Here is a 57671-nt window from a genome sequence, read left to right as displayed (position 1 = left end):
GAGCGAGTGGGCTATCTTGATCGAGGCAGTAAGGCTGGCACCGCATGTGACCCGAGCGTGCAGCGTAATCAATCAGGCGGTAACAATATTGATCCTGACCAGTTTGTTGAGGTTAAGTCTTGAGCAACCTTGCAGATGTAACCGGGCGGCTCCGGAAAATGCCTGCCGAAACTGCCGACCCGGTGTCTTATGCGTTAGCTGTGGGCGATGAACGGGTGCCATTGAATGATCTCATAGGTAAGCCCATACGCTTCGATTATGAAGGCGTAATCCGATGTATTAACTGCGACCGAACAACGAAAAAGAGCTTCAATCAAGGCTTCTGTTACCCCTGTTTCCGTAAGCTGGCGGCCTGTGATAGCTGCATAATGAGCCCGGAAAAGTGTCACTACCACTTGGGTACCTGTCGTGAGCCTGAATGGGGTGAAACCCACTGCATGATCGAGCATGTGGTTTATCTGGCCAACTCGTCTGGCCTAAAAGTGGGCATTACCCGCGGCTCTCAGGTGCCAACGCGCTGGATTGATCAGGGTGCGGTGGATGCCATTCCCATGCTGAGAGTGGCGACCCGCCACCTTTCCGGTCTTGTTGAGGTGGCCTGTAAAGCGCACGTTGCGGATCGCACAAACTGGCGCGCCATGCTCAAAGGCGATGTGCCGGAATTGGATCTTGTGCAGGAGCGCCAGAGAATTTTATCCCTCATTACGGATGATATCGCTGCGCTGCGGGAAGAACATGGGCAAGGTGCTATTCGTGAGGTCGACGAGCAAGGGCTTGACCTGACTTACCCGGTACATGTCTGGCCAGCGAAAATCAAAACCCACAATTTGGATAAAACACCGGAAGTAGAAGGGATACTTGAGGGTATCAAGGGGCAATACCTGATACTCGACACCGGTGTGATCAATATTCGCAAATTTACCGGTTACGAAGTTCGTTTCCGGGTGATGGGTGCTTAATTAACCACCCATTCCCGGCCGCTTTTATAAAACCCGAGTGCCTGCTTTGGACAGGTCTCGGGCTGAGAAATCTGGAGACAATAAATGCGCACAAATCAGCCGAAAACCATTCACCTGAGCGAATACAAAGTACCTGCCTATCTGGTGGACACCGTCGAACTTTGCTTTCAGCTCTACGATGATGGTGCAAGGGTCCACAGCACATTGAGCGTGCGCCAAAACCCGGAATCTAAAGAAGTGTCCGCACCGCTTACGCTAGACGGCGATAGCCTCAAGCTTGAGCGAGTTGAATTGGACGGTAAGGCGCTGGTAGCGGGCAACGACTATGAAGAGACCGGCGAGCATCTCGTTATTACTAGTGTGCCATCCCAGTTCGAATTAACCGTTGTGACCTGGATTGAGCCCCAGAACAATACCCGCCTTGAAGGGCTATACAAATCTTCCGGTATGTTCTGTACCCAGTGTGAAGCGGAGGGTTTTCGCTGCATTACTTATTTTCCGGATCGGCCGGATGTGATGGCTCGATATCGCACCCGCATTGAGGCAGATAAAGCCACTTGCCCGGTGTTGCTGTCGAACGGCAACGATATAGATCGGGGCGATCTGGAGAACGGTCGCCACTTTGTTACATGGGAAGACCCGTTCCCAAAGCCGAGTTATCTTTTTGCTCTTGTAGCGGGCGATCTTGTGGAAAAGCAGGATACCTTCACTACCTGTTCCGGCCGAGACATTGATCTGCGTATATATGTTGAACCCCGTAACGCTGCTAAATGCGAGCATGCCATGGACTCCCTCAAGCGCTCTATGCGCTGGGATGAAGAGGTTTACGGTCGCGAGTACGATCTGGATATCTTCATGATTGTTGCGGTGGATGATTTCAATATGGGGGCCATGGAAAACAAAGGCCTTAATGTTTTTAACTCTTCATGTGTTTTGGCCAGCCAAGAGACCGCCACTGATCTGGCATTTCAGCGTATTGAGGCCATCGTTGCCCATGAGTATTTTCATAACTGGTCTGGCAACCGGGTAACTTGTCGAGATTGGTTTCAGCTGAGCCTGAAAGAAGGGTTTACGGTATTTCGGGATTCCACCTTTTCGGCTGATATGGGCTCTCCAACGGTCAAGCGCATAGAGGATGTAACACTACTTCGCACTGCCCAGTTCGCAGAAGATGCCGGCCCCATGGCGCATCCGGTACGACCTGCCTCGTACATGGAAATTAGCAACTTCTACACCCTGACGATCTATGAAAAAGGTGCAGAAGTTGTTCGCATGATTCATACCCTGCTAGGGCCGGATCTGTTCCGCAAAGGCAGTGATCTGTATTTCGAGCGCCACGATGGCCAGGCAGTTACCACCGACGACTTTGTAAAGGCGATGGAGGATGCGTCTGGCCGGGACCTCACGCAGTTCCGCTTGTGGTACGACCAAGCAGGCACACCCGTACTGACGGTGTCAGACGAATATGATTCGGAACAAGGCATCTACCGCCTAACGGTTGAGCAGACAATTCCCGACACACCCGGGCAGACCAACAAAAAACCGCAGCATATTCCTTTTGCTCTGGGCCTGCTGGGTGTTGAGGGCGAAGCCTTGCCCCTGCGGCTCGAAAGCACGGGTGATGCAGCAAGCGTGCCGACCGAGCGGGTTCTTGAACTGACAGAAGCAAGCCACACCTTCGAGTTTCATGGCTTGGCCCAGAAGCCTGTGCCCTCGCTTCTGCGTCACTTTTCTGCGCCAGTGCGGGTGATTTATCCCTGGAGCCGTGAACAGCTGGTGTTTTTGATGAGCCATGATCCGGATGGTTTCAATCGCTGGGACGCTGGCCAACGCCTTGCTGTGGATGTCATCCAGTCACTGGTTAGCTCACCCGAGACGGCGGAGATTGAGCCGCGATTGGTAGAGGCATACAGAGCCTTGCTTGCCGATGTGTCACTCGATCAGGCACTGGTTGCTAAAATGCTGCAGTTGCCCTCCGAGGCCTACCTGATCGAGCTGGCGGATAGCCCGGATGTCGCCGCTATTCACCGTGCACGCGAACGTGTATTGAGCCACCTCGCCACCTCGCTTCGGGATGAGTTGGTGGCCTGCTATCACGCAAATACGGGCGGCGGAGCTTATGGAGTTACGCCGGAGTCCATCGCTCGCCGCAGCTTGAGGAATACAGCATTATCGTGGCTGCTGCTGATTAATGACGATGCGGGTCGCGATCTGGCTGTTAAGCAGTATAGCGATGCCGACAATATGACCGACCGTATAGGTGCATTGCGCGCATTGGTGAACTCCGAATACGCGGCGGAGCGAAGCCAAGCTCTGGCTGACTTCTACGAGCGCTTCCAGGATGACCCGCAGGTTGTTGAGCAGTGGTTTGCCGTGCAAGCCTCCAGCGATCGGGCAGGGCAGTTGCCACAGATTCAGGCACTACTAAAGCACGCGGCATTTGACTGGAAAAATCCCAACAAGATACGTTCCGTTATTGGCGTGTTCGCGGGCCAGAATTTGGCGGCATTCCACAATCCAGACGGTTCGGGCTACGGGTTTCTTGCGGATCAGGTGTGCCGGTTGGATGACAGTAATCCGCAGATCGCCGCTCGTTTAGTGGCGCCACTGACACGCTGGAAGAAGTTTGCACCAACCTACAGCGCATTAATGCACAAGGCGCTGGAAAAGATCCGAGATAAGCCCGAGCTGTCAGCGGATTTGTACGAAGTGGTGCATAAGAGCCTTGAAGCCTAAGGTCTCGTGTTAGAAAGCCAGCTGTAATTGAACGTCCTGATTACAGCTGGATACAAAATCGCACTTTCGGTCGATAGACAACCTTGACAGATTGGCTAACCTGTTAGAAAGCCTGTGTCTTCAACAGGTAACAATAAAAAAGCCTTTCCACAGGCTTCCAAAATGATTTCAGGGCGATATATGAACTATAAAAAAAGTGCGTTACTCGGGGGCTTGCTCGCCCTCTCGATAGCGTCAACATCTTCATGGGCAGCCGTTTCTTCAGCTGAGGCATCGCGCCTCGGCCAAACCCTGACGCCTTTCGGCTCCCCCAAAGCGGGCAATGAATCCGGCACTATCCCGGAGTGGACGGGCGGTATAACTAAGCCACCCGCTGGCTATAGTGAATCAGGTCAGCATCATATAGACCCTTTCCCGAACGACGAAGTGCTGTTCACCATCACTGCAGCGAACAAAGACCAGTACGCGGCGCATCTTTCAGACGGCGTTCTGGCAATGCTTGAAACCTATCCAACCAGTTTTCGTGTTCCGGTTTACAAGTCCCGTCGTACCCATGCAGTACCCGAATGGGTTGCTAAAAACACCCGTGAGAATGCTGTTAAGGCAGAAGTTGTTGGTACGGGTGAGGGTCTTGATGGCGCCTATGGCGGCTACCCCTTCCCGATTCTGAGTGGGAATGATGAGCAAAAAGCTTGGCAGGTTATCTGGAATCATCTTACTCGTTGGCGCGGAGTGTCCGGCACTCGTCGCTCTAGTGAGGTTGCTGTGCAAGCCAATGGCGATTACTCACTGGTCACGACCCAGCAAGAGGCGTTTTTCAACTTCTATAATCCAGAGGGCAGCGAGGAGGAGTTGGACAACATTATTTTCTATTACACCTCGTTTACCCAGTCGCCACCGCGCCTTGCGGGAAGCGCCATTCTGATTCACGAAACACTGAATCAAATCATTAATCCAAGAAATGGCTGGGGTTATAACGCTGGGCAGCGCCGCGTTCGTAGAGCCCCGAACTTGGGTTATGATTCACCAATTGCAACGGCGGATAACCTTCGCACGGCAGACGATTCAGATATTTTTAACGGTGCTCTGGATCGCTACAACTGGAACTATGAGGGTGTAAAGGAAATTTACGTTCCTTATAACAACTACCGAATTGGCGAAAAAGGCACGCCTTATTCTGAAATTCTCGGCATTTCCCACTTGAACCCGGACCTGACCCGTTGGGAATTGCACCGTGTGCACGTGGTTGAAGCCACCCTGAAAGACGGTGCCCGTCATATCTACGGCAAGCGTCGTTTTTATGTGGATGAGGATAGCTGGAATACACTTTTGCTAGATCAGTATGACGGCCGTGGAGAGTTGTGGCGTGTAACCATGGGTTTGGCAAAAAATTATTATGAACTTCCGGGTGTGTGGACAGTTTTGGACGTCTATCATGATCTACAGGCGCGTCGCTATCACGTGCTCGGCCTAGATACTGAAGAGCCAAATACCCGTGTGCTCACAGAAGAAGTTCCGAACAAGCGCTATTACTCTCCGGCTTCCCTGCGTCGCAGGAGTGTTCGTTAAAGCGCACGCCAGAGATTTACAGTTAAAACAACATAATAGGCAATCTGAATGGCTAAAAGGTTGATGTGCAAGACGCTAGGGGCAGCCTGCCTCGGGCTTTCCATGGTTTGGTCCGCGCCAGCGGCATATGCGCTTGCGGATCTTATCGAAACGCCGGCCCGGCAAACCGACTTGGCCCCATCCAATCTTCTCACTGACGCCGTTCGCGCGGGTGACAGGATAGTGGCGGTTGGTGAAAGGGGGCACATCATATATTCCGATGATGGCGGAAAATCCTGGGAGCAGGGCAGCGTACCTGTGTCTGTCACTCTAACGGCTGTGGACTTCGGAACAGAAACCCATGGCTGGGCTGTTGGCCACAGCGGGGTGGTTCTGCATACCGAGGACGGTGGTGAGAATTGGAGCCTCCAGTTAACGGGGATTGATGCGTCTGAGTTGGCCATTGCGAGCAAGGAAGATCAGATTGCTGCGATGGAAGAGCGCATTGAAGAAGCGCCCGAGTCGGAGAAAGCTGATCTTGAATGGGCAATGGATGATCTGATTTTTGCTATGGAAAACATGCAGTCAGATTTGGATATCGGTCCTGTAAACCCGTTGCTTGGTGTTTGGTTTGAGAACGATCAGCACGGGTTTGTTGTAGGCGCCTACGGAATGATCCTGCGCACGCAAGATGGCGGAAATAGTTGGAGCGATTGGGCACCGAAAATTCAGAATGCCCAAAACTTTCACCTTAACAGCATTACCCGCGTTACCGGTGGTGCACTTGTGATCGTTGGGGAAGCCGGGCAAATCCATGTTTCGGTGGATAACGGAACAACCTGGGAGCGCCGAGAAAGCCCCTATGAGGGTTCTCTGTTTGGCGTCATTGGAACCGGTCAGGTGAACGAGATTCTAGCTTTTGGCTTGCGTGGCAACATGCTGTTTTCAACCGATTTGGGGAAAAGCTGGCGAATGGTGCCGAACAGTGCGGGCGCAACGCTTAATGATGGCGCTGTCGCTGAAGACGGCCGGATAACTTTGGTTGGCAATGGTGGCACTGTGCTTATGAGCGGTAATGGCGCAGACTCGTTTCGTGAGCACTTCCGGAGTGACCGGGCGGGCATAATGAGCGTCGTTCCGGTAGCTGGAACCAATCTTCTCGTTGTCGGTGAAAGCGGCGTGAAGATTACCGATGCGCGCGGAAAGAACCTTCAATAACGCCCTGATGTGGCAACAACCGAAAAAATAATAGAGGGGCTTTTGAATGTCCAACCCGAACCATGACAGGGGTGAACACTACCTGACAACGCCAAAGGCCGAGCCGTTTTTGGAGCGCCTGATTTTCAACAATCGGGCGGTGATCCTCATCGGCTTCCTGATATTAACGGCGTTTTTGGGCTACAACGCGGTAAAAATACAGCCGGATGCAAGTTTTGAGCGAATGATTCCGCTTGAGCACCCGTATGTTATCAATATGTTGGATCACCGGAATGATTTGGAAAACCTCGGCAACTTTGTGCGTATTGCCGTAGAAACCAAAACCGGTGATATCTTCTCTCCTGAGTACATGGAGACTCTAAAGCAGATCACTGACGAGGTGTTCTACCTAAACGGTGTCGACCGGTCTGGCCTGAAAACTCTCTGGACATCAAACGTTCGATGGGTGGAAGTAACGGAACAAGGCTTTCAGGGCGGCAATGTAATTCCCGATGACTATGACGGCTCGCCTGCAAGTTTGGAACAGTTGCGCCAGAATATCCTGCGATCCAACGAAGTGGGTCGGCTGGTATCCGATAATTTCCAGTCTACTATCGTGTACGCGCCTTTGTATGAGAAAAACCCGGAGACTGGCGAGCCGCTGGATTACGCAACGTTTTCTCGAGAGTTGGAAGAAAAAATCCGGAATAAGTACGAAGCGCAAAATCCCAACATCAAGATCCACATTGTCGGCTTCGCCAAAAAAGTGGGCGACTTGATCGAGGGGATTGGTTCGATCGCCTGGTTTGCAGGCATTACGATCCTGCTGACCACGTTGTTACTGTTCTGGTATTCCCGTTGCATCACGGGCACGTTGGTGCCTGTATTTACCTCCATTGTTGCAGTATTCCTGCAGTTGGGCGCTCTGAGGCTGCTAGGCTACGGGTTGGACCCTTATTCGGTACTTGTGCCTTTCCTTGTTTTTGCCATTGGTATCAGCCACGGCGTGCAAATTGTAAACGCTATGGCAGTAGAGGCTGCGAAAGGTTTTGATGCGATCACCGCTGCCCGTTTGGCATTCCGTGCACTTTATATCCCTGGCATGTTGGCGCTGATTTCCGACGCATTCGGTTTCCTCACGCTGTTCTTCATCGAAATTGACGTTATCCGTGATCTGGCCATTGCCGCGGGTTTGGGTGTTGCATTCGTTATCATCACCAATCTCGTACTGCATGTACTGATCATGTCGTATCTTGGTATTTCAAAGGGTGGTGTTCGTCATGTACAGAACCACGGCGAAAAACAAGATCGCAAATGGCGGCTGATGTCCTACTTCGCGCATCCGGGCGTCGCACCGATTTCACTGCTTATTGCTGTGGTGGGTTTGGGGCTTGGTCTGTATTACAAGCAGGATCTGAAAGTAGGTGATCTTGATCAGGGTGCCCCTGAGCTGCGTGCTGACTCGCGCTACAATTTGGATAATGCTTATATCATCGACAACTACTCAACAAGTGCCGATGTGCTGGTTGTGATGGTTAAGACACCGGCGGAGCAATGCACCCAGTACAATGTGCTGCGGGCTATGGACTCGCTTCAGTGGGAGCTGCAAAACACCCCTGGCGTCCAGTCCTCCGCGTCGCTTGCCGATGTGTCCAAGATCGTGACCAAGGCGCTGAACGAAGGCAACTGGAAGTGGTATGAGATTTCCCGCAACCAGACCATTATTAACGCGTCCATCCGTGAAGCGCCGTCTGGACTTATCAATACCAAGTGCAGCCTCACGCCTGTACTTGTGTTCCTTGAAGATCACAAAGCGGAAACGCTGGAGACTGTGGTCGAGAGAGTGGAAGTATTTGCCGAAGCTAACAGCAACGACAATCACACCTTCTTGCTTGCAGCTGGTAATGCCGGTGTTGAAGCGGCTACCAATGAGGTTATCGCTAACGCCAAGGATATGATGCTTATCCTGGTGTATAGCGTGGTGAGCTTATTGTGCTTTGCCACGTTCCGCTCTATTCGGGCTGTGCTGTGTATTGTTGTGCCGCTGGGGTTAACCTCGATTCTCTGCGAAGCGATCATGGCTGTGTCGGGTATTGGCATAAAGGTAGCAACCCTTCCTGTGATTGCGCTTGGCGTGGGTATCGGTGTGGACTACGGCATCTATATTTACAGCAAACTTGAAAAATACTTGCTCGAGGGTAAAACGCTTCAAGATGCCTATTTCGAGACCCTGCGCTCTACTGGAAAGGCTGTTATGTTTACCGGTGTAACCTTGGGGCTGGGTGTGGTGACCTGGATCTTCTCACCCATTAAGTTCCAGGCCGATATGGGCTTCCTGCTATTTTTCATGTTCCTGTGGAATATGATTGGCGCAATTTGGCTGCTTCCGGCGCTCGCGCGCTTCCTGCTGCGGCCGGATCAGATGATCGCCACAGCACGCGCTGCAAAATAGAACTGGCAGTCGCTAACAAAAAGGCCCGCTCAGTCGCGGGCTTTTTTGTTGTGTGCTCAACTGGTTAGCGAGCTAACCCAAGCTTTATTTATGATGTGAAGTGGTCTATGTTCTATTGTGAGCGCGATGCTTGCCCGTGTGCTTAGGCGGGCAGTTGATTACAACGATTAAAAATAAGGAATGATTACATGACACTGAAATTTAAAGCCTCCGCATTTGCAGTTGCTGCGGCTGTTACTTTGGGTGCTGCCTCTACTGCGGTTTCCGCACAAGAGCAGCGCTTTGTTACGATCGGAACCGGTGGTGTTACCGGTGTTTACTATCCTGCAGGTGGTGCTATTTGCCGCTTGGTTAACATGGATCGCAAAGAGCACGGCATTCGGTGCTCTGTGGAGAGCACGGGTGGTTCCGTCTACAACCTGAATGCAATCCGACAGGATGAACTGGATCTCGCAGTTGCCCAGTCAGATTGGCAATACCACGCCTACAATGGCACAAGCCAGTTCAAAGACGACGGCCCTAACAAAAAACTGCGTGCTGTATTCTCCCTGCACCCGGAACCGTTTACCGTAGTAGCCAGCAAGGGTTCAGGTATCAAGAACTTTGAAGACCTCGCCGGTAAGCGGGTTTCTGTAGGCAACCCGGGTTCCGGCCAGCGCGCCACAGCAGAAGTGCTGATGGACGAAATGGGCTGGACCATGGATAAGTTCTCTCTGGCGGCCGAGCTAAAGGCTGCTGAGCAATCTCAGGCGCTGTGTGACGGTAACATTGATGCCTTCTTCTACACTGTTGGTCACCCCTCCGGTGCTATCAAGGAAGCGACCACATCATGCGACAGTACTCTGGTTAACGTGTACAACGACTCAGCCAAAAAACTGATCGATGACAACCCGTACTACCGGAAAGCTGTGATTCCTGGCGGTATGTACCGCGGCTCTGACAACGACGTAACCACCTTTGGTGTGGCTGCAACGTTTGTGTCGTCTACCGACGTACCTGACGACGTAGTGTACGAAGTGGTCAAGGCAGTGTTTGAAAACTTTGACAGCTTTAAGCGTTTGCACCCAGCCTTCGCAAACCTGAAGAAGGAAGAAATGGTATCCGATGCTTTGAGTGCGCCGTTGCACCCAGGTGCAGCTAAGTACTACAAAGAAGCTGGCTTGATCGATTAATTCGATTTCTAGCTGTTGGAATGGCTGCGGGCACCACGCCCGCAGCTATAATTTACCTACCGTTTCCCTCTAACAGGATTCTGCTATGACCAATGGCGAGCCGAAAGCCGGGGATAGCATCGATAAGCAGAAGGTTGAGGAGTTTCTTCAAACCGAATCCGGTGGAAGAGCTGCAACCGGATCTGCGGCTATCATTCTTTTTGTTGTTCCTTTGCTCTGGTCTCTTTTCCAGCTTTGGATAGCATCACCATTACCTTATATTTTCGAATTTGGCGTGCTTAACTCTACGGAGTCGCGCTCTATTCACCTCGCATTTGCCTCGTTTCTGGCCTTTGCTGCGTTCCCTATGATTCGAGGCAAGCATGTTAACAAGGTGCCCGTCTACGACTGGCTGTTAGCACTTGCCGCAGCGTTTACCGCGTCCTATTTGTACGTTTTCTACGATCAGCTGGCAAACCGTCCCGGTTCTCCCAATATGCAAGACCTAGTGGTCGCGATGGCGGGGCTTGTTTTGCTTCTGGAGGCCACACGTCGTGCGCTGGGTCTACCCCTCACGATTGTTGCAGGCGTATTCATTATCTACTCTCTGGCCGGACCTTATATGCCAGATGTGATCTCCCACAAAGGGGCAAGCCTGAATAAGCTGGCATCGCACCAATGGTTGGGCACGGAAGGTGTTTTCGGTGTCGCTCTGGGCGTATCAACCAGTTTTGTTTTCCTGTTTGTCTTGTTTGGCGCATTACTCGAACGTGCCGGTGCCGGAAACTACTTTATTAAAGTGGCCTACGCCATGCTAGGTCACATGCGCGGCGGTCCCGCCAAAGCCGCCGTGGTTGCGAGTGGCCTTAGTGGTGTTATTTCTGGTTCGTCTATCGCGAACGTGGTTACAACGGGCACCTTCACTATCCCGCTTATGAAAAAGGTTGGGTTTCCTGCCACGAAAGCCGGTGCTGTGGAAGTGGCGGCCTCTACCAACGGCCAGCTAACGCCTCCCATTATGGGTGCTGCGGCGTTTCTGATGGTTGAGTACGTGGGTATTTCCTATCTGGAAGTCATCAAGCATGCCATTTTGCCAGCGATGATTTCCTATGTGGCACTTATCTACATTGTTCATCTGGAAGCCTGCAAGATGAACATGAAGGGCGTTGAGCGCCTGAATAAACCTACTTTGGCTCAGCGTATGCTCGTTTGGGTGATGATTTTGCTCGGGCTGAGTATTTTGACTCTAGCAGTCTATTACGGTGTCGGCTGGATGAAGGATGTTTTCGGTAGCGCGGCCATGTGGATACTGGCACCGCTGCTGGTTGCGATCTACGTTGGGCTTGTGGGCTACGGTTCGCGCTTCCCCGACTTGGAGGAAGATGCGCCTGATTCGCTTATGGATAAGTTGCCGCCGGTGGGGCCAACGGTAAAAACCGGGCTGTATTTCCTATTGCCGGTGGTCGTGCTGGTTTGGTGCCTGACCGTGGAGCGTTTTTCGCCGCAGTTGTCGGCTTTCTGGGCTACCGTGTTTATGGTGTTTATCATCATTACCCAGCGACCGCTTAAAGCCTTCTTTAAAGACAGCGGGAATTATCTGGACGGTCTGAAGCAGGGCAGTTCAGACCTGATGCATTCGCTGGTTACCGGCGCCCGCAATATGGTGGGAATCGGTGTGGCGACTGCGACGGCAGGTATTGTGGTCGGCACTGTCACACTAACCGGCATAGGGCTGGTGATGACGCAGTTCGTGGAGTTTATCTCCGGTGGTAATTTGCTGCTGATGTTGGGCTTCACGGCCCTCATTAGTCTGATATTGGGGATGGGCCTGCCCACCACCGCCAACTACATCGTGGTCTCCACACTGATGGCACCGGTTATTGTGACCTTGGGAGCAGAAAACGGTCTGCTGGTTCCACTGATTGCTGTGCACCTATTCGTGTTTTACTTCGGCATACTCGCCGATGACACGCCGCCGGTGGGTCTGGCTGCCTATGCAGCGGCAGCGATTTCGGGGGCAGACCCGATACGAACGGGTATTCAAGGCTTCACCTACGACATTCGAACCGCCATTTTGCCATTCATGTTCATCTTCAATACTCAGTTGTTGCTGATCGGCTTGACCGGCTGGTTTGATTTGCTGGTAACGGTGTTCAGTGCGGTCACGGCGATGTTGGTGTTCTCTGCAGCGACTCAGGGGTTCTGGTTTACCAAAACCCGTTGGTGGGAAACCATCGGCCTTCTGCTGATTACTTTCACCCTGTTTCGTCCGGGTTTCTGGTGGGATGAAATCTATCCGCCCACTAACGAGCGCCCCGGTGCGGAGCTGATGCAGCACGTTGACGAGGTTGCCGCAGATCAGCCCATTATCCTTCAGGCTTCCGGCATGTCGCTGTCTGGCGATGATGTGTCCAAGTTTATGAAACTGCCGCTTCCGAAGGGCGACACGCCTGAGGAGCGACTGGCCGCAGCTGGACTGGAAGTGTCGAAGTCTGGTGAAGTGATGAACGTTGAGTTTGTTAATTTCGGCAGTGATGCGGAAAAAGCCGGGCTCAGTTTCGGTTGGACTATTGATGCCGTTCAAGTGGCAAATCCGCGCCCACCGAAAGAGCTGATGTTCATTCCCGCACTTCTCCTACTTGGAATTCTGGCCTTTTTGCAGTTGCGGCGCAGGGCCGGTGAGGGGGAGCGGCCAGCTTTTGTTCCCGCTAACCGTTAGGCTAAGCACGCAAATCACTAAGTAGGGCTTCAAACAAACCCCGGCATTAACCTGCCGGGGTTTTTTCTGTTAAACTGCGCCTCGAAACGGCTCGCGGTTTGTATCGCGGAACGCCGTCACCATGTGATCTCTCGTATAGATCACCGCTGAGCAATCAATCAGGAGTCTTTCATGCCCGTCATAACTCTGCCGGATGGCAGTCACCGTAGTTTCGCAGAATCCGTTACCGTTCATGATGTTGCCGCCGATATTGGTGCTGGCCTCGCCAAAGCAGCTCTTGCCGGAAAGGTGGATGGTAAGCTTGTAGATACCAGCCACAGGATTGAACAAGATGCCGAGCTGGCTATCATCACAGAGCGTGATGAAGACGGTGTCGACGTTATTCGCCACTCAACGGCACACCTGTTGGCCATGGCAGTTAAAGAGCTATTCCCTGCTGCTCAAGTGACCATCGGTCCAGTTATTGATAACGGGTTTTACTACGATTTCAAATTTGACAGGCCTTTTACCAATGAGGATCTGGCCCGAATTGAAAAGCGTATGGAAGAACTCGCTAAGCAGGATATCCCCGTATCCCGCTCGGTGCTTTCCCGCAGCGAAGCGGTAAAGCTGTTTGACGAGATGGGTGAGGAATACAAAGTCCGCATTATCGAAGATATTCCGGGCGATGAAGACCTGTCTTTCTACCGGCAGGGCGATTTTATCGATCTTTGCCGTGGCCCCCATGTGCCCAGTACCGGCAAGCTAAAAGCATTTAAGCTGACTAAGGTTTCCGGCGCATTCTGGCGCGGCGATACCAGCAATGAGCAGTTACAGCGGGTTTACGGCACCGCCTGGGGCAACAAGAAAGACCTCAAGGCTTACTTGCACCGCTTGGAAGAAGCAGAAAAGCGTGACCACCGCAAACTCGGAAAAAAACTGGACCTTTTCCACATGCAGGAAGAGTCCCCGGGCATGGTTTTCTGGCATCCTGATGGTTGGACTGTGTATCAGCAAATTGAGCAGTATATGCGCGACATGCTGCACCGTCACGGGTACAAGGAAATCAAAACGCCGCAGGTGGTATCCCGCAGCCTGTGGGAGAAATCCGGCCATTGGGACAAGTTCCGTGATGATATGTTTACCACGGAATCCGAAAAGCACGACTTTGCTATTAAGCCGATGAACTGCCCGTGTCATATCCAGGTGTTTAATCAGGGGCTGAAAAGCTATAAGGATCTACCACTGCGCCTTGCGGAGTTTGGCTCTTGTCACCGCAATGAAGCATCTGGTGCTTTGCACGGTTTGATGCGAGTGCGTGGGTTTACGCAAGATGATGCCCACATTTTCTGCGAAGAAGACGCTGTTCAGCCGGAAGTTTCAAAGTTCATCGAGCTTCTCCACGAAGTGTATGAAGATTTCGGGTTTGATCAAATTCTGTATAAGTTATCCACTCGCCCCGAAAAGCGTGTGGGTTCAGACGAGGTATGGGATAAAGCAGAAGCCGCCTTGGAAGAAGCGCTGAATCGTGAAGGTGTAGATTGGGAGCTATTGCCGGGCGAAGGCGCGTTTTATGGACCGAAAATTGAATTTTCGCTCAAGGACAGTATCGGAAGGGTATGGCAGTGTGGCACTATTCAGGTAGATTTCTCGATGCCTGGTCGTTTGGGTGCCCAGTATGTTGCTGATAATTCCGAGCGTAAAACGCCGGTTATGCTGCATCGTGCCGTACTTGGGTCTTTCGAGCGGTTTATTGGCATATTGATTGAAGAGTACGAGGGCGCGTTCCCAACATGGCTTGCCCCGACTCAGGTCGCAATCCTCAATATCACCGATAATCAGCGTGATTATTGTCAAAATCTCGCGAAAAAGTTGGATTCTTTAGGCTTTAGGGTTAATGCTGACTTGAGAAACGAGAAGATCGGCTTTAAAATCCGCGAGCATACTATTAACAAAGTTCCCTTTCTTGCCGTTGTCGGTGATAAAGAGGTCGAGAACAACGCCGTTGCGGTGAGAACCCGCAAAGGCGAAGATTTGGGAACTCTATCGCTCGAAGCGTTTGAACAACTTCTGAAAGGAGATGTTGAACGTAAGGGCAGAATCAAGACGGAGATTTAACTATTAAACAGCGAACGAATCGGGGTGGGCGTACTCCAAAGGCGCCGATCAATGAGAATATTGATGCAACTGAAGTCCGCCTGATTGATGCCGAAGGCACTCAGGTAGGGGTAGTTCCGATCGCAGAAGCCCTCAGAATGGCAGAGGAGGCGACTCTGGATCTGGTACAGGTTACAGATTCCGATCCGATCGTCTGTAAAATAATGGACTATGGCAAAAAGGTCTTCGACGAGAAAAAGGCGAAGGCTGCTGCCAAGAAGAAGCAAAAACAGACGCAAGTCAAAGAGCTTAAGTTCCGACCAGGAACTGAAGAAGGGGATTATCAGGTAAAACTACGCAACCTGGTACGTTTCCTTGAAGGCGGGGACCGCGGCAAAATCACTATCCGCTTCCGTGGCCGTGAGATGGCACACCAAGAGATTGGTATGAAGCTTATGGAACGAATTGAAGCAGATATTGAGGCGCTGGCTCAGGTCGAAATGCGGCCGAAAATGGAAGGCCGGCAAATGACCATGATTGTGGCTCCCCGCAAAAAGAAGTGAACTTGATTCAATGATGAATCCCCTGCCGTAGTATAGGCGGGGGTTTTGTCGTTCAGGTTCACATTTATGTATTTAAAAAAACAGAATGCGGAGTTTTAAAAAATGTCTAAAATGAAAACGAAGAGTGGAGCGGCCAAGCGGTTCAAGAAAACTGCTACCGGCTTCAAGCACAAGTCAGCCTTCACCAGTCACATCCTGACCAAGAAGAGCCCAAAGCGTAAGCGTCAGCTGCGTGGTACTTCATTGGTTGCCAAATCTGATGTGGCATCCGTAAAGCGTATGCTCGGTCAATAACCTAGCAAACACTCACAACGGTTTTAAGGTAGAAGGATTATAGTATGGCTCGTGTTAAACGTGGCGTGGTTGCACGTCGTCGTCACAAGAAGATTTTAAAGCAGGCCAAGGGTTACTACGGAGCTCGTAGCCGTGTATTCCGCGTTGCCAAGCAAGCGGTTATCAAAGCCGGTCAATATGCATATCGCGACCGTCGTAACCGTAAGCGTGCTTTCCGCGCACTGTGGATCGCTCGTATCAACGCTGGCGCCCGGGCCAATGGCTTGTCTTACAGCCGCTTGATTGCTGGCCTGAAAAAGGCAAACGTTGAAATCGACCGTAAGGTTCTGGCTGATCTGGCTATGAACGAACAGCAGGCGTTTGCCGCTGTTGTTGAGAAGGCTAAAGCGTCTCTTTGATCGCTTAGCTCTTTCATCGATTACGAATCGAACCGGTGCCCTGCGTCAATCTATTCGCGCAACAGGCACCGTTTAATAGGGGAAGGGCGCGCTCTTCCCCTATTTTTGTTTCAAGATTTCTTTTTTTGAAATCCTCATTTCTGGTTTGGAGCAGGGTCAATGGAAAACCTGGAGCAATTGGTTCAGGACGGCTTGGCGGCAGTAGAAAAAGCCGACAGCTTGCAGGCGCTTGATCACATTCGTGTGGAGTATCTTGGTAAGAAAGGCGTTATTACCCAGCAAGCAAAAACTCTAGGTAAACTTTCTGCCGAAGAACGCCCCGCGGCCGGCCAGAAGATCAATGAGGCAAAAGGGCAGGTTGAGCAAGCGATTAATGCCAAGCGCAGTGAGCTTGAGCGGGTTGCTATTGAACAAAAGCTTGCGAGTGAATCCATTGATGTGAGTCTGCCCGGTCGTGGTCAAGACCTGGGAGGACTGCATCCGGTTACCCGCACTCTGCAGCGAATCGAAGAGTTTTTTTCCCGTGCTGGTTATACCGTAGAGCAGGGACCAGAGATTGAAGATGACTATCACAACTTTGAAGCTCTCAATATACCTGATCACCACCCTGCTCGGGCCATGCACGATACGTTCTATTTCAACCCCGGAACCGTGCTGCGCACTCACACCTCTCCGGTACAGATTCGCACCATGGAGGCTGGCAAACCACCGTTCCGCATGATTTGCCCAGGTCGAGTGTATCGCTGTGATTCCGACATGACGCACACCCCTATGTTTCATCAGGTTGAAGGGTTGTTGGTTGAGAAAAATGTCAGCTTTGCGGATTTGAAAAGCACGGTTGAAGAGTTTCTTCGAGTGTTTTTTGAACGTGATCTTCAGGTTCGTTTCCGGCCGTCCTATTTCCCGTTTACCGAGCCCTCTGCCGAGGTAGATATCGAGTGGGGCCGTGAAGCCGATGGCAGCATAAAGTGGCTGGAAATCATGGGTTGCGGCATGGTGCATCCGAAAGTATTTGAACATTGCGGTATTGATGCCGAGGAATACCGTGGCTTCGCATTTGGCTTGGGTGTCGAACGCATGGCTATGCTCCGTTATGGAGTAAATGATTTGCGTATGTTTTTCGAGAACGACCTGCGCTTTCTACGCCAATTCCGCTAATTCGATGTTTTACGGCATCCGAACCAATAGTCAAAACCGCATCAGGACAAGGCAATAACCATGAAATTCAGTGAGCAGTGGCTGCGCGAGTGGGTAAACCCGAAAATCAGCTCTCAGGAGTTGATGGATCAAATTACAATGGCAGGGCTGGAAGTCGACGGCTTTGAGCCTGTGGCCGGTAAGTTTCAAGGCGTTGTGGTTGGCGAGGTTCAGTCTGTTGAGCCCCATCCAGACGCCGATAAGTTGCGGGTGTGTCAGGTTAGTGACGGCAACCAAGTGGTTCAGGTTGTCTGTGGCGCACCCAATGTGCGCCAAGGCTTGAAAGTTCCGTTTGCTGTAGTTGGTGCTGTATTGCCCGGTGATTTCAAAATTCGAAAAGCAAAACTGCGTGGCCAACCATCTGAAGGCATGCTGTGCTCGGAGTCTGAACTAGGCTTGTCTGATCGTCATGAAGGCCTGATGGAGCTACCTTCCGACGCGCCAGTTGGCACAGAGCTGAGCGACTACCTCAAGCTGAACGACGTGGCCATCGACGTAGATCTGACTCCTAACCGCAGCGATTGCCTGTCCATTAAAGGCATTGCCCGCGAAGTCGCTGTGCTGAACAGCTTGGTTGCGGAAGCGCCGCAGATTGTCCCTGTTGAAGCAGTGCACTCGGAAGTGCCGGATATTCGTGTCGATGCACCTGAAGGTTGCCCGCGGTATCTGGGCCGAATTCTTCGCAACGTGAATCTTCAGGCTGAAACACCTTTGTGGATGCAGGAAAAGCTTCGCCGTTCCGGCGTGCGTTCGATTGATGCAGCTGTGGATGTAACCAACTATGTGATGCTGGAGCAGGGCCAGCCAATGCACGCGTTTGATCGCGATGAGATCAGCACGGGTATTGTTGTGCGCATGGCACGCCCGGCTGAAAAACTGGTGCTGCTGGATGGGCAGGAAGTGGAGTTGACTGATCAGACGCTGGTAATTGCTGATCACGAAAAGCCCATTGCCATTGCTGGCGTTATGGGTGGTGAGCATTCAGGTGTAAGCCCGAAAACCCGTGATCTGGTGCTTGAATCTGCCTATTTCGATCCTATTACTCTTGCTGGCAAGGCTCGCCACTACGGCCTGCATACTGATGCTTCTCACCGATTTGAGCGCGGTGTGGACTACGAGCTTGCCCGCGAAGCCATGGAGAGGGCAACCCGGCTTCTCATGGATATCGTAGGCGGAGAGCCAGGAGAGATTGTTGAGGTTGCCAGTGCCGACAATCTGCCGAAACAACACAAAATTGATTTGCGATCAAAGCGTCTTGCGGATGTTCTAGGTCTGGAAATAGATCGCACCACGGTGGAAGAAATTCTCACCCGACTGGGTTTGCGTGTTGATAAGCTTCTGAAAGATGGCTGGCGAATTCAAGTGCCCAGCTTCCGGCCGGACATTTCCATCGAAGAAGACCTAATTGAAGAAGTCGGCCGTATCTATGGCTACAACAACCTCCCTGTTACAGAGCCTACAGGCTCGCTTGGGTTGCGGGTAAACGAGGAAGCAACTCGGCCCGTATCGGCCATTCAAAATTATTTTGTCTCCCACGGCTATCAGGAAGCGGTCACCTACAGCTTTGTAGACCCTAAGGTGCAGGCGCAAGTGGATCCGGAGCGCGAAGGCATCGCATTGGCGAACCCTATTTCGTCAGACTTGTCTGTAATGCGCACAAGCCTTTGGAGCGGCTTACTGAAAACGGTCGCCTACAACCAAAACCGTCAGCAACCACGCATCCGCCTTTTCGAGACGGGTTTGCGTTTTTTGCAGGATGATCAGCGTATCGATCAGCAGCAGATGTTGGCAGGTGTGGTGGTCGGCAACCAATACCCCGAAAACTGGGTGAACGGTCGCAGAACTGCCGATTTTTTTGATGTAAAAGGTGAATTGGAAGGTCTGTTCAGTTTGCTGGGCGTGCAAATCGATTTTATCGCCAGTCAGCACCCGGCTTTACACCCGGGGCAAACGGCCGAGCTCCTTCGGGATGGTGAGCATGTAGGGTGGTTGGGCACACTGCACCCACAAGTTCAGAAAAATCTTGAACTTAATGGCACCATTCTGATGTTTGAGCTATCCTTGAATTCGGTCATTACTGGATATGTGCCTAATTTCAAAGAAATTTCAAAATTTCCTGAAGTTCGGCGGGATTTGGCGATCATTATCGGTGGTGAAGTCGCGTTCGCCGACGTAGAGCGTGTAACACGAAAACACGCAGGCGAGCAGCTGACAGCGTTGCGTGCGTTTGATGTCTACGAGGGAGAGAGCCTAGGCGAGGGCAACCGGAGCCTGGCTTTGAGTCTGTTCTGGCAGCATCCTGAGCGTACGTTGAATGAAGACGAAGTGCATTCGCTCTTTAACGGTGTCATTGACGCACTGAAAGAAGAGTTGGGAGCAACACTGAGGAGTTGAGACATGGCGGCTTTGACGAAGGCGGAAATGGCAGAGCGCTTGTACGAGGAATTAGGCCTGAACAAACGCGAAGCCAAGGAAATGGTGGAAGCTTTTTTCGATGAGATCAGAGGCGCACTCAGCCACAACGAACAGGTAAAACTGTCGGGTTTTGGTAATTTCGATCTGCGGGATAAAAAACAGCGTCCTGGCCGAAACCCGAAAACTGGTGAAGAAATTCCGATAAGCGCACGACGTGTTGTTACGTTTCGCCCGGGCCAGAAACTGAAACAGAAAGTAGAAGCGTATGTTGGAACCCAGTCATAACAATGAACTCCCCGCTATACCAGGGAAGCGCTACTTTACGATTGGTGAGGTAGCAGACCTGTGTGCTGTAAAAGCACATGTATTGCGCTATTGGGAGCAAGAGTTTCCTCAGCTGTCACCGGTTAAGCGCCGAGGTAATCGCCGCTATTATCAACGAGCCGATGTGATTACCATCCGCCAGATACGCAGTCTGCTCTACGAGCAGGGGTATACCATTGGTGGTGCCAAGCAAAAACTCAGTAGCCATGAAGTAAAAGACGATACTACGCAATACAAGCAGTTGATCCGGCAAATGATTACCGAGCTGGAAGAAGTGTTGGAAGTGCTCAACGCGCCAGCCAAATAAACGGTGCACTCCTATAAAAAGCCGAAGCGATTCCCCGTCACTTCGGCTTTTTTGTGGGCGCTTTAATTTACTGCTTTTTGCAGGTCTTAATTCCCAGCAATGAATACGCAGGGCAGTTGCCCATTAGTGCGGTAGCCAGCGGCACAATGCCAATCCATCCCCAAGGTGTTTGCGGCCCTACGAACACCAACGTTAATAGTACGATGCCTACTATGGCGCGAATAATCCGATCAGCTGAACCCATATTAATGCTCATAGTCCATTCTCCTGTGTTGGCATGAGGCTTACTAGGAATCCTAGGATTCTTACTTTAGGCCCCACAGAGAGACAGTTCAGTGATAAAGTCACACTGACCTCGTCCATATCAAAACTCCACGGAAGAACTCATGCTTGATCACAGTATTCTGGAGACTTTGCCCAGAGAGCTTCAAAAGGAAGCTCTTGAAAGCATTCGGGTTATGCGGTTTCCGCCGGGCAAGGTTTTGTTTCAAGCGGGAGAGCACTGTCAGGGCTTACCGCTGATGCTTAGCGGTGCGGTAAAGGTCCAGATGACAGGCGTTTCCGGAAACAGCATTGTGCTTTACCGCATGGGTGCTGATGATATTTGTACCCTGTCTATTGGTTGCTTGATGACGGGCTACGGTTATAGGGCAGAGGCAGTTGTAGAAGAAGAGTCCGAAGCCGCTATGGTACCTAGGGGGTTGTTTGATCGGCTGATGGATCAGTCAGCCGCCTTTAGGCTCGGAATCATGGAATCCTATGGGCGTCGATTGGACGACTTGATGTTATTGGTGGAAGAAGTGGCATTTCGCCGTATGGATGAACGGCTTGATGAATGGCTTCAGGCTCGCCGGAGCCCAATACACATCACGCATCAAGAGTTGGCAGTTGAGTTGGGAACTGCCCGGGAAGTTGTCAGCCGGCTGCTGAAAGAGCTTGAACGCAAGGGCAGGGTACGATTGGCGCGGGGCAAAATCGAACTAATAGACTCTTAGAGCAAGCGCCCCGGAGGCAGTTTCAAAAACTCCGGGGCAGCAGCTGAGCTTCAAGCAACCTTTGTGCAAGTGTTACCAGTCAGTGACGGATTTTACCTCGAGGAATTCTTCCAAGCCCCAAACGCCTCCTTCACGGCTGCCATTGCCTGACTGTTTCATACCGCCGAACGGGAAGCCTGCCGAGCCGGACTTTCCGTTGATTTCCACCATGCCGGACCTGACCTGACGGGCGACTCTACGGGCTTTTTCTTTATCGGAAGTCTGAATGTAATTGGTAAGCCCGTATAGCGTATCGTTTGCCAGCTCTATGGCCTCTTCTTCGGTTTCAAAAGGCGTGATAGCGAGCACCGGACCGAAAATTTCCTCACTCCAGATGGTCATACCGGGCGTTACGTCTGCAAATACGGTTGGCTTCACGAAGTAGCCCTTTTCGAGGCCTTCTGGTCTGCCTTCGCCGCCCGCAACCAACTTAGCACCTTCCTCTACGCCCTGTTTGATCAGGGCCTGAACCTTCTGGAACTGCTGCTCGGACACGACAGGCCCGATATGGCGACCTTCTGCACTCGCCAAGCCTACCTCGGTTTTCCCGGCGATCATTGCGGCGGTCTCAACCGCCTGCTGGTAGATAGACTTTTCCACCAGCATCCGTGTGGGCGCGTTGCAGGACTGGCCAGAGTTGGCAAAGCAGTGGCGCACACCACGGGTCACCGCTTTTTCATCGGCATCTGCAAAAATGATATTGGCACCTTTGCCGCCCAGCTCCAAACCGACCCGCTTCACAGTGTCGGCTGCTGCAATGGTGATGGCTTTGCCAGCACGGGTTGAGCCGGTGAAGCTGACCAGATCAACGTCAGAGTGCTCGGAAAGTTGGGAGCCGACACCGGCGCCGTCACCATTCACAAGGTTGAAAACGCCCGGTGGGAAGCCTGTACTGTCAATCATGTCGGCTAAGAGCATGGCTGATAGAGGGGAAATTTCTGACGGCTTGATAACCACTGTGCAGCCTGTGGCCAAAGCGGGAGCCACCTTCAGCATCACCTGATTCATCGGCCAGTTCCAAGGCGTAATTAAGGCACATACGCCAACAGGCTCATGGAGAATGATGTTGTCTGGCGCGTGCTCTCCAAGGGGGTGCTCAAATTCGAACGACTTTAGAGCGCGGATCGTATTTTTAAGGTGAGCGGCGCCAGCGCCAACCTGAGAACTTCGCGCAAGATCGATGGGCGCGCCCATCTCCCGACTGATGGTTTGGGCCATCTCTTCTGCCCGGGCTTTGTAAGTTTCAAACAAGCGCTCCAACAACTCGACACGCTGCTCTTTGGTTGTGGAAGACCATTCTGGAAAGGCTTTTTTCGCGGCAGCGACTGCGCTGTCTGTATCCGCCTGCGACCCCAGAGTTATCGTGGAGAACCCGGCCTCATCGGAAGGGTTGATGATATCCAGTGTTTGGGATCCTTCTGGCGTTACCCACTTGCCATTAATATAAAACTTGTTCGTATCCAACATGGTTCATCTCTTTTCAGTGGATTTTCTAGCATGGTAACAGGTTGGCTAGTGATGACGAATTGATTCAAATTGCCTTGGGTTTCGTATAAGGCTCACGCGTTAAAGAAATGCCCCTGACCGCCGTTAACAAAACCTATACACATAACTGTATTGGATTCGGGGTCGGGTCCAACCTTGAGGAATAATAGATGTTTTTTGGCCGTCATAAATTGCAGTCCCGGATCGAGTCTTTAGAGGATGAATTAAAAGCCTACCAGGACATCCAAAGGGAACTGCGAGCTGAGATGATCTTTTTCTCGCTGGACGCCGCAGGAAGGTTTGTAGAGGTAAATGATCATTTTTTGCAGTCCACCGGCTATACCGAGCGGGAATTGACTGGCAAGAGCTTCGACCCCTTCGTGTTCGATAAATCCCGTGACAAAGCGCACTGCAAGCAAATGTTTGCTGCCATTGATGGGAAGAAACCCTGGCAGGGTGCGCTACAGCTTGTCCACAAGGATGGTCGCTCGGGCTGGTACCGCACTATTATGCAGCCCAAACAATCCGCAGACGGTCAGATAGCGGAGTTGGTGTGCTATTCCAAGGAACTGACTCAAACTATATCCAAGTCCCGGGAGCAAGAGGATTTGCTTGCTGCCCTGAACCGTTCTCTGGCCATTATCGAATTCAGTTTAGACGGCATAATACTCAACGCGAATGACAACTTTCTGAGCAGCGTCCATTACAGCAGAAGCCAAGTAGTGGGTAAGCATCACCGGATCTTCTGCGAGCCGGAAGAGGTTAGCTCGCAAAGCTATGCGAATTTTTGGAAAACCCTCGCATCAGGTGAGTTTGTATCCGGCAGATTCAAGCGTCTGGATAGTAAAGGCAATGATATATGGCTGGAGGCTACCTACAATCCTGTACATGACGACTCAGGAGAACTCTACAAGGTTGTGAAATTTGCAACCGTAATAACAGAACAGGTGACCCGTGATCAGGAGGTTATGAATACTGCAGAGGTAGCCAGCGATATTTCCAGAAAAACCGGTGAGGACGCTTCTGCCGGACTCGCTGTTATTGAATCGACCGTTCGCACCATGAATGAGTTATCGGCACAGATGGATGAGGCTAGCAAGGGGATCGCTGCCTTGGATAATCAGTCTGCCAAAGTGTTCGAGCTGGTGGAAAGCATTCGAGGTATTGCCGATCAGACCAATCTTCTTGCCCTGAATGCCGCTATTGAAGCAGCGCGAGCGGGTGATCAAGGGCGTGGGTTTGCGGTGGTTGCAGATGAAGTTCGGCAGCTTGCATCGCGAACAAGTTCGGCTACTGAGGAAATCGTTAAGGTGGTTTCTGAGAATAAAAAACTGACGGAAGAAGCGGTGGCGCTAATCGCAAGCAGTCAGGAGAAGACCGGCCAAGCACTCACTTTTTCAAATGAGGCTGGGCAGGTAATGAATGAAATGCGGGCTGGGGCGCAGCAAGTGGTTGACGCCGTAGGCCAATTTAAAATCAACTTGTAAGCTTTAGGGCGATGCCCTCACCATTCTGCCCCTCGCCATATTCTTCCAGAGTCATCGGAAGACTACGGCGGGAGACAAATGGGCCTGCTGGCAGTGTGTTCACAAACCGCGCATAGCCACACTCAGTTAATCAGGCGAACTCTAGGAAGTGATTCTGATTCGGCCCAGCTAACCGTTACCGGCTGCGTGTCCTTGCCGGTAAATAGGTGCCCGACTTCTGGGACAGCGTAACGCAGATCGCCACGGGTCGGGCGCTGGTTGTTAAATTCCGCGTGGCTGATGCCGACTTCCCAGATGTTATCTGAGCCTTCGCTGGCCCAGCCTTCTGGGCGCAGCTCAACTCGCACTTCGGAGCCGATCAGGCTAACTGCTTCGATGCGTAACGGCAGATTCGCATGTTCGGCAGGCCCTGTAGCCAAACGTACCTCGTGGGGTCGCAAGTAAAGCTGGGCGCTACCTTGGTGCTGAATGCCCGGTAGCGTCACCCGTGCATTGCCCTGATTTAAACTGCCATGTTTAACCTCGCCAGATAGAACATTCACCTGACCGAGGAAATCAAATACGAAACGGCTATCGGGGCGGGCGTAAAGTTCGGTCGGCTCATTCACCTGTTCCACATTGCCCTGACTCATTACGACTACTTGATCGGACAACTCCAGAGCCTCTTCCTGATCGTGGGTCACAAAGATGCTGGTGAAGTGGAACTCATCGTGCAAATTACGCAGCCAGCGCCTCAGATCTTTACGCACCTTAGCGTCCAGAGCGCCAAAAGGCTCATCCAGTAGCAGGATTTTCGGCCGTGTAGCAATAGAGCGGGCAAGGGCTACGCGCTGCTTTTGGCCACCGGACAGCTGAGCAGGGAAGCGCTGTGCCAGATGCGGCAGCTGGATCATGTCCAGTAGCTCGCTGACCCGTTTCTGAATCTCCGCCTTGGGCGGGCGCTGTTTACGCGGTAGTGATTCCAAGCCAAAAGCAATGTTTTGGGCAACGGTCATGTGACGAAACAGGGCGTAATGCTGGAATACGAAACCAATGTTGCGATCGCGTACATGCAGTTTGGTTACATCCTTGCCGGAAAAGGCGACCCGTCCGCTATCGGCTGATTCGAGGCCCGCAATAATACGCAACAGCGTTGTCTTCCCGGAACCGGATGGCCCCAGTAAGGCGGTCAGCTTTCCTTCTGGAATGTTCAAGGAGACGTTGTTCAGCGCCTGAAATTGTCCAAAACGCTTGTTGATGCCATCAACCGTGATAGTCATTACGCTGTCTCCTCTGTTTGCAGACGGTTCAGAGTGCGTGTCTGCCGCCATTCCACGAAACCTTTCACAGCCAGCGTAAATACAGCGATGCCGGCCAGTAGCGAGGCGCTCGCAAACGCGCCAACAATATTGTAATCCTGATACAACAGCTCAACGTGCAGGGGGAGAGTGTTGGTTTGCCCGCGGATATTGCCGGACACCACCGATACCGCGCCAAACTCGCCTACGGCTCTTGCGTTAGTGAGTACCACGCCGTAAATCAGTGCCCACTTAATATTTGGCAGTGTGATGGTACGGAATATTCTCCAGCCGGAGGCGCCCAGCACCACTCCGGCTTCTTCTTCCTCACTGCCTTGCTGCTGCATGAGTGGTATCAGCTCGCGGGCTACGAAAGGGCAGGTGACAAACACAGTCACCATCACAATGCCGGGCCACGAAAACATCAATTGCATGTCGTAATCCGCGAGCCAGCTCCCAACCCACCCATTGCGACCGTAAAGCAGCAGGTAAAGTAGGCCGGCTACAACCGGTGATACTGCAAACGGAATATCAATCAGTGTGATCAGCAGCTTGCGCCCGGGGAACCGAAAACGTGTTACCAGCCAGGCCAGCGCGGTGCCAAAGACGAGGTTGAGGGGAACAGTAAGAGCGGCCACAAACAGCGTTAAGCCGATCGCGTGCAGTGTATACTGATCCGTTAGGTTATCTGCCAGAGTGCCCCAGCCAGCTCCCAGAGCTTCAACAAAGATCACCAGCAGCGGCATGATCAACAAAGCAATCGCGACAGCAACAGCCGTTACGATCAATAACCATTTTATTGCCGGGCTATCGCCAACACGGCGGTGCCGGGAAGATTGGGAGGCGTTCATGAATTTAGCGTCCCTCTATGCGTTTGAGGTATCTGGCTTGCCACAGGGTAATAGCGAAAAGCATCACCAGTGATACCAACAAAACCACAGACGCGATGGCGCTGGCGGCGGCGTAATCGTATTCCTGCAGGCGGACAAAAATCATCAGACTGGTTACTTCGCTCACATAAGGCATGTTGCCCGCAATAAAGATAACGGCACCGAACTCGCCAAGGCTGCGAGTAAATGATAAGGCCACACCGGTTAACAAGGCTGGCCACAGGGCTGGGAAGATTACCCGACGAAATACCAGAGCATCACTTGCCCCCAAGCTAACGGCTGCTTCTTCATCTTCAGGAGCAAGTTCTTCCAGTACCGGCTGAACGGTGCGCACCACAAAGGGCAGGCTGGTGAACGCCATGGCCACAACAATGCCCACTGGCGTGAAGGCAACTTCAATGCCCAGCTTGCTCAGCCATTGCCCGTACCAACCATTTTCGGCAAAGAGAGTCGCGAGGACGATACCGGCTACTGCGGTTGGCAGCGCAAACGGCAAATCAACTACGGCATCAATCAGCCGCTTACCGGGAAACTCGTACCGCACCAGAACCCAGGCCAGCAGCAACCCGAATACGCCGTTAAACAACGAGGCTGAAAGGGCCGCAAGGGCGGTAACTTTGTATGAGGCAACTACCCGCGGATCGGTTATCACAAACCAGAACTGGTCGAAGCTCATGGCGGATACTTCCATCACCAACCCGGTCAGAGGCAGCATCAAAATCAGACTGATAAACAAAAGCGAAATACCGAGGCTCAAACCGAACCCCGGTAGTACCCGCTTGCTGCGGTTTCCGATCCTCGGCCAACGCTGCTGGATTACAGCGCTAGCCTGGTTAGCCGTTGACATGAATTACCGCCGACGTTGCAGTTGGTCGAGTTTGCCACCACTGGCAAAGTGCTCTTTGGTGGCGTTTTCCCAGCTGCCCGCAATAACGTCAATCGGCAGCAGTTTTACCTCGGGAAAGCGGTCTGACGTTTCCTGTTTTACTGTTTCGTTGTGCACCCGGTAGTTGAATCCAGCCAGTAGGCGCTGGGCGTCTTCGCTGTACAGATGCTCCAGATAAGCTTTTGCAAGATCTTCAGTTTTGTTCTGCTTCACGTATTCGTCGATCCAAGTAACCGGGAACTCTGCCAAAAAGCTTACCTTTGGCGTCACCACCTCATATTCACCATTGTCGTAACGGTCGGCCAGATTCAGAACTTCCGATTCGAACGTTAGAAGAACATCGCCAATTTCACGCTCAATAAACGTAGTGGTTGCACCGCGCCCGCCACTGTCGAATACCTTCACGTGAGCAAGGAAGTCCTGCAGGAAACTGTCGATTTTATTTTGGTCGTCGCCAAAGCGGTCTTGTGCATAACCCAAGGCAGCCAGATACGTATAACGGCCGTTGCCTGAGGTTTTCGGGTTTGGCATAACCAAGGCGACGTCTTCCTTAATAAGGTCGTCCCAGTTCTGAATGTTTTTCGGGTTTCCTTTGCGCACCAGAAAAGCCATGGTGGAGTAGTAGGGCGAACTGTTGTTGGGTAGGCGCTCAGCCCAGTTCTCCGGAATCAGGCCACCACGGGCGTGCAGGATATCGATATCAGTAACCTGGTTAAATGTGGCTACATCGGCCTTTAAGCCTTGGATGATAGCCTGTGCCTGTTTTGAGGAACCCGCGTGAGACTGGCTGACTTCAAGCGTTTCACCGGTTTTTTCTTCCCAGTACTGGTTGAAGTGCACGTTGTAGGCGGCAAACAGTTCTCGGGCAATGTCATAGGAGGTGTTAAGCAGTTCACGGTCGGCAGATACCGCCGGCTGAGCAAAGAGTGAAGCGCTTAGTGCAAGACCGGTAAACAGGCCTTTGAGTTTACTTGGCATGACAATCCCCTAAACCAGATGATTTGATGGGGAGTAAGCTACCAAAGTTCAGTTAAAACCTGAAAGAATAATAGATAATTTATTCAGATCAATATGGAATATTGAGTCTGATGTCCAGAAACGAAAAAGGCACATCCGAAGATGTGCCTTTATGCGTTGAATATGGTCGGGACGGTAGGATTTGAACCTACGACCCCTTGCACCCCATGCAAGTGCGCTACCAAGCTGCGCTACGCCCCGATTCGCTAATTGTTGCCTTTTCAAAGCCGAGCCTTGACGGCGATTGCCAAAGAGACTTAAAGAGGAATCTCAGTGGCTTAGCGGGAGCGAAGTCTACACTAGCCCGGATTGAAAATAAACAGGCATTGTAGGAATTGCCCCCGAATTTTTAGCGCAACTTGGTTTCTCTGAGCTGCCGTATGAATTCCGGCGGATCAAAACTGTCCGGTTGCGAGTCGGCCCAATATTTATCGAAGACTGCCATGCCGGTTTTGCCTTCAAGCAGGGCGCCCGGCGCCAGAAATGGGAAAAGATCAATGTACGAATGTACAACCGTTTTCGATACCCGGCGAACGATGTGTTCCGGCCCTAGCTCATTTGGATGGCGCAATCCCGAGGCTTCCAGCAGGTTTTGTAGGGCTTCCAGAGTTTTTTTATGGAAGTTGTATACTCTCTGGCTTTTGTCCTGCACGTCCAACTTGCTGCCCCTTCTGGGGTCTTGGGTAGCTACTCCACTCGGGCAGCGCCCTGTGTGGCAGTTCAAGGCTTGAATGCAACCTAGCGAGAACATGTATCCACGGGCTGAATTGCACCAGTCGGCCCCCAAGGCCAAGGTGCGAGCAATATTAAAGGCCGAAGTAATTTTGCCAGCGGCGCCTATGGATATGTCCTCTCTCAGGTTGGTGCCTACCAGCGTGTTGTGCACGAGAAGCAGGGCTTCTGTCATGGGGGTGCCGATACGGTTGATGAACTCCAGCGGCGCGGCACCTGTGCCGCCTTCGCCCCCATCAACAACAATAAAGTCCGGTTTGCGACCGGTTTCGAGCATGGCTTTTACAATGGCGAACCATTCCCAGGGGTGACCGATTGCGAGTTTGAAGCCAACCGGCTTGCCGCCCGAAAGCTCACGGAGCCGATCAAGAAACTCTAACATTTCAATGGGTGTGGAAAATGCAGAATGCTGAGCAGGCGATACGCAGTCTTCGCCTACAGAAACGCCCCGTGCTTCGGCAATTTCCGGTGTTACTTTTGCGCCCGGGAGAATGCCTCCATGGCCGGGCTTTGCCCCCTGAGATAGTTTGACCTCTATCATTTTTACCTGGTCCAGAACGGCGTTCTTCCGGAACATCTCTGCGTTGAAGGTCCCGTCTTTGTTGCGGCAGCCAAAATATCCTGAGCCGATTTCCCACACCAGATCGCCACCGGGCTGCTTGTGGTATCGGGAAATCGAACCTTCGCCTGTGTCATGGTAGAACCCACCCATTTTTGCGCCCGCGTTTAAACTTAAAATAGCGTTAGCAGAGAGAGCCCCAAAACTCATTGCGGAAATGTTGAAAACACTGGCGCTGTATGGCTTTGCGCAGCGTGAGCCGATCTGAACGCGAAAGTTGCTGTCTTGTATTTTTGAAGGTCGGAGGGAGTGGTTGATCCACTCGAAGCCGTCTTCGTACATTTTCAATTGTGAGCCGAAAGGGCGCTTGTCCAGTACGTTCTTGGCGCGCTGGTAAACGAGCGTGCGTTGGTCGCGGGAAAATGGCTGCTCGTCGTTGTCAGACTGGATGAAGTACTGGCGAATCTCGGGGCCTATGGATTCAAACAGGTAACGAAAATGCACCATGATGGGGTAGTTGCGGCTGATTGTGCGCTTCTTTTGCAGCAGGTCATAGGTGCCAAGAACAGTCAGGGCGCCAAAAATAACAGGGAAAAAATACCCTGCCTCAAAGTGTAGACTCAGCGCCAATGAAACAAGGAAGCCCGTAATACTCATAACATAGGCCGAGTAGCGCATTGGGAAGGTTGTCGTTTTCTCCATAAATATCTCGCTTGGCTCCGTAATACTTTGAGTAGAGTGCGTTACGCCGTGTGATATCCAGTATATCGATACGGCACCGGACTGATAGTCGATTGCTTGAGCTTTTAGCGCGTCCCCTTTGGTCTATGCTGAGGTGAACACGTTGCGCTTTTGATGTTTTGAGCTCAAAACATTAACATGGCGCGTCTGTAATGTTTGAGTCCAGATTTATGACGAGTTTTCGATACCAAATTCAGAAATCAGGAGGCGCCAACACGTGGGCGACGTAGTTAAAGACGAGTATCAAACGGATTACGTAGCTGGTCAGGATAATATAAGACCATTCGGGCTGGATCTGCACGCCCCGGTTTTTCCGATTACCGCAATACTGGTGGTGGTTTTTGTTATTGGAACCTTGATGTTTCCAACGGTTGCCAAAGAATTGCTGGATGGCGCCAAGAACGACATCATCGAAACCTTTGACTGGTTCTTTCTCCTCAGCGCCAACATTTTTGTCATCGTGTGCATTGCGTTGATTTTTATGCCCGTGGGGAAAATTCGCTTGGGCGGTATGGACGCCAAGCCGGAGTTTTCAACCATCTCCTGGTTCGCGATGCTCTTTGCGGCTGGCATGGGTATCGGCCTGATGTTTTGGGCTGTAGCAGAGCCAGTGGCCTATTACACGGGTTGGTTCGGCACGCCGTTTGGCGTAGAGGCGAACACGCCAGAGGCACGCAAGCTGGCCATGGGCGGCACCATGTACCATTGGGGGCTTCACCCTTGGGCTGTGTATTCTATTGTTGCGCTTTCTTTGGCCTTTTTCGCTTACAACAAGAATATGCCGTTGACCATCCGGTCGGCGTTTTTCCCGTTGCTGAAAGACAAAGTTTGGGGTTGGCCTGGTCATATCATCGATAGTCTGGCGGTTGTGGCTACCATTTTTGGCTTGGCAACGTCCTTAGGCTTTGGTGCACAACAAGCAGCTTCCGGCCTTAATTATCTGTTTGGTATGGGCTCCGGCATCAACGTTCAGATGGCTATTATTGTTGGTGTAACAGCGGTTGCGCTTGTGTCGGTGCTGCGAGGCCTCGACGGCGGCGTGAAAGTGCTGAGTAATATCAACATGTCGCTGGCAGGCATTCTTTTGTTCTTCGTAATTTTTGCCGGGCCTACCATGAGTATTCTGGAAAACCTGTGGGCGACCAGTTCCAGCTATGTGAGCAACGTTGTGGCGTTCAGCAACCCGTTTGGCCGTGACGATGAAGCTTGGATGCGGGGTTGGACTGTATTCTATTGGGCCTGGTGGATTTCCTGGTCACCGTTTGTGGGTATGTTCATCGCCAGAGTGTCCAAGGGTAGAACGGTTCGTGAATTTGTCATGGCGGTTCTGATTATTCCAACGGTGATTACAGCCGTATGGATGAGCTCCTTTGGCGGTGCGGCACTTGAGCAGATCGATCAGGGCATTGGTGCGCTAGCGGAAAACGGTATTACCGAGGTTTCTCTGGCGACCTTCCAAATGTTCGCAAACCTTCCGCTGACCGGCATTCTTTCGTTTATTGGTATTGTTCTGGTTTTGGTGTTTTTCATTACGTCTTCTGATTCCGGCTCGCTGGTTATCGACAGCATAACGGCTGGCGGTAAAACCGATGCGCCAACCGCGCAGCGCGTGTTCTGGGTCGTTATGGAGGGGGCAATTGCAGCCGCATTGATCTTTGGTGGCGGTGCGGATGCCTTGGGCGCTATTCAGGCGACTGCGGTGAGTGCAGGCTTACCGTTTACGGTGATTCTCCTGGTCATGACCTGGGGCTTGCTGAAAGGTCTTACTCATGAGCGCAAGTTGCTGATCGCCAGAGGCGAGATGTAATAAGCAATGAGGCATAAAAAAACCGGAGCAACAGTCTCCGGTTTTTTTATGCCTGTTATACAGGTCAAAGGCTCGCAAATGTTTTCATGGCGTAGTTAGCCCGTTCTCTCGGGGTAAAGTGAGGACGTTTCAGGCTTTCTACGGCACGCAGTCGGGGCAGTAGCCCACGGCCATTTGCCATTTGAATGGCTAGACCGGGCCGGGCGTTGAGTTCAAGTAGTAATGGCCCTTCGTTGGCATCTACCACAAGATCAACCCCCATATAGCCTAGGCCTGTCGCTTCATAACAGCGGGAGGCCATTTCCAGCATTTCTTCCCAATCATCAATATTGATATTTTCTAAAGCCAAACCTGTGTCAGGATGAAGTGTTATAGGGCGGTTAAACTGTACCGCATTGAGGCTCCTCCCAGTGCCTATATCCAGACCAACCCCTACAGCGCCTTGGTGCAGATTGGCTTTGCCGTCGGAGTCTGTGGTTGCAAGGCGCAACATAGCCATTACCGGGTAGCCTTGGAACACCACTATGCGTATGTCAGGTACGCCTTGATGGGAATAGCGGGCTAGTGCCGGAGCTGATTCCACCAAGCTCTCGACAATGGCCACATCGGGTGTGCCAGCAAGCGAATAAAGCCCGGCCAGAATGTTGGTGAGGTGTCGCTCCAGCACAGAGGCACCCACGCGAGCGCCAGAGGCTTTTACATAGTCGTCTCCATCACGGCCGGTGATTACCGTGATGCCTTTGCCGCCAGAACCTTTTGCGGGCTTGATGGCAAACCCTGCAAGCCCTTCGGCCATTTGCCTAAAACGGGAGATCTCGTGCTGCTGTTTTACGACCTGCAAGAGCTTTGGCGTTTTTACGCCATATTCAGCAACGGCCAGCTTTGTTTTAAGCTTGTTGTCTACCAGCGGATAGGACGAACGCTCGTTATAACGGGCGATGTAGTCTACATTGCGCCGGTTCATATTCAGCATGCCCAGCCGGTTTAGTGCGCGCGGAGAGATCCAGTCCATATCAGTCGTAGACCTTCATTGGCGTAAAACGTCTGAGCTCGCTGAGTTTGTAGCCTGTGTACTGGCCCATCAGCAGAATCAGCCCCAGAATCGCGAAGTGCAACTCGGGGAAGTTGAACGTTAAGTGGCCCGCCAAGGGTGTGCTCATTAGCAAGTAGGCGCAGATAGCAACGAACAGGCTGCCAGAACCTTGTACAAGGACCTCTTGGCCGCCCTCTTCTTCCCACAGGATGGACATGCGCTCAATCGTCCAGGCAATAATAACCATGGGGAAGAAGGTTACGGTCATGCCTGTGTTAAAGCCCATTTGGTAACCGAAGATACTTAGGCCCGCGGTAATGAAAATAACCAGAATGATCAGCGCCGATATTCGCGATACCAACAATAAGTTCAGGCTGGAAAGGTAGCCCCGCATTGCTAAGCCAATGGCTACGACGGACAGAAAGGCAACGAGCCCGGGTACCAGTGTGGTTTGAACAAAGGCAACGGCAATCAGTACCGGCATGAATGTGCCTGACGTGCGAATACCAATGACAATCCGCATAAACGCAACCACAAGGGCCCCGAGTGGCAGCAACAGGAGCATGCGGAACATGCTTTGCTCTTCAATGGGAAGTTCATAGAAGCTTAAAAAACCCAGACCGTCGCCGTCGGATTGCATGGCAGCAAGCTGCAAGGCAGGGACAGTTTGGCGCAGCATGGAGAAGCTGATTTCGGAGTTGTCACCACCAACCACATCCAGCAAAGACTCAGAGCCCTGCCGCCACAGTAGTAGATCTTCCGGCACGCCTTGGGCGGCGGTTTTCGGGTTTAGGGTAAGCCATCGCTCACCGTTGTATATCTGCAGGAAAGGCGTGAGTTGTTGCCGCCGACGGGCGTCTTCAAGCTTTAAGCCATCGGCTGTCCGTGCCGGAATCCCCGAGTGGTTCAGCATGTTCACGAGCAGCTGAAGATAATTTTCCTCGGACACAAGAAGAGTTGTGTTCTGAACACGGGTGTCAGGCTGCATTAGCCGGATCAGCTCACGGGTCATGCTTTCAGGTGTGCTTGAGCGAGCCTCGGCTTGAGCCAAAATTTCCCGTACTGCGGTGGCTTGGGGCTCTTCCCAAAACAATCGTTTGGTCTTGGGTGGCTGGGCAGGAGGAATAGGTTCTGCATTGGGGTCTGGTATGAACTGGGCTTTGAAGTACAGTGTTTGCGGGCCAACTACTTCTCGCTTGGTCCACTCAGCCCGCCGACTGCCGGCCTTATCAATAATCGAAAAGCCATAACCTGGTGAAGCGGCTTGTTCAGTCAAAATCCGGAACCCGGGCGGTTGCTCGGGAACGTTCAGGCTCGCTACCACGGATTCATTTGAGCCATCAAAATCTACCCGTGCCTCAACCATCCAGACCGGGCGCTGCTCCCCGGTTAGCCAGGGGATTCCAAGTTCAACATGTCGCCAAACGGCAAGTGAGATACCGGCAGCAATGAGCAGAAATACAGCAATATAAAAGGGCAGGCGGGAGGGGCTGGTCACTATTATTTCCCGTTGTCTGTACGGATGGATTCAGGCAACTCGGTTGCGTACTCTTTGCCGACGTCAATCAGCATGACGTCCCTAAGCACGTTGCGGCCAATAAGGGCCTGATAAGTGAGATTGCTTCGGTCTGCGAGCGTAAACTCTGCCACTTGCTGGTGGTCACCAATAGAAAACTGAAGCTCTACAACGACACGTCTTTCTGCGCCATCTGCACTGGCTTGAATAACCTTGACGCGTCGGGAAATTTCTTTCTCAAGGGTAACAAACTCTTCAGCGCCGGGAACAGGAACATCAAAACGAACCCAATTGCTGCCATCGCGTTCGAACCGAGTAATGTTTCGCGCGTCTATAGAGGATGTTTCCGCTCCGCTATCAATGCGAGCTTTGTAGATAAGCCCGGGGCCAGCCAGATAAAAGTTCTCTACCTCGCCAACAATGACTTTTCCTTTCAGACGATCAGCCCGCCCTTTTGATTTGTCGGAGGCTGGGCAGGCTTTCTGAGCTGGTATGGGAGGGCAGGAAGGCTTGGCAACTTGCGTTGCAATGGCTTCAAGGACCTTTTGGGTTGAGGCATCGGTATGCTCCAGAACCTTTTCATGTCGAACCTTGGCATTATCTTCCATGGTGACCAATGTGGCACGCTGACTCTGAACCGAGGTTTTGAGCTCGCCAAGATCGGATTTTGGAACCATGAAATAGCTGTCTGTCGAACAACCCGCTAGCAATACAGTGCCGGTAAGAACCGTTACGGAGAGCGCCGATAGACCAGCCCGCAATCGTTTAAAACACATGAAAAACCCCTGAGCCCGTTGTCGGTCACACCCCGAAAAAGAAAATGTGACGGTCTGAAAGTTTATACGGAGAAGATCCGGAGCGGGAGTATACAACAACCAACGTGTGTAGTTGTTTTACAGTTGGTTAAGGGGATGCATTTTATCCGTCTGAAGAAGCGGTTCAGCGGGATAAGAAATGACTGGTGCCAAGCACTTCATCAGAACGCAAATGCTCCTGCACCACTGGCGAACAGTTGAGATAAAAAAGAAGCAGTTCTTTTTGTATGTCTTGGTCCTGAATGCGCGCGGCAAAAACGATTAGATCACGTATCGCATCGTCACTAAGGGCGCTTTCCGCTTCCGAACTTTTTCCATATCGGCTTTTCAGCAGCGCCGTGAGCCGTTCAAGGTGAAACTCGCCGGTGTGGGTGATATGGGGGAGAATCCTAAAATCCGCTGAACCATAACCTTCAGGTGCTATGTCTCTGCACTCGTCATATGGGCTGTCGGCTTGTAGCAAATCTGCACCTAGCTTTCGCCAGAGTTCTTTCAGCATTGTTAGTAATCCAGTTTGGTTCTGTGCCGACCTGAAAGCCGTTAAAAAAGTGTAATGCCATTTGTTGCGGACGACACTACTCTTTTAATCGATATTGTGTTTTGCGTCCAGAGCCGACTCTGGGTGTGTGACTAAAATGCCAAGCAGTCGTGGTGCAGGCCGTGCATGTGCCTCACGACACACAAGGCCAGCGAAAAAATCGTTATGTTCCTATAGAATGTAATACGCGATTAACATTACGCAAATCCATAGAAATACGGATAATCCAGAGGAGTTTTACTTGTGCCTACGGCCGTGAGCGAACTGATGTTATCCCGGCCAGAGATGATGGCGGCACTTGTTGCCCTGCTGTTCGTAACCACGGTTGTCATTGTGGGGCTTCTGGTTAGGGCCAAATCGGAAAGGCGGGCGGCTGGCCTGCAATCGGATGTGGCTGCACAAAGCAGGCGAATAGAAGAGCTGTTAGAAGAGCGCCAAAACCAGCAAGCGAAGATGGATAGGCTCGGCGGGGAGTTGGGCGAAGCCCGCGCCTTGTTGCGGGAACAGCAGGCTGTCCTGAAAGAGGAAAGGCGCTCGGCTACGGAGAAACTCGCGCTGCTTGAGCGTAACCGGGATGCCTTGAAACAGGAATTCGAAAATCTTGCCAACCGTATTTTCGAACAGAAGAGTGAGCGCTTCACCCAGCAAACGCGCACCAGTCTGGATACTCTGCTCAACCCCTTCCGTGACCAGTTACAGGATTTTCGAAAGCGGGTGGAAGATGTATACACCACTGAAACTCGGGACAGACAGGCTCTTCGCAGTGAGATAAAGTCGCTTCAGGATCTAAACCGGCAAATTACCGAAGAGGCCGCTAACTTGACCCGCGCCCTTAAGGGCGACAAAAAGGTTCAGGGCAACTGGGGCGAGTTGATTCTCGAGCGTGTTTTGGAAAAATCCGGGTTGCGCAAAGGCATTGAGTACGACACGCAAGGCAGTTACCGGGACACCGAGAACCAGTTGCTACGGCCGGATGTGGTGGTGCATCTCCCGGATAACCGTAATTTGGTGATTGATTCAAAAGTATCCTTGGTGGCCTATCAGAAGTGGATCACGGAAGAAGATGATAGTGCTCGGGAAGATGCTCTAAAAACTCATGTGGACGCTGTGCGCAATCATATTCGCACGCTCAGTGAGAAAGACTATAGTCAATTGGACGGCCTGCACTCGCCAGATTTTGTTTTTCTTTTCATGCCCATCGAGCCAGCATTTGTGGCGGCTTTTCAGCAAGACGAGAACCTTTTCTCGGAAGCCTTCGAACGAAAGATTATTGTAGTAACACCCACAACACTGCTGGCAACCCTGCGCACTGTTGAAAACATCTGGCGATACGAGCGCCAGAGCCAGAATGCGCGGTTGATAGCAGAGCGCGCGGGCGCTGTTTATGACAAACTCAGGGTGTTTGTTGAAGCCATGGAGCGCCTTGGCGGGCAGCTTCATACCGCTCAGGTTACATACGACTCCGCCATGAACACGCTGACTCGGGGTCGGGGCAACCTTATTTCACAAGCGAATAGGTTTGTTGAGCTTGGCGTGAGGGTAAAGAGAGAACTGCCTAAAGCTATCGTGGATCAGGCAGAGGTGGATTCCGAGCCGGAGCTAACCCGTGAAGAGGCGGATTCGGAGACGCAGGCAATTGGTGCAGATAACGATCAGGAGTAAGTACCATGGCAGTATGTTTTGGGAATAGCCGCTTACCGGTTTGGAGGTTAAAAGGTCGCCAAATGGTTAAAGTGGCGGTTATGGCTTCGGCACTGATGGCCGGGCAGGTGGCAGCGCTTGCGCCCGAGCACGAAGCGCGTCGGCTAATGCTTGCTATTGAAGAAGCGGTAACAGAGGAGAGCTGGGGCGAAGCCGGTGAATACCTAAACCGCTTGCAGTTGTTGGAGGCAGAAAAACCGGTCGACTATCACTATTACCGTGGCAAGGTAATGCTGCAATCTTCGCACTTCAACGAAGCTCAATCAGCACTTGAAGCCTATGTGACGAAAGCGGGCACGGAAGGCGAGCATTATCAGGACGCCCTAAAACTCCTGACCAACATCGAGCGCGCGCGCAAAGCAAAAGCTCAGGCGCCGCAAACCAGCAGCGATACCAAAATAGCCGTGATTGAGCCTGCCGGTGACAGCCGGCTTGAATCTTTGCGGAAGCTGTACTTGGCAGACTCCGACCGAGAAGCCTTGGTGTTGCACCTCAACAGTTTGTTGGGCACCGCAGCATGGCGGGAAGATCAGGGGGTTGTGCGCCTCGATAAGCGGCCGGATATCGAATATCGCGTAAACGTGAGCGGAAATGCCATTGCCGTTCAGGAAATTAAACGGAACAGTGCTGGCGGTGCTACCCGAACAACGGCGCAGGTGCAGGTCTTTGGTGTAAATCCCCAAGTCGAGTGGGGCTGTGAGCCAGCGGTAGCGACCTGTTGGGTATATGACCCACGAGACGGCTCGCGCTTGTTCCAGCTGGCGCCAAATCGAACTCAGGTAGAAGAAGTTGCCCAGACACTGGGCAAACTGATTCGCAACCTGCAGGTCCCTTCGGGCTCCTAATGATTAGAAGCCAGACTGCCAGCGATTTTCAACCCCGTTCGCCCTCGCGATAGGCGCCCGGGGTTACGCCGGTCCACTTCTTGAAGGCTCGGTGGAAAGTTGACGGCTCAGTGAACCCGACTTTCTCGGCAATATCGTTAATCGATAATTCTTGCCGCCCCAAATAATAGATCGCCATATCTCTGCGTAGTAAATCCTTTATCTCCTGAAATGACGTGTTTTCCTGCTTCAGCCTGCGACGCAAAGTTTGAGGGCTGGTGTGCAGCTCGCTTGCAATCCATTCGAAATCCGGCAGGGGCTTTGAAAAATCTCTGCCGATGAGGGCCCTGATCTTGCCGGTGAAAGTATTGCTCTCGTCCGGACGGGACAGCAGGTCTGCAGGTGAGGTTTTCAGAAATTGCAATATCTCCGGCTTGTCTCTTATCACCGGTGCCGATAAAAATCGCTTATCAAACGTTAGCGCTGTGCGGTCAGAATCAAACTCTAGGGGGCAATGAAAGATATGACGGTATTCGTCGCCATGAGCGGGCCGGGGGTAATTAAACTCGGCTTTTTCCAGCTCTACCGGTTGGCCTACCAGCCAGCTGCCCAAACGGTGCCAGATAACCAGAATGCTCTCGCGCAGAAAATAATCAGGGTCGTGAATCTCGCCTTCAATGCGTGACACCAGTTGTGCTTTCTGACCACTGGTTTCCAGCTCCATTGTGGCCATGGGATCAAACAGCCGGGAAAACTGATACGCGCGGCGATAAACAGCTTCAAGGGTAGGGCATTCGATAACCAGCGCACACATGGTGGCAAAGGTGCCGGCCCGGGCGCGCCGAGGCCCCATTCCCAGAAACTCATCATCCATACGGTGCCAGGCAATCTGTAGCAGCGAACTGAATTGATCGCTATTAACCCGGGCCATTTCAATGCGCAAAAGATCAGGTGATATACCTGCGTCGCGGAGCATGTCGCCGGTATTAAGCCCCAAGCGTTTTGCGCCCGACAGAGCAGCCTGCACAAAGTGCCGTGAAACAGTCAGATCAGACATTAATTTCGCCATTCGATAAGAAGCAGCCCCATCATAAAACCCCCTAGCCACAATGCAACCGGAGCTGCTGTAACAATTGGCTAATTGTTATGGCGCAACAGGCAGTTGGCCCCCATTGCAAAACCGTGCAGCATGGGGCTATAGAGAGCAATTCATCGCACAACAAAGGAGAACACCATGGCAGGTCCGTTGACCTCAATGAAGATTCTGGACTTCAGCACCCTGCTGCCCGGGCCATACGCAACCATGCTTTTGGCCGACATGGGTGCAGAGGTGCTGAGAGTTGAGGCGCCAGACCGGGTAGACCTAACCCGCGTGATGCCGCCCCACGATGCTGGAGTAAGTACCGCCCATGCTTTTTTGAATCGAGGCAAACAAACCCTTGCACTGAACCTGAAAAAAGAAGGCAGCAAAGAAAAGATTCTGGAGCTGGTTAAGCACTATGACATTGTGATTGAGCAGTTCCGCCCGGGTGTAATGGACCGGTTGGGTATTGGTTACGAAACCTTGAAGGCGGTTAACCCTAAGCTGATTTACTGCGCCATCACAGGTTATGGCCAGACCGGTCCCTACAAAGATCGCGCCGGGCACGACATAAATTACCTCTCCCTTGCTGGCGTGAGCAGCCACTGCGGCCGTGAAGAAACTGGCCCTCCACCCATGGGCATCCAGATTGCCGACGTTGCAGGGGGCTCCCACCATGCGGTAATGGGCATATTGGCGGCGGTGATCCATCGCCAACAGACCGGAGAGGGGCAGTTTGTAGACATCAGCATGACAGACGCCGCTTTTGCGCTTAACGGCATGGCCGGCGCCGCTAATCTGGCGGGTGCTCAGGAGCAGAAGCCCGAAAGCTCTATGCTCAATGGTGGTTCTTTTTATGACTACTATAAAACGCAGGACAACCGCTGGCTCTCGGTGGGAAGCCTGGAGCCACAGTTTTCTGCGCGACTGTGCGACATTCTTGAGTTGGCTGATATGAAGAGCTTTGCCATGAGCCAAAACCCCGAGCATCAAACGTCATTCAAAGCCGCACTCAGTGAAAAGATACAGCAAAAAACGCTAGAGCAGTGGCAGGCTGTTTTCGCCGATGTCGACGCATGTGTAGAGCCGGTTTTGAGTATTGCGGAGGCGGCAGAACACCCACAGCTCAAAGCGCGGGATATGGTGATTGGGGTTGATCGAGGTGACGGCACGATGCAGAAGCAAATAGGGTTTCCGATTAAGTTTGAGAAAACGCCCGCGTCGACCACACGAATCGGGCGGCCTATGGGCGAGTAATTAAAAGCGTAGCCGGGATTTAATCTGAATATAGGTTCAGTTTTCCCGGCCTTCTGCTAGGTTTAATAGTGTCGCCGACGACGGCGAATCCTGCAGTTAACAATTATAAGGATGACACTATGCAAACCTGGAGTAATCGGGCCGCGCGATCAGCGCGCGGCGCAGCGCTGGTGCTTTTAGGCAGCACAATGCTGGCAGGCTGTTTTGATGGCAGTAGCTCATCATCGGGATCAACAGAGCCTGAACTCAACACCAACTTGTTTCCCGCCGATGGAAAGCTGGAAGCAACCATAAGGAGAACCGAAGGGGGTGTTCCCCATATTAAAGCCGACAACTTGAAATCAGCGGCATTCGGGCATGGTTATGCGCAAGCGCAAGATAATGTTTGTTTGCTGGCGGAGGCGGTTGTCAAGGCGCGTAGTGAGCGCTCCAAGTACTTTGGGCCGGGGCCAGACGCTGGATTCGGGGTAGGCTTGAACATTGTTACCGACTTCAGCTACAAAGCGCAGAAAATTTACAGTGGTGCGGAGTCAGAATTACCCACGCTGAGTGACGAAAGCCGCGCGTTAATCGAGGGGTTTGTTGAAGGCTATAACCGCTATATTACCGAAACAGATCCGGCGACTCTACCGGCTGAGTGCCGGAGCCAGCAATGGGTTAAAACGATTACGCCGGTTGATCTACTCGCCCATTATCGGATTGTGGGGCAGTACGCTAGCGGGAACTCCTTTGCCACCGGTGTAGCTTTTCTTGCGGTGCCCCCGGGTGTGAGCCCGGCGCCGAACCCGGTGGCTGCGGTTGGTGCCAGCGATGCCGTTGAAAAGTTACAACAAAATGTTGTTAAGACAGCCTTAGCCTCCGCACAATCCGTTCAAGACTTTAGCGATACAGGTCTGGCAAGTAACGCTTGGGGTATCGGTAAGACTATGACCGAGCAGGGGCGTGGAGCACTGCTGGCGAACCCCCACTTCCCCTACACAGGCCACCGTCGCTTGTATGAAACGCAAATGACTGTGCCGGGTTATATTAATGTTCATGGTGCGGGGCTACTCGGTACGGCCATTCCACTGATTAACTTCAATGAAAATCTAGCTTGGTCACATACCGTGACAACAAGCCGCCGTTTCACTTGGTATGAACTGGTGCTGAAAGATGGCGATGACCTAACCTATGTTAAAGATGGTCAGGAAAAGCCGATTACCGTTGAAACCTACCAAATCGAAGTGGCTATGCCGGGCATGGCAGACCCGCTGGTGCTGGAGCGGGACTTCTACTTCTCCGAGTATGGCCCCATGATCGCAGCCAATGCAATCAACCCGCAGTTGCCCGCGTGGGGAGGGAATGGCGCTCTGAACTCCGGGAAGAGAATCGCGATGACCTATCGCGATGCCAATGCCAATACCGGTGGTCTGCTGGATACTTGGCTGCAGATGAGCCTTGCAAAAAACCTTACCGAGTTTCAGGACGTTTTTAAAAACTGCGGCTCGACGCTTTGGACGAACACCACCTATGCCGACGATCAGGGAAATGCGTTCTACATAGACAGCAGCTCCGTGCCGAATCTTTCGGATAAGGCAGCTGCACTCGTTAATTTAAGGCGGTTGCAGCCGTCCTATGCAGGGCTGTTTGACCAAGGCGTTACTTTGCTTGATGGCAGCAAGTCTATTGAAGATTGGGTAGAAACCGAGTGTGGTGCCCTCACAACTTATGAGCAGAAGCCGAAGCTGTTGCGCACGGACTGGGTTCAGAACTCTAACAGTAGCCACTGGGCAACCAATCCAAGCGAATTCTTGACCGGATACTCACCGCTCTATGGTGACGAGAATGCACCCATTAATGCCCGGACTCGCCTTGGTATTAAGATGCTGCAGAACCCAATGGCTTCCGGTTTCCCTTCAGCTCCGCTCATTGCTGGCCAAGATGGAAAGTTCAGTGCTGAAGAGCTTTTAGGTGTTATCTGGAATAACAGAGCATGGTACGCAGAGCAGCTTCTCCCTGAGTTACGGAATCGTTGCAACACTATTGGTACCACTCCAGTCGATGGCCGTGATCTGACCCCCTGGTGTCAGGCGCTTGATAATTGGGATGGCCTTTATAACCTTGATAGCAAAGGCGCGCATATCTTCCGGGTGTTCATGGCGAACTATCTGAGTGATATGGATTCTGACCTGACCAAGCCGTTCAGCCCGGCAGACCCCGTAGGAACGCCTGCGCTACCTAATACCCAGAATGCTGGAACGCCAGCTGACACCATGCTTCAGGCTCTCTCTGCGGGAGTTGGTGCACTGCAATCTCAAGGTATTCAGCCAACCGATGAACTTGGCACTCTCCAATACTATCGTGCATCCGGCGGTGCAGCACCTGACTCCGGCGACACACCGACCTTCCAAATGGTTGGGATTCCCTGGCATGGCGGCGACGGTAATATCGATGGCGCTTTTAATGCTATAGGCGTTGTCGGTAGTCCGGTTGCTGAGGACACGAGACTGCCTCGAATTGCGCCCAGCACGATCCCCAACACCGCAGGACTTTCTGATGGCAGTGACGGGATTGATGGTTGGCTGATGTCCAGAGGGACAAGCTGGCACTTTGGGCTTGAGTTCACTGAAAACGGACCAGAGGCTTATGGCCTTGTAAGTTACTCACAGTCATCTGACCCTATGTCGCCTTACTTCAAGGATCAGAGTCAGATGTATTCCGATAAAATGTATCGCAAGTTGCCGTTCACGGAGGATGAAATTGCGGCGAGCCTAGTTACCAGTGGTGAGTCGACTATAAGCAGTCAGTAGGCAATTTATAGTGAAGAGAATGTGATTGAGTCCGACCCTATGGAAGGGGTCGATACAAAAAAACCGGCGGATGATCAGTCATCCGCCGGTTTTTTATTTTTGCGCCCCGGCCAAGCTCGGGGCTTTGGTGCTTATAGTGGCTTACTGGTTTTGGTCCAGAGCCTTGTCGATTGTCTGGCTGCTGCCAAGCGAAGCGCCAACGGCAGGGGCAGATTGCCCCGGGATGGGCTGTGCGCTGAGGGCTTGAGCGGTTTGAGTGATCATTGCACTAAATGCAACGCTAGTATCCGCCGCTCCGCCGGGGCAGTTTTCGTTAGGCGCAATTGGCCCAATAAAGGTACCGTGGTTCGCGTCGGCGCATGGATTGGTTCCATCGAAGAAACTCGCAACGGGCATTGCACTACCGGTTGGCGTAGTTGTATCGATGATGCCAAGGCCTTCAGATCCATCAGCCAAAGAACTTCCGCCAGCACCCAGATCGATTAGGGCCATGAGCGGCTCGGTTCCCGCCAGCGGCGCTGAGAAGGCACTACCAAGCGTATTCACGTTTGCTTCATTGGGGACAGTAGTGTCGCCAACAACTTCTGTGATCAGGATGTTGTTTGTTGAAGCACCTAGATCTTTAGCGAAATTGACAGGGTCCGATGCATCCACAACAGACTGGAACACATAAAAGAAGCTCTCGAAGTTGGAACTTCCCTGAGTAACTCCAGCGGCTTCCAATCCCCCGAGCAGGCTGCCAGCGAGGGATGTGGAGTTTTCGATCAGTCGGGTTACCTGCCCACTACTGTTATGCAGTACAACAGAGTTCAAACTGGGGAATGAGAAACTACTTAATGGTGTGCCAGCAGACTGGTAGATTCCATTGAGAGTGGTATTTAACGTTCCATCATTTGCAAGTGATGCAAATGCGGTTCCGGAAATACCGCCCAGAGAATGCCCTACGAAATTTACTGGAACGCCAGCAAGGTCACCTTGTGTGGCGTAGTTGCCATCTATGTCAAAGGTTTGAATAGACGCTGCGACGTTCAACAGATCCACAACACCTTGGCGCAAGTTATCACGGCTGTTCATCATGTTGCCCGGGTTGATAAACAGGCTGCCTGAGGAGATGTCAGCTGCACCAGCTTCAACGGGCTGCAACTGAGCGTTACTGGTGTAGCCGAAGTGACGCTCACCAATATAGTCCGCATTGATCAAGGCGTTTAGCTGAGGTTCCAGCGGTGAGCCAGCAACGCCGGGGGCCTGAAGAACCTGACCAATCGTTGCCGTCAGAGTCGCTTCATCGAGCGTATCAAGACCCGGCACACGGCCATTTGTTGCGCCCGCCAAACCGTGCAGTGGCTGGTCAATAGCAACAACGGTTTGGCACGCGCCCTGAGCAAGTGCTATGCCCGGAAGCATTGAGCCACTGCGGTCTACGGTAATGCCATGCTGGAAGATGGTCACGCCGTTAGGCTTGCCAGACTCTGCATTGACGCAGGCCGCAGGCTGCGCAGCTGTTCCATCCAGTACCGGATGGAAAACAACCACTGGTACGGTGGTGTTTGCTTTTTGTTGCGGGAACGGGAAGTAGCCGTTCACGTTCAGTTTACCGTCGATGTCCCTTAGGAATGAGAAGGTTTGCTCGCCCGGTTGTAGGCTCTCATTCAGGCCAGCCTCTAGGCTGGTACTGCCAGACCAGCTACCCGTTACAATGCCTGTGCCGTCGTCACCGGGGAGGGATTGGAAGTACGGCAGAGTAATTGCGCCCTGAGATACCTGTACTTGCTGTGCGGCCGCCTTGATGGGATTTGCGTCATCTAAATTGGCAATGGTCGCCAAGGTGGCCGCAGATTTTGCTGGATAGAAGAACGACGGGCGTGGAATCGGAATATGCAGGGATTTTCCAACTTCGTTCGCTATTGCAGCACCAATGTTCTCCGGAGTAATACGCGGCGTGATTTGGCTCAACCGGGTAATTGACGCCAATTCAGCGGCTGTAAGCGTGCTTGGGTCAAGCTCGCCTTGTTGCAGTTGGCCAGCCTTAACAGCTATAGCTCCAAGCTTTTCCGTAAGTTGTGAAAAGTTCAGAGTGGGGTAGTTGTCTCTAATAACCTTCAACTGTGCCGTAAAGCCGATTTTTTGGCCTAGAGCTGTGCCGAAGGCGGCCGGTGCCATCATGGCTTTCAGAACGTTTTTGTCTGAGTTCGTAGTAAACGAATAAGCGAGGGCCGAATTGGACCCAGTGTTGTTGGCTTCGAGGAATCCGTTTGCCAAAGCATCCAGATTTTGAAGCAGGGACTTAACATTGCCTAGAGCTGGGTTGCCAAGAACACCGTTAGCCAGTTCAACGTCTTGTACAGAGCGCGTAATTGATTTGCCGTTTGCGCCTTGGACAGCGTCAGAAACAATGACCAGATACTTCTGGCCTTCCTCAAGTGGCTCAAGAGGCACCACGCGGATTGCGTTGTCGGTACCGCCATCCAGACTGACTACATCGGCTCGGAATTTGGGCTGCACAAGAGGCGTCTCTAGCCCTTGGCCGAACGGATCGGCAGTTACGATACTAGTTGGGTTAGTGTTCGGAAGCGCCAGTGGTGCTGAAGCTACGGCTGGACCTACGTTAAGCGGAACTAGAAAAACAGATGCATTGGCCAGCACAGACGCAGGGTTCAGGGATCCATCAAACTTTAGGCTAAACGCACCGGAAGTGGAAAACCCGGAGAGGCGGTTTACGGCATCGTCGGCAGGAGTAGACCCAGTTGAGAGGCCGGTAAAATCAAAATTTGCACTCTGAGTTGCACCCAGCAGCAGGATCAGGTCCGAGTTAATCGGGAAGGCAGCATTTTCACCAGCTAACGGGTTAGGATGATAAACCGGCCTTACAAGGCTGCGATCAATGGTTGTATCGTCAATTTTATAATCCGGGTTAGCATTTGCCCCCTCGTCAGCGCCGCTAAGGCAGCCTGTTAGCCCAAGGGAAGACGCCACGGCAAGACTTATTAGTGTTTTCTTGAACATGGGTGGAACCTTTTCCTGTTGTTGTATCGTTATGTTCGGCAACTAACGGGGCCGGTCTGATGCGGTAAACCCGGTGTCAGTGGCCTGTTCTGCTTAAACGGTTGTCTGAAATTGTAGCCAGCGCTTCAAGCCAATTTCTGTATTTATGACTATAGCGACACTAAAGCCAGTGTTGATCAGCCAAAAGTGTGATTCTTGCTATTTGGATCCTCCTCGCACAAAAGGGGAGCTTGGCCTTAATGAAAAATAGTCGGCTGGGCGGCGTTTGTCGAGCCCAAGCCAAAGATATGCTGGGGTTTTTACAAAATGTATCAAATGCCCACCAGACTGGGTGTTCCGGCGGGCGAGTGGGTTATTTGAATCGCGAGAAATCGGGTTTGCGCTTTTGCATAAAAGCACTGAAAGCTTCGGCTGCTTCCGGCGATTTCAGGCGCTCTGCAAATAGCTCACCCTCGGCCATCATAGTGGCGGTAAGTGCTTCTTGAGTTGGGCTGCCTAGTAACTTTTTGGTGGCGCGGATGGCGGCCGGAGGTTGGCTGGCGAGTTTCTGGCAGGCTTCCCGAGCGACGTTGTCCGTTTCGGCGGGATCACATATTCGATTTATCAAGCCCATACGATACGCATCCTCTGCACTGAAAGCTCCGCCCAGCATTAACAGTTCGGCGGCACGCACCCGGCCTAACCAAGTGGGTAACAGTAGGCTGGAACCGCCTTCCGGGCACAGTCCCAGACTGGCAAAGGGCATTTGGAAGCGGGCATTGCTGCCTGCAAACACCATATCGCAGTGCAGGAGCATGGTGGTGCCCACACCTACCGCTGGCCCATTTACCGAAACCACTACCGGCTTCGTAGCCTTTGCCAAAAGAAGCAAGAAGCGCCCCACGGGCGTTTCTGTGAAGGCGCCTTGCAAACCGCTGGCAAAATCGCCCAAGTCGTTTCCAGCGGTAAAGCAGTCTTGGCTGCCGGAAAATAAAACGCAACGGATATCAGCATCCGCTTCAGCCTGCTCAAGCGCATCGCCAAGCGCGGTATACATGGCGTGGGTAAGGGCGTTTTTGCGTTCTGGGCGGTTAATGCGAACGGTAAGAATCTGGTTGCTGAGTTCGGTTTGAATGAAATCTGCCACGGTCTCTCCTAACTGGGTGTTTTTTATCATTTGGTTAGGATGATACCTTTTTTCCGGCGATTGTTAAGAAAACCTTCGCCTTCTGTTCAGTGCCTCGTGCTCATGAATTTCTGGTAAACTGTGCCACCTGTTTTTTTGACGTATCTACCATAACGAGACCAACCTGATGAGGCGCCTATGACCACTGTAATCCGCCAGGATGACCTGATTGAAAGCGTAGCGGACGCGCTGCAGTTCATTTCTTACTATCACCCGAAAGATTTCATTCAGGGTGTTTACGAGGCTTACCAGAAGGAAGAGTCTCAGGCGGCCAAGGATGCTATGGCACAAATTTTGATCAACTCGCGTATGTGCGCGCAGGGCCACCGTCCGCTTTGCCAAGATACCGGTATTGTGACCGTGTTCGTTAACATTGGCATGAATGTTCAGTGGGACTGCGAGATGGCTCTGGACGATGTCATCAATGAGGGCGTGCGTCGTGCCTATGCCAACCCGGACAACGTACTGCGGGCTTCAATTCTTGCCGACCCTGATGGCAAGCGCCAGAACACGGGTGATAACACACCAGCGATTATTCATTACAAAATGGTGCCGGGTGATACGGTTGAGGTTCATGTAGCGGCCAAAGGCGGCGGCTCTGAAGCGAAATCCAAATTCGCTATGCTGAATCCATCCGATTCCGTTGTGGACTGGGTTCTGAAAATGGTGCCGCAAATGGGTGCGGGCTGGTGCCCGCCCGGTATGCTGGGTATTGGTATTGGCGGCACGGCTGAAAAGGCTATGCAGTTGGCGAAAGAATCGCTGCTGGATCCTATCGACATCCACGATCTACAGGCGCGCGGTGCATCCAACCGTGCCGAAGAACTGCGCCTTGAGCTGTTCGACAAGGTGAATGATCTGGGCATTGGTGCTCAGGGTCTTGGTGGCCTGACAACCGTGCTGGATGTGAAGGTAAAAGACTATCCTACCCACGCAGCGAATAAGCCTGTAGCGATTATCCCGAACTGTGCCGCCACCCGCCACGCACACTTTACGCTTGATGGCAGTGGCCCCTCTCTACAAACCCCGCCAAGCCTAGAAGACTGGCCTGAAATCACTTGGGAAGTAGGCGAGGGTGTGCGCCGGGTTAACCTGAATACCGTCACGCCGGAAGAAGTAAAAGAGTGGCAGCCGGGTGAAACCGTTCTGTTGTCTGGCAAGATGCTGACAGGCCGTGATGCAGCCCACAAGAAGATGGTGGATATGATCAACGCAGGCGAAGAACTGCCGGTGGATCTGAAAGGCCGCTTCATTTATTACGTGGGCCCGGTAGACCCAGTACGTGAAGAAGTGGTTGGCCCCGCAGGTCCAACTACTGCGACCCGTATGGATAAGTTCACTCACACAATGCTTGAGAAAACCGGCCTAACCGGCATGATTGGTAAAGCCGAGCGTGGTCAGGTGGCCATTGATGCCATCAAGGAATTTGGCGCCGTGTACCTCATGGCTGTGGGTGGTTCAGCCTACTTGGTCTCCAAAGCCATCAAGCACGCGGAAGTGGTTGCTTTCCCTGAGCTGGGTATGGAAGCCATTTACGAGTTTGATGTGGAAGACATGCCGGTAACCGTGGCGGTGGACTCCAAAGGCACGTCGGTTCACCAAACAGGTCCGGTGGAGTGGCAAGAGAAGATTATCGCTGCGAAGGCATTGTGACATTAGCTAGGCCTTGACACTGAGGGCCAGATTTCTAAATCTGGCCCTCAGTTTTCCTATCCTGTTTCTCCGCAGTTAACTTGAACAGCTAATGTTCAAATGCTTGCCCCAATCTGGCGGTAGCTCTGCATATTTTTCAAAGTCTGGTTGCTCGTCGAAGGGCTTCTCCAGAACCTTTAACAGTTCCTTCATTGGCTCAAAGTCGCCGTTCTGTGCCTCCAGAATCACTTTCTGCGCCAGATAGTTCCTCAGAATGTACTTAGGGTTCACGCTGCGCATTTCGTATTCCCGTTCATCCCGGGCGCGGGTTTCTTTTTTAAGCCGTTGCTCATAACGCGCAAGCCATTCATCTGCCACTTGGCGGTCTACGAATAGATCCCTCAGGGGCGCGTGGCCGTGGTCATAAAGGTTGGACAGTGCGCGGAAGAAGGCTGTGTAGTCGGTGCGGTGCTCGTTGAGCATGCTGAAGGTGTCCATAACCAGCCCGAGATCGCCTTCGTCCTCCTGAACGAGTCCAAGTTTGTCCCGCATGTTTTGTAAAAAGCGCCCGTTGTAGGCCGTTTCGTAGCGCTGCAAACCCTTGCGAATGGTGTCTTCATCCATTGCCGGCAGCAACGCATTGGCAAGGTACTGACAGTTTGCAAAGCCTACCTGAGGCTGGCGGTTGTATGCGTACCTGCCACCTTGATCGGTATGGTTGGATATGTAACCGGCATCAAAATCATCCAGAAAGGCGAAAGGTCCGTAGTCGAAGGTGTCGCCGATGATGGACATGTTGTCGCTGTTCATCACGCCATGGCAGAAGCCTACGGCTTGCCAGTCGGCAATAAGTCGGGCCGTGCGCTCAACGACTTCTTCAAACCAGCGCCCATGGCGCTCTTCCTCGGCTAGCTGTATCAGATGCGGGAAGTGAAGCGATATAACGTGTTCGAGAAGGATTTTAACGGTTTCCGGACCTTCGTGGTGCGCCGCAAACTCGAAGTGGCCAAAGCGGATATGGCTTTGTGCTACACGCACCAGTGCGGCTGCAGTTTCAATAGACTCTCTTCGAACCGGGTCCCGGGCACTGACCATGAACAGGGCGCGGGTGGTGGGAATGCCCAGCCCGTGCATGGCTTCGCTGCACAGGTATTCGCGGATAGTGGAACGTAGAACCGCTCGGCCATCACCAAAACGGGAGTAGGGCGTTGTCCCCGCGCCCTTCAGGTGCCAGTCCCAGCGGCGGCTATCAGCGCCTATGGTTTCCCATAAGAGCAGGCCTCGGCCATCACCCAGTTCCGGGTTGTACATGCCAAATTGGTGGCCGGTGTATTTCATGGCCACCGGGTCCATGCCCTCCAGCAGTTCCGTGCCCCCGCCTATTCCAGCCCAATCGGCTTCATTGGTGACATGAAAACCTAGTTCCTGAGCTAGCTTGTGGTTGAAGCAGGCCATTCTTGCATCTTTAAGCGGAGTGGGCTGCACTCGGGTGTAGAAGCTGTCCGGGAGCTCCAGATAGCGGTGTTCTACACGGAAATCGTTGCTACTCATAAAAGCCTATACTCCCATATGGTACGAATTCTGCTGATCTATTGAATAGTTGATTAACTGATCCATCAAAGACGGGAACCTAACGTGTCTGACAGTGAGCTTAGAGCAATTATTGATGCCCTGATTGAGAAAGAAGGGCTTCCTCAAAATTACGCGACTACAGTAGAACAGACCATCCTGCCTCTGATAGAGCACATTGTCTCGTTAAGGAACGCGAAGAACAGAACCATTGTTTTGGGAATTCATGGTGCTCAGGGCACCGGGAAGTCCACTTTTGCGTTGTTTTTGACCAGACTGCTTTATGATCACTTTCAATGCCCGACAGTGAGCATTTCACTGGATGATCTGTACCTTACCAGAGCTGAGCGGGGGGCACTGGCTGAACGCGTACACCCTCTGTTTATGACCCGGGGTGTGCCGGGAACGCACGATCTGGAACTTGGCGAGCAGGTTATTGATAAGCTTCGAATGGCCGGCCCTTGCGATCGCACCCGTATTCCGGCTTTCGACAAATCCCGCGACGACCGTGTTCCTCCGAACGAATGGCCTGTTTTTGAAGGCAGGGCAGAAGTTGTTCTTGTTGAAGGCTGGTGCCTAGGGGCTTTACCTGAAGATGATAAGGCACTGGCTGCACCTCTCAACACACTGGAGGCAGAGGAAGATCCCTTGGGCATTTGGCGAAGGTATGTAAATCAGTGTCTCAAGGGTGAGTATCAGGCGTTTTTTAATGAGTTGGATAGCCTGATTATGCTTAAAGCGCCTTCGATGTCCCGGGTGCTGGAATGGCGCACATTGCAAGAGCATAAGTTGGCAGAGAAAACGGCGCGCGCACCAAATGAGGGCGCACCAGCGCAAGCTGTTCAGGAGTTGCGCATCATGAGCGATCAGGAGGTAGCCCGCTTCATTATGCACTATGAGCGGGTAACCCGGTCTTGCCTTAGGGAACTGCCAGATCGTGCGGATGTGTTGATTGAGGTGTCCGATGATCATTCCCTGAGCCGCCCCATTTTTCGGACTCAATCCTGAAGGAGTTTCCCATGCCCAAGTCACGCTTGGTCATATTTTCAGATCTGGATGGAACCTTGCTCAACCATGAAAACTATCGTTGGCAGCAGGCGGCGCCTGCGCTGGAGCGGGTTGCGGAGGCCGGTATTCCGCTGATCCTGAACTCAAGCAAAACTGCTGCGGAAATCCGGGTGCTGCGTCAGCAACTTGGAAACACCGATCCTTTCATCGTTGAAAACAGTGCAGCCGTGGTTATTCCTCCGGACATATTCGGGAGTGATAGTGAGCAGGTAGTGCATTTTGGGGCGTCCCGGACAGAAGTTTTTAAAGTGCTCTCTGCACAAAGGGACAGCGGCGCACGCTTTCGAGGCTTTGCTGATATGAAGGATGACGAACTGGCCCAGCTCACGGGGCTAGATTCAGCTTCGTCTGCCCGCGCCCGGGAGCGTCTGGGAACCGAGCCACTGGTTTGGCAGGGGAGCGAAGAAGAGTTGAAACGTTTTGAAGCCGCGCTGGCTGCCGAACACCTGCGTCTGGTTAAAGGTGGTCGGTTCTATCACGCCATGGGCATCTTTGATAAAGCCGATGGGGCCCGCTTTTTGCTAAACAAATACAGAGAGCTATACCAAGAGCGTTATGGCGATCAGCAACTGACGGCTATTGCGCTGGGGGACAGCCCCAACGACCAGAAAATGCTGGAGGAAGCAGATATTCCGGTCGTCATCCGCGGGGTTAACAGCAAAGAGGTGCAGCTGCCCTCGGAAAAACACGCCATGCGCTCTCTCAAACCCGGCCCGGCGGGATGGAATGAGTGTGTACTCAATCTCCTGTTTGAGTACGGATACTAGTACTGCAAAGGAGAATCGCCATGGGCGACTTTTACCAGAATGGCATTGTAACCACGCTGCATAACCTTGTTCGCCGGCCAGTGGCGGATCTGGAAGCTGAGTTGATGACCTTTCGCAAGACCCGGCCCATGTCACTTGTGCTGCCGTCTCTTTATTCCGAACTTGAAGGGCCAGCGTTAAAGCACATTGTGCAGGAACTTGCGAAGGTGCCTTATCTGGACGAGATCATTATCGGTCTGGACCGGGCTAACGAAGAGCAATATCGCCATGCGCTTGAATATTTCTCTGGGCTCCCACAAAACTTCAAGGTGCTCTGGAACGATGGCCCACGCCTCCGTGCCATTGATCTGAAGCTTCGGGAGCAGGGGCTGGCTCCCACGGAAATGGGTAAAGGCCGCAACGTCTGGTACTGCTTCGGTTATGTCCTGGCTTCTGGTGTGAGTGAATCCGTCGCACTGCACGATTGTGACATTCTTACCTATTCGCGGGAGCTGGTGGCACGACTGATTTATCCTGTGGCCAATCCGAGCTTCAATTATATGTTCTGTAAGGGTTACTACGCCCGGGTGGCAGATGGGAAGATGAACGGGCGTGTCAGTCGCCTGCTGGTGACTCCTTTGATTCGTGCCATGAAAAAGGTGTGTGGCCCGAGCGATTTTCTGGATTATCTCGACAGTTACCGATATCCCCTTGCCGGAGAGTTCTCCTTCCGCACAGATGTGATTAATGATCTTCGAATCCCCAGTGACTGGGGATTGGAGATTGGCGTGTTGTCGGAAATGAAGCGGAACTATGCCACCAACAGGCTCTGCCAAGTAGATATTGCCGATGTCTACGACCATAAACACCAAGACCTCTCATCGGAGGATGCCAGCCAGGGTCTTTCCAAAATGAGTGTGGATATTTCCAAGGCGCTGTTCAGAAAACTGGCAACGAATGGTGAGATATTCTCGAGCGAGAAGTTCCGGACCATCAAGGCCACCTATTTCCGCATCGCTCTGGATTTTGTGGAAACCTATCAGAACGATGCGATTATCAACGGCCTTGGGTTTGATCGGCATAAGGAAGAGAAAGCCGTTGAACTGTTCGCCCAGAATGTGATGAGCGCAGGTGCTTACTTTCTGGAGAACCCCATGGATACGCCATTCATTCCAAGCTGGAACCGGGTCACCAGTGCTATTCCGGATATCAAGGAGCAATTGCTCGAGGCCGTGGACCTGGATAATAAGGACTATCGGCCATGAGTCAGGTGCTGAGCGCCAAACTGGTTAGTATGCTCGAAACTGTTTATCCGGCGCTGGATTGTGATTTCCTCGCCAGTGAGCTTCTGACCACGATGGGCCTGAGTCCGGACCAGCCTCCGCCAGCAGCTCATCAGAACCATTGGACGGAATCGGATATCGTTCTGATCACCTATGCGGACACCGTTCAGCGAGACGATGAAAAGCCCTTGGTCACACTGCGTCAGTTTCTAAATCGATGTCTTTCTGACAGTATTTCCGCCGTACATATTTTGCCTTTCTTTCCCTACAGCTCCGATGATGGTTTCTCGGTGATGGATTACCTTGCCGTCAATGAGTCCCACGGAAACTGGGAAGACGTCGAAGCCATTGCGCAGGACTTCAAGCTCATGGCGGATCTGGTGATCAACCATATGTCAGCCCGTAGCCGATGGTTTGAGAATTTTAAGAGGCGGATTGACCCTGGCAAGGACTATTTTTTTGAGGGAAACCCTAAGGATGATTTGAGCGCTGTTGTCAGGCCACGCACGTCGCCATTGCTCACGTCAGTTCATACGGAGGACGGCGAGCGTTATGTTTGGTGTACCTTCAGTGAAGATCAGGTTGATCTTAATTTTGCCAACCCTCAGGTATTGATTGAGTTTGCCGCCATTGTTCGTTACTACCTCGAACGAGGCGTCATTATCTTCCGGCTCGACGCTGTGGCTTTCCTATGGAAAGAGCCTGGAACCCCGAGTATCCATCTTCAGCAGACCCACGAATTGATCAAGATTTTGCGCTTGTTGATAGAGCACCACAGCCCGGACGCCGTGGTGATCACGGAAACCAATGTGCCGAACCGCGAGAATCTCACGTATTTTGGTAATGCCAACGAAGCCCATGTTATCTACAACTTTTCGTTGCCGCCGCTACTGATTAATACGCTGGTGACAGGTGACTGCAAGCACCTCAAAACCTGGCTCATGAGTATGCCGCCGGCACAGATGGGAACCACCTATCTGAACTTTATTGCATCCCATGATGGTGTGGGAATGCGCCCCACGGACGGGTTGTTGTCTGAAGAGGAAAAGCAGCGACTGCTCAAAACCATGGAGTCATTCGGCGGTAAAGTATCCTTCAGGCGCACACCTGATGGCCGGGACCAGCCTTATGAAATCAATATTGCCCTCTATGATGCATTGAAGGGCACCTCCGGGAACGGTGTTGACCACTGGCAGTTGCAGAGGTTTATTTGTGCGCACACGGTCATGCTCGCGTTGGAGGGTATACCCGCTTTTTACATACACAGCTTGCTGGCGAAGGAAAACGATACCGAGCGAATGGAGCATACCGGTCGCCTGCGCTCCATCAATCGGAGTCAGTGGCAGCTTGCGGATCTGGAACAGGAACTCGACAACCCGCTGAGTCATCACAGTAAAGCCTATCAGGAGCTGAAGCGTCTGATTGCGATTCGCCGAAAGCAACCGGCTTTCCATCCAAATGCAACCCAGTTTACCTTGCATCTGGGGCTCAAGTTGTTCGGATTCTGGCGCCAAAGCATGCGGCGGGAACAGTCCGTTTTCTGCATTCATAATATCAGTGACGAACTGCAGCAGGTGGCGTTGAGTGATATCAATCTGATTGGGACCGATCATTGGATTGATCTGATTGCGGGTACCGCAATCAGTGACCTTTCGGGTTGCATTACCTTGAAGCCTTATCAAAGCGTATGGTTGTCCAATCGGGATTAAAACAGAATGCCCTGATTTCTAGAATGCTTGCCTCATCCTCCCTCACACTCAAGAAATAGACCCTCTCTTTTCCCGAGGCGCAGAGGTAAGCGAATTATGAAAGCCTACTCATTACAACCGTGAAGACAGTTGAGGTATCCTGACCGGATATTCAGAGTGCTGAGATTAAAGACATGATGAAAGCAATCAAGGTAACCGATGGCGCCCTTGTATGGGAAGACTGCGCGAGCTTTGAAGAACTGCCTGCGGATCACGTGGCAATCGATGTTGTCTGGAGTGCCGTTAACCGTGCGGACCTGTCACAACGTGCCGGTGTTTACCCTCCGCCTCCGGGTGCGTCTGAAATTTTGGGGCTGGAGGTGAGCGGCCGTATCTCTGCCGTTGGTGAGGCCGTGACGGGCTTTGCGCCGGGCGACGAAGTGTGCGCCCTGCTCACCGGTGGTGGTTACGCCACTCAGGTAGTGGCTCCTGCTGCACAGGTATTGCCTATTCCGAAAGGGTTCTCACTGAAAAAAGCAGCGGCACTGCCAGAGGTGTATGCAACGGCGTGGCTGAACCTTTATCAAGAGGCCGACCTGAGACCCGGTGAGAGGGTTTTGTTGCATGCGGCCGGTAGTGGTCTAGGGACCACCGTTATTCAAATTGCTACGGCTTTTGGTAATCCGGTATTCGCGACCGCAGGAGATGACGAAAAGCTGGAAGTTTGCCGCAAACTGGGTGCAACCGGCACCTGGAACCGCAAAAATGGCTCATTTGTTGACGCAGTGAAGAGCTGGGGTGGTGTGGATATGGTGCTGGACCCGGTTGGTGGCAGTTATATCAAGGATGACCAAAAGGTTCTCAGTGCCGATGGTCGGATTGTTTTAATCGGTCTTCTCGGGGGGCGTTTTGCGGAGGTCGACTTGGGCTTGATGTTAGTTAAGCGCCACAAGTTGATTGGTTCTACACTGCGTTCCCGGTCAGTAGCAGACAAGGAACGTGTGATGCAGGACTTATACCGTCACGTTTGGCCGCTTCTGGTCGCCGGGCAAATTGAGCCTGTGATCGACAGTGCATGGCCCATCGAGCAGGCTGAGGAAGCCATGGCGCACGTGGCGGCGAACAAAAATACCGGGAAGGTACTCCTCCAGATAGGGGAGTAGCCTTCCCGGTGCTCCAAGGCAGCTTAAGTTAGTCGGCGATGTGTACCAGTTGCTTGCCGAAATTTTTGCCCTTCAGCATTCCCTTGAAGGCCTCAACAGCATTTTCGAGGCCTTCAGCAACGGTTTCCCGGTATTTGATCTCGCCGGACGCAATACGGCTTGTGAGGATGTCGGTTATTTCCTGATGCTTATCCTGCCACTCGGTTACCAGAAAGAAACGGTGCTCAGGTACCGGGTCGAGGCGCTTGAGAATATCAAACGGTGTCTCTACATTGTCTGTGCTCTTGGCATTGTAAGCTGAGACATAGCCGCAAATCGGCACTCTTGCTCCTGCGTTCAATAGCGGCGCGACGGCTCTGGTAACATCACCACCCACGTTTTCGTAGTAGATGTCGATGCCGTCGGGGCAGGCAGCTTTCAAGTCGGCTTCCAAATTACCGGCTTTGTAGTCTACGCAAGCGTCAAAACCAAGCTCGTCAACGACATAGCTGCACTTCTCCGGACCACCGGCAACACCGACAACGCGGCAACCGTTCGTTTTTGCAGTTT

At 52.4% G+C, this 57671-nt stretch carries 45 protein-coding genes, 1 tRNA gene and 1 pseudogene (2 of these 47 cut by a window edge); 30 read left to right on the top strand and 17 right to left on the bottom strand.

Features of this window, described 5'->3' with window-relative positions; translation table 11 throughout:
* The 16 genes from FE845_RS14120 to FE845_RS14045 all read left to right on the top strand — a co-directional run.
* A protein-coding gene (locus tag FE845_RS14120) for a YeaC family protein (RefSeq protein ID WP_200365795.1) crosses the window boundary here: on the top strand, window positions 1-123 show its 3' portion. The gene continues 171 nt to the left of window position 1, outside the view; the window shows 123 of its 294 coding nt (coding positions 172-294); its start codon lies beyond the left edge, outside the window; the stop codon is at window positions 121-123.
* On the top strand, window positions 120-959 hold the full coding sequence (locus tag FE845_RS14115; protein ID WP_200365793.1) for a DUF2797 domain-containing protein: 840 nt from the start codon (window positions 120-122) through the stop codon (window positions 957-959). Before FE845_RS14120 ends, FE845_RS14115 begins: the two co-directional genes overlap by 4 nt.
* 84 nt (window positions 960-1043) lie before the next feature.
* The gene (gene pepN, locus FE845_RS14110) at window positions 1044-3695 is read left to right on the top strand and encodes an aminopeptidase N (protein ID WP_200365791.1); all 2652 of its coding nucleotides are present in this window, start codon (window positions 1044-1046) and stop codon (window positions 3693-3695) included.
* A 180-nt stretch (window positions 3696-3875) separates the two neighbouring features.
* The gene (locus FE845_RS14105) at window positions 3876-5264 is read left to right on the top strand and encodes a DUF1329 domain-containing protein (RefSeq protein ID WP_200365789.1); all 1389 of its coding nucleotides are present in this window, start codon (window positions 3876-3878) and stop codon (window positions 5262-5264) included.
* A gap of 48 nt (window positions 5265-5312) precedes the next feature.
* Window positions 5313-6461, top strand: a complete 1149-nt coding sequence (locus FE845_RS14100) for a WD40/YVTN/BNR-like repeat-containing protein (protein WP_227714364.1) — start codon at window positions 5313-5315, stop codon at window positions 6459-6461.
* Window positions 6462-6507: 46 nt separating this feature from the next.
* A complete protein-coding gene (locus FE845_RS14095; protein WP_200365787.1) occupies window positions 6508-8892 on the top strand; it encodes an efflux RND transporter permease subunit in 2385 nt (794 codons plus the stop codon).
* 188 nt (window positions 8893-9080) lie between these two features.
* Window positions 9081-10064 carry a TAXI family TRAP transporter solute-binding subunit gene (locus FE845_RS14090; protein ID WP_200365785.1) on the top strand — a complete coding sequence of 328 codons (984 nt, stop codon included), beginning with the start codon at window positions 9081-9083 and terminating at the stop codon, window positions 10062-10064.
* An 85-nt stretch (window positions 10065-10149) separates the two neighbouring features.
* Window positions 10150-12762: a TRAP transporter permease gene (locus tag FE845_RS14085; protein WP_200365783.1), complete on the top strand. Its 2613-nt coding sequence runs from the start codon at window positions 10150-10152 to the stop codon at window positions 12760-12762.
* A gap of 171 nt (window positions 12763-12933) precedes the next feature.
* Window positions 12934-14859 carry a threonine--tRNA ligase gene (gene thrS, locus FE845_RS14080; protein ID WP_200365780.1) on the top strand — a complete coding sequence of 642 codons (1926 nt, stop codon included), beginning with the start codon at window positions 12934-12936 and terminating at the stop codon, window positions 14857-14859.
* A gap of 2 nt (window positions 14860-14861) precedes the next feature.
* The gene (infC, locus tag FE845_RS14075; RefSeq protein ID WP_200365932.1) at window positions 14862-15401 is read left to right on the top strand and encodes a translation initiation factor IF-3; all 540 of its coding nucleotides are present in this window, start codon (window positions 14862-14864) and stop codon (window positions 15399-15401) included.
* Between the two features lie 102 nt (window positions 15402-15503).
* Window positions 15504-15695 (top strand): 50S ribosomal protein L35, encoded by a 192-nt coding sequence (gene rpmI / locus FE845_RS14070; RefSeq protein ID WP_200365771.1) that lies wholly within the window; start codon window positions 15504-15506, stop codon window positions 15693-15695.
* A gap of 44 nt (window positions 15696-15739) precedes the next feature.
* Entirely contained in the window at window positions 15740-16093 is a 354-nt protein-coding gene (gene rplT, locus FE845_RS14065) for a 50S ribosomal protein L20 (RefSeq protein WP_022989373.1), read from the top strand.
* Window positions 16094-16252: 159 nt separating this feature from the next.
* On the top strand, window positions 16253-17251 hold the full coding sequence (pheS, locus tag FE845_RS14060) for a phenylalanine--tRNA ligase subunit alpha (protein ID WP_200365769.1): 999 nt from the start codon (window positions 16253-16255) through the stop codon (window positions 17249-17251).
* Window positions 17252-17311: 60 nt separating this feature from the next.
* Complete coding sequence (gene pheT, locus FE845_RS14055; protein WP_200365767.1) at window positions 17312-19684, top strand: phenylalanine--tRNA ligase subunit beta; 2373 nt, start codon at window positions 17312-17314, stop codon at window positions 19682-19684.
* A gap of 3 nt (window positions 19685-19687) precedes the next feature.
* Window positions 19688-19990 carry an integration host factor subunit alpha gene (ihfA, locus tag FE845_RS14050; RefSeq protein ID WP_071264800.1) on the top strand — a complete coding sequence of 101 codons (303 nt, stop codon included), beginning with the start codon at window positions 19688-19690 and terminating at the stop codon, window positions 19988-19990.
* Window positions 19971-20336 carry a MerR family transcriptional regulator gene (locus FE845_RS14045; RefSeq protein ID WP_200365765.1) on the top strand — a complete coding sequence of 122 codons (366 nt, stop codon included), beginning with the start codon at window positions 19971-19973 and terminating at the stop codon, window positions 20334-20336. Before ihfA ends, FE845_RS14045 begins: the two co-directional genes overlap by 20 nt.
* Before the next feature lie 67 nt (window positions 20337-20403).
* Here the strand turns inward: FE845_RS14045 and FE845_RS14040 are convergent, their stop codons facing one another.
* Window positions 20404-20592 carry a DUF2892 domain-containing protein gene (locus tag FE845_RS14040; protein ID WP_200365763.1) on the bottom strand — a complete coding sequence of 63 codons (189 nt, stop codon included), beginning with the start codon at window positions 20590-20592 and terminating at the stop codon, window positions 20404-20406.
* Window positions 20593-20722: 130 nt separating this feature from the next.
* On the opposite strand from FE845_RS14040, the gene FE845_RS14035 reads away from it, so the two are divergent.
* The gene (locus FE845_RS14035) at window positions 20723-21331 is read left to right on the top strand and encodes a Crp/Fnr family transcriptional regulator (protein WP_200365761.1); all 609 of its coding nucleotides are present in this window, start codon (window positions 20723-20725) and stop codon (window positions 21329-21331) included.
* 72 nt (window positions 21332-21403) lie between these two features.
* Here FE845_RS14035 and FE845_RS14030 read toward each other — a convergent pair whose 3' ends face one another.
* The gene (locus tag FE845_RS14030) at window positions 21404-22837 is read right to left on the bottom strand and encodes an aldehyde dehydrogenase family protein (RefSeq protein ID WP_200365759.1); all 1434 of its coding nucleotides are present in this window, start codon (window positions 22835-22837) and stop codon (window positions 21404-21406) included.
* 188 nt (window positions 22838-23025) lie between these two features.
* On the opposite strand from FE845_RS14030, the pseudogene FE845_RS19025 reads away from it, so the two are divergent.
* Window positions 23026-23808: pseudogene (locus FE845_RS19025) on the top strand (PAS domain-containing protein); the annotation flags it as partial.
* Window positions 23809-23823: 15 nt separating this feature from the next.
* Window positions 23824-24342: a methyl-accepting chemotaxis protein gene (locus tag FE845_RS19020; protein ID WP_413785085.1), complete on the top strand. Its 519-nt coding sequence runs from the start codon at window positions 23824-23826 to the stop codon at window positions 24340-24342.
* A gap of 122 nt (window positions 24343-24464) precedes the next feature.
* Here the strand turns inward: FE845_RS19020 and FE845_RS18850 are convergent, their stop codons facing one another.
* From FE845_RS18850 to FE845_RS13995, 6 genes are all read right to left on the bottom strand, one after another.
* The gene (locus tag FE845_RS18850; RefSeq protein ID WP_200365755.1) at window positions 24465-25601 is read right to left on the bottom strand and encodes a sulfate/molybdate ABC transporter ATP-binding protein; all 1137 of its coding nucleotides are present in this window, start codon (window positions 25599-25601) and stop codon (window positions 24465-24467) included.
* Window positions 25601-26470, bottom strand: coding sequence for a sulfate ABC transporter permease subunit CysW (gene cysW, locus FE845_RS14015; RefSeq protein WP_200365743.1), 870 nt, complete (start codon window positions 26468-26470; stop codon window positions 25601-25603). The genes FE845_RS18850 and cysW overlap by 1 nt, the downstream gene beginning before the upstream one ends.
* A gap of 4 nt (window positions 26471-26474) precedes the next feature.
* Entirely contained in the window at window positions 26475-27305 is an 831-nt protein-coding gene (gene cysT / locus FE845_RS14010; RefSeq protein ID WP_413785084.1) for a sulfate/thiosulfate ABC transporter permease CysT, read from the bottom strand.
* Between the two features lie 54 nt (window positions 27306-27359).
* Window positions 27360-28373: a thiosulfate ABC transporter substrate-binding protein CysP gene (gene cysP, locus FE845_RS14005; RefSeq protein WP_200365739.1), complete on the bottom strand. Its 1014-nt coding sequence runs from the start codon at window positions 28371-28373 to the stop codon at window positions 27360-27362.
* 163 nt (window positions 28374-28536) lie between these two features.
* A tRNA-Pro gene (locus FE845_RS14000) sits at window positions 28537-28613 on the bottom strand.
* Between the two features lie 148 nt (window positions 28614-28761).
* On the bottom strand, window positions 28762-30405 hold the full coding sequence (locus tag FE845_RS13995) for an FMN-binding glutamate synthase family protein (RefSeq protein WP_200365737.1): 1644 nt from the start codon (window positions 30403-30405) through the stop codon (window positions 28762-28764).
* A gap of 256 nt (window positions 30406-30661) precedes the next feature.
* Between FE845_RS13995 and FE845_RS13990 the strand changes: the two genes are divergently transcribed.
* Window positions 30662-32251 (top strand): BCCT family transporter, encoded by a 1590-nt coding sequence (locus FE845_RS13990; RefSeq protein WP_200365735.1) that lies wholly within the window; start codon window positions 30662-30664, stop codon window positions 32249-32251.
* Between the two features lie 64 nt (window positions 32252-32315).
* Here the strand turns inward: FE845_RS13990 and FE845_RS13985 are convergent, their stop codons facing one another.
* The 4 genes from FE845_RS13985 to FE845_RS13970 form a co-directional block, all read right to left on the bottom strand.
* Window positions 32316-33263 carry an alpha-L-glutamate ligase-like protein gene (locus FE845_RS13985; RefSeq protein WP_200365733.1) on the bottom strand — a complete coding sequence of 316 codons (948 nt, stop codon included), beginning with the start codon at window positions 33261-33263 and terminating at the stop codon, window positions 32316-32318.
* A 1-nt stretch (window position 33264) separates the two neighbouring features.
* Complete coding sequence (locus tag FE845_RS13980; protein WP_200365730.1) at window positions 33265-34782, bottom strand: inactive transglutaminase family protein; 1518 nt, start codon at window positions 34780-34782, stop codon at window positions 33265-33267.
* Window positions 34783-34784: 2 nt separating this feature from the next.
* Complete coding sequence (locus FE845_RS13975) at window positions 34785-35576, bottom strand: ATP-dependent zinc protease (RefSeq protein ID WP_200365728.1); 792 nt, start codon at window positions 35574-35576, stop codon at window positions 34785-34787.
* A gap of 163 nt (window positions 35577-35739) precedes the next feature.
* Window positions 35740-36114, bottom strand: coding sequence for a hypothetical protein (locus FE845_RS13970; RefSeq protein WP_200365726.1), 375 nt, complete (start codon window positions 36112-36114; stop codon window positions 35740-35742).
* 282 nt (window positions 36115-36396) lie between these two features.
* Here FE845_RS13970 and rmuC point away from each other — a divergent pair, with 282 nt between their 5' ends.
* Together rmuC and FE845_RS13960 are read left to right on the top strand one after the other, a co-directional pair.
* Window positions 36397-37815 (top strand): DNA recombination protein RmuC, encoded by a 1419-nt coding sequence (gene rmuC / locus FE845_RS13965; protein ID WP_200365724.1) that lies wholly within the window; start codon window positions 36397-36399, stop codon window positions 37813-37815.
* A 5-nt stretch (window positions 37816-37820) separates the two neighbouring features.
* Window positions 37821-38699 (top strand): tetratricopeptide repeat protein, encoded by an 879-nt coding sequence (locus FE845_RS13960; RefSeq protein WP_227714361.1) that lies wholly within the window; start codon window positions 37821-37823, stop codon window positions 38697-38699.
* A 28-nt stretch (window positions 38700-38727) separates the two neighbouring features.
* Here the strand turns inward: FE845_RS13960 and FE845_RS13955 are convergent, their stop codons facing one another.
* Entirely contained in the window at window positions 38728-39735 is a 1008-nt protein-coding gene (locus FE845_RS13955) for an AraC family transcriptional regulator (protein WP_200365707.1), read from the bottom strand.
* 177 nt (window positions 39736-39912) lie between these two features.
* Here FE845_RS13955 and FE845_RS13950 point away from each other — a divergent pair, with 177 nt between their 5' ends.
* Entirely contained in the window at window positions 39913-41016 is a 1104-nt protein-coding gene (locus FE845_RS13950; protein ID WP_200365705.1) for a CaiB/BaiF CoA transferase family protein, read from the top strand.
* A 119-nt stretch (window positions 41017-41135) separates the two neighbouring features.
* Window positions 41136-43805, top strand: a complete 2670-nt coding sequence (locus tag FE845_RS13945) for a penicillin acylase family protein (RefSeq protein ID WP_200365684.1) — start codon at window positions 41136-41138, stop codon at window positions 43803-43805.
* Between the two features lie 141 nt (window positions 43806-43946).
* Here FE845_RS13945 and FE845_RS13940 read toward each other — a convergent pair whose 3' ends face one another.
* The gene (locus FE845_RS13940; RefSeq protein WP_200365682.1) at window positions 43947-46808 is read right to left on the bottom strand and encodes an MECDP-synthase; all 2862 of its coding nucleotides are present in this window, start codon (window positions 46806-46808) and stop codon (window positions 43947-43949) included.
* A gap of 352 nt (window positions 46809-47160) precedes the next feature.
* Window positions 47161-47934, bottom strand: a complete 774-nt coding sequence (locus FE845_RS13935; protein WP_200365680.1) for an enoyl-CoA hydratase — start codon at window positions 47932-47934, stop codon at window positions 47161-47163.
* 177 nt (window positions 47935-48111) lie between these two features.
* On the opposite strand from FE845_RS13935, the gene FE845_RS13930 reads away from it, so the two are divergent.
* Entirely contained in the window at window positions 48112-49626 is a 1515-nt protein-coding gene (locus tag FE845_RS13930; RefSeq protein WP_200365678.1) for a fumarate hydratase, read from the top strand.
* Window positions 49627-49701: 75 nt separating this feature from the next.
* Here the strand turns inward: FE845_RS13930 and FE845_RS13925 are convergent, their stop codons facing one another.
* On the bottom strand, window positions 49702-51156 hold the full coding sequence (locus tag FE845_RS13925; protein ID WP_200365676.1) for a protein adenylyltransferase SelO: 1455 nt from the start codon (window positions 51154-51156) through the stop codon (window positions 49702-49704).
* Window positions 51157-51240: 84 nt separating this feature from the next.
* Here FE845_RS13925 and FE845_RS13920 point away from each other — a divergent pair, with 84 nt between their 5' ends.
* From FE845_RS13920 to FE845_RS13900, 5 genes are all read left to right on the top strand, one after another.
* Window positions 51241-52182: a hypothetical protein gene (locus tag FE845_RS13920; RefSeq protein WP_200365674.1), complete on the top strand. Its 942-nt coding sequence runs from the start codon at window positions 51241-51243 to the stop codon at window positions 52180-52182.
* A gap of 11 nt (window positions 52183-52193) precedes the next feature.
* Window positions 52194-53009: an HAD-IIB family hydrolase gene (locus tag FE845_RS13915; RefSeq protein ID WP_200365672.1), complete on the top strand. Its 816-nt coding sequence runs from the start codon at window positions 52194-52196 to the stop codon at window positions 53007-53009.
* Window positions 53010-53029: 20 nt separating this feature from the next.
* On the top strand, window positions 53030-54253 hold the full coding sequence (locus FE845_RS18660) for a glycosyl transferase (protein ID WP_265092043.1): 1224 nt from the start codon (window positions 53030-53032) through the stop codon (window positions 54251-54253).
* Window positions 54250-55980: a sugar phosphorylase gene (locus FE845_RS13905; protein ID WP_200365670.1), complete on the top strand. Its 1731-nt coding sequence runs from the start codon at window positions 54250-54252 to the stop codon at window positions 55978-55980. Before FE845_RS18660 ends, FE845_RS13905 begins: the two co-directional genes overlap by 4 nt.
* A gap of 176 nt (window positions 55981-56156) precedes the next feature.
* The gene (locus tag FE845_RS13900) at window positions 56157-57122 is read left to right on the top strand and encodes an NAD(P)H-quinone oxidoreductase (protein WP_227714382.1); all 966 of its coding nucleotides are present in this window, start codon (window positions 56157-56159) and stop codon (window positions 57120-57122) included.
* 28 nt (window positions 57123-57150) lie between these two features.
* Here FE845_RS13900 and FE845_RS13895 read toward each other — a convergent pair whose 3' ends face one another.
* On the bottom strand, window positions 57151-57671 hold the 3' portion of the coding sequence (locus FE845_RS13895; RefSeq protein ID WP_200365665.1) for an NADP-dependent oxidoreductase. 505 nt of this gene lie beyond the right edge of the window; 521 of the gene's 1026 nt are visible here — the last part of the coding sequence; its start codon lies off the right edge, out of view; it ends in the stop codon at window positions 57151-57153.

Origin of the sequence: Marinobacter sp. 1-4A (genome assembly GCF_016597725.1) — a bacterium.
Lineage (GTDB): Bacteria > Pseudomonadota > Gammaproteobacteria > Pseudomonadales > Oleiphilaceae > Marinobacter.
This window is presented reverse-complemented; position numbering and strand designations above follow the sequence as displayed.

What these genes read in the sequence shown, in the direction of transcription:
- pheS (WP_200365769.1), top strand. Translation starts at nt 16,253, where the DNA reads ATGGAAAACCTGGAGCAATTGGTTCAGGACGGCTTGGCGGCAGTAGAA.
- pepN (WP_200365791.1), top strand. Translation starts at nt 1,044, where the DNA reads ATGCGCACAAATCAGCCGAAAACCATTCACCTGAGCGAATACAAAGTA.
- FE845_RS14030 (WP_200365759.1), bottom strand. Translation starts at nt 22,837, where the DNA reads ATGTTGGATACGAACAAGTTTTATATTAATGGCAAGTGGGTAACGCCA.
- FE845_RS13940 (WP_200365682.1), bottom strand. Translation starts at nt 46,808, where the DNA reads ATGTTCAAGAAAACACTAATAAGTCTTGCCGTGGCGTCTTCCCTTGGG.
- FE845_RS14040 (WP_200365763.1), bottom strand. Translation starts at nt 20,592, where the DNA reads ATGAGCATTAATATGGGTTCAGCTGATCGGATTATTCGCGCCATAGTA.
- FE845_RS13945 (WP_200365684.1), top strand. Translation starts at nt 41,136, where the DNA reads ATGCAAACCTGGAGTAATCGGGCCGCGCGATCAGCGCGCGGCGCAGCG.
- FE845_RS19020 (WP_413785085.1), top strand. Translation starts at nt 23,824, where the DNA reads ATGAATACTGCAGAGGTAGCCAGCGATATTTCCAGAAAAACCGGTGAG.
- FE845_RS13905 (WP_200365670.1), top strand. Translation starts at nt 54,250, where the DNA reads ATGAGTCAGGTGCTGAGCGCCAAACTGGTTAGTATGCTCGAAACTGTT.
- FE845_RS13915 (WP_200365672.1), top strand. Translation starts at nt 52,194, where the DNA reads ATGCCCAAGTCACGCTTGGTCATATTTTCAGATCTGGATGGAACCTTG.
- FE845_RS13985 (WP_200365733.1), bottom strand. Translation starts at nt 33,263, where the DNA reads ATGGACTGGATCTCTCCGCGCGCACTAAACCGGCTGGGCATGCTGAAT.
- FE845_RS14105 (WP_200365789.1), top strand. Translation starts at nt 3,876, where the DNA reads ATGAACTATAAAAAAAGTGCGTTACTCGGGGGCTTGCTCGCCCTCTCG.
- cysW (WP_200365743.1), bottom strand. Translation starts at nt 26,470, where the DNA reads ATGAACGCCTCCCAATCTTCCCGGCACCGCCGTGTTGGCGATAGCCCG.
- FE845_RS14100 (WP_227714364.1), top strand. Translation starts at nt 5,313, where the DNA reads ATGGCTAAAAGGTTGATGTGCAAGACGCTAGGGGCAGCCTGCCTCGGG.
- rplT (WP_022989373.1), top strand. Translation starts at nt 15,740, where the DNA reads ATGGCTCGTGTTAAACGTGGCGTGGTTGCACGTCGTCGTCACAAGAAG.
- ihfA (WP_071264800.1), top strand. Translation starts at nt 19,688, where the DNA reads ATGGCGGCTTTGACGAAGGCGGAAATGGCAGAGCGCTTGTACGAGGAA.
- FE845_RS18850 (WP_200365755.1), bottom strand. Translation starts at nt 25,601, where the DNA reads ATGACTATCACGGTTGATGGCATCAACAAGCGTTTTGGACAATTTCAG.
- FE845_RS13950 (WP_200365705.1), top strand. Translation starts at nt 39,913, where the DNA reads ATGGCAGGTCCGTTGACCTCAATGAAGATTCTGGACTTCAGCACCCTG.
- FE845_RS14095 (WP_200365787.1), top strand. Translation starts at nt 6,508, where the DNA reads ATGTCCAACCCGAACCATGACAGGGGTGAACACTACCTGACAACGCCA.
- thrS (WP_200365780.1), top strand. Translation starts at nt 12,934, where the DNA reads ATGCCCGTCATAACTCTGCCGGATGGCAGTCACCGTAGTTTCGCAGAA.
- FE845_RS14090 (WP_200365785.1), top strand. Translation starts at nt 9,081, where the DNA reads ATGACACTGAAATTTAAAGCCTCCGCATTTGCAGTTGCTGCGGCTGTT.
- FE845_RS13925 (WP_200365676.1), bottom strand. Translation starts at nt 51,156, where the DNA reads ATGAGTAGCAACGATTTCCGTGTAGAACACCGCTATCTGGAGCTCCCG.
- FE845_RS18660 (WP_265092043.1), top strand. Translation starts at nt 53,030, where the DNA reads ATGGGCGACTTTTACCAGAATGGCATTGTAACCACGCTGCATAACCTT.
- FE845_RS13930 (WP_200365678.1), top strand. Translation starts at nt 48,112, where the DNA reads ATGACCACTGTAATCCGCCAGGATGACCTGATTGAAAGCGTAGCGGAC.
- FE845_RS13970 (WP_200365726.1), bottom strand. Translation starts at nt 36,114, where the DNA reads ATGCTGAAAGAACTCTGGCGAAAGCTAGGTGCAGATTTGCTACAAGCC.
- FE845_RS13975 (WP_200365728.1), bottom strand. Translation starts at nt 35,576, where the DNA reads ATGTGTTTTAAACGATTGCGGGCTGGTCTATCGGCGCTCTCCGTAACG.
- rpmI (WP_200365771.1), top strand. Translation starts at nt 15,504, where the DNA reads ATGTCTAAAATGAAAACGAAGAGTGGAGCGGCCAAGCGGTTCAAGAAA.
- cysP (WP_200365739.1), bottom strand. Translation starts at nt 28,373, where the DNA reads ATGCCAAGTAAACTCAAAGGCCTGTTTACCGGTCTTGCACTAAGCGCT.
- FE845_RS13955 (WP_200365707.1), bottom strand. Translation starts at nt 39,735, where the DNA reads ATGTCTGATCTGACTGTTTCACGGCACTTTGTGCAGGCTGCTCTGTCG.
- pheT (WP_200365767.1), top strand. Translation starts at nt 17,312, where the DNA reads ATGAAATTCAGTGAGCAGTGGCTGCGCGAGTGGGTAAACCCGAAAATC.
- FE845_RS13900 (WP_227714382.1), top strand. Translation starts at nt 56,157, where the DNA reads ATGAAAGCAATCAAGGTAACCGATGGCGCCCTTGTATGGGAAGACTGC.
- FE845_RS14035 (WP_200365761.1), top strand. Translation starts at nt 20,723, where the DNA reads ATGCTTGATCACAGTATTCTGGAGACTTTGCCCAGAGAGCTTCAAAAG.
- FE845_RS14085 (WP_200365783.1), top strand. Translation starts at nt 10,150, where the DNA reads ATGACCAATGGCGAGCCGAAAGCCGGGGATAGCATCGATAAGCAGAAG.
- FE845_RS13995 (WP_200365737.1), bottom strand. Translation starts at nt 30,405, where the DNA reads ATGGAGAAAACGACAACCTTCCCAATGCGCTACTCGGCCTATGTTATG.
- FE845_RS13960 (WP_227714361.1), top strand. Translation starts at nt 37,821, where the DNA reads ATGGCAGTATGTTTTGGGAATAGCCGCTTACCGGTTTGGAGGTTAAAA.
- FE845_RS14045 (WP_200365765.1), top strand. Translation starts at nt 19,971, where the DNA reads ATGTTGGAACCCAGTCATAACAATGAACTCCCCGCTATACCAGGGAAG.